Source organism: Streptomyces sp. a15 (assembly GCF_059026085.1).
In genome coordinates this window covers 1-41,401 of the sequence record NZ_JBWLKM010000072.1, presented here as the reverse complement: position 1 = coordinate 41,401, position 41,401 = coordinate 1, and the positions used below count along the sequence as shown (strand labels likewise).

Below are 41,401 nucleotides of genomic sequence, written 5' to 3'. Positions count from 1 at the left end.
GCGGAATGGCAGACGCGCTAGCTTGAGGTGCTAGTGCCCTTTATCGGGCGTGGGGGTTCAAGTCCCCCCTCGGACACTTGAGATGAGCGAGGGCCGCGATCACTGGATCGCGGCCCTCGCTCGTTGTGTGGGCCATCTCTCCCCGGCCTGAAGATCACCAGGTCAACGCCCCTGCGCAGGGCGCGTGCAGGCCCTCGAAAGGCCGTCCCCAGTGGCCGGACAAGGGGCCCGAGCCTAGCGTCGTACTAAAATTTCCGGCTTGTTACGGAACGGAGCTGGAAACGGACAACCCCAGGCAGACCTGCGGGCCCCGCCAGCGCCCCGGAGGCTTCCGGGATCGAGACGCGAGGGCCCGATGGCAGCGATACACGAGAGCAGTGCTCTCGGCCTGCTCGACGAAGAGCTCCGAGAACGGTTCGGCGACACGGCACGCTTCTCCGGGGGACCGGCGGCCTCGCCGCGCACCCTCGTCGACATCTTCGACGCGTCGGTGCGGTCGTATCCCGACGAACTCGCCCTGGACGACGGCACGACGGGGCTGACCTACCGGGAGCTGGCCGCCACGGTGGAGGACCTGCGGCGCGCGCTGGCCGGTGCCGGGGTCGGGCTCGGGGACCGGGTGGGGGTCCGGGTGCCGTCCGGCACCAATGAGCTGTACGTCGCGATTCTCGCCGTACTGGCTGCCGGGGCCGCCTATGTGCCGGTGGACGCCGAGGACCCGGACGAGCGGGCCGAGTTGGTGTTCGGGGAGGCGGAGGTGCGGGCCGTCGTCGGGGCCGGGCACGAGCTCACCGCGTTCTCGCGCAGCGACCTCCCCGCGGCGCGGCCCGGCACGGAGCACGACGCCTGGATCATCTTCACCTCCGGATCCACCGGGAAGCCCAAGGGCGTCGCCGTCAGCCATCGCAGTGCCGCCGCGTTCGTGGACGCCGAGGCGGCGCTGTTCCTCACGGAGGATCCGATCGGGCCCGGGGACCGGGTCATGGCGGGTCTGTCGGTCGCGTTCGACGCGTCCTGCGAGGAGATGTGGCTGGCCTGGCGGTACGGGGCATGCCTCGTGCCGGTGCCGCGCTCGCAGGTCAGGAGCGGTGCCGATCTCGGGCCCTGGCTGGCCGATCAGGAGATCAGCGCGGTGTCGACCGTGCCGACGCTGGCCTCGCTGTGGGAGCCCGAGCACCTGAACGACGTACGGCTGCTGATCTTCGGCGGTGAGGCCTGCCCGCCCGAGCTGGTGCAGCGGCTGGTGACGGAGGGGCGCGAGGTCTGGAACACGTACGGGCCGACCGAGGCGACCGTCGTGGCCTGTGCGTCGCTGATGAGCGGCGAGGAGCCGATCCGGATCGGGCTGCCGTTGGACGGCTGGGAGCTGGCCGTCGTGGACGAGGCCGGGGAGCCCGTGCCGATGGGCGGCACCGGGCAGCTGGTGATCGGCGGGGTCGGGCTCGCGCGGTATCTCGACGCCGAGAAGGACGCGGAGAAGTACGCGCCGCTGGAGTCCCTCGGGTGGGAGCGGGCGTACCGCAGCGGTGACCTCGTCAAGGCGGAGCCTCAGGGGCTGGTCTTCCTCGGGCGGGCCGACGAGCAGATCAAGCTCGGCGGACGGCGCATCGAGCTCGGTGAGGTGGACGCGGCGCTCCAGGCCTTGCCCGGCGTGGCGGGGGCCGCGGCCGCGGTACGCACCGCCCGCAGCGGCAACCAGCTCCTCGTCGGGTATGTCGTCACCCAGGACGGCTGGGACCACGCGGCGGCCGTCGAAAAGCTGCGGGCCGAACTGCCGGCCGCGCTCGTCCCGCTGCTCGCACCGGTCGACGACCTGCCGACCCGGACGAGCGGCAAGGTGGACCGGGGCGCCCTCCCCTGGCCGCTGGAGGGGCTGACGACCGGTGGTCCGGCCGAGCAGCTGTACGGCACCGAGGCCTGGCTCGCCGAGCAGTGGAGCGGGGTTCTCGGCATCCCCGTGTCGAGTGCGCGGGACGACTTCTTCGCGATCGGCGGCAGCAGCCTCGCCGCCGCCCAGCTGACCACACGGCTGCGTACCCGCTACCCGAGCGCGGCCGTCCTCGACATCTACCAGCAGCCCGTGCTGCGCAAGCTAGCGCGGCACCTGGAGGAGTCCTCGCAGGACGACGGTGCCGAGCGGACCGTCGCTCCGGTTCCGGTACGCGCCCAGGCGGTCCAACTCCTGGTGCTGCTCCCCCTGTTCACGCTGCTCGGACTGCGCTGGAGTGTGGCGCTGGCCGCGCTCGGGAACGTGCTGCCCGCCTACTCCTGGCTGCCGACCGCGCCTTGGTGGGCCGTCGGGGCCGGGGCGCTGCTGTTCTTCAGCCCGCCGGGGCGGCTCGCGATCGCCGCGGGCGGGGCGCGGCTGCTGCTGCGCGGTGTGCAGCCGGGGCGGTACGCGCGCGGTGGCAGCGTGCATCTGCGGCTGTGGACCGCCGAGCGGCTGGCCGAGTTCAGCGGGGCGACCTCGCTGACCGGGTCGTGGCTGGAGCGGTACGCGCGGGCGCTGGGCGCCAAGGTCGGTCCCGAGGTGGACCTGCACTCGCTGCCGCCGGTCACCGGCATGCTCAAGCTGGGCCGGGGCGCGGCCGTGGAGTCCGAGGTGGACCTGTCCGGCTGGTGGCTGGACGGCGACCGGCTGGAGATCGGCGCGGTCAGGGTCGGCGGGCACGCCGTCGTCGGCACGCGCAGCATTCTCTTCCCGGGCGCCCGGGTCGGCAAGCGGGCCGAGGTGGCACCCGGTTCGGCCGTCACCGGTCAGATCCCGACCGGGCAGCGCTGGGCGGGCGCGCCCGCGGTCAAGCTCGGCAAGGCCAAGCGGAACTGGCCGAAGGAACGGCCGGTGCGCGGCACGTACTGGCGTGTCATGTACGGCATGGCGGGCTTCGCGCTGACGCTGCTGCCGGTGCTGGCGGGCGTGGCGGCGCTGCTGGTGGCGCGCGTGTTCGTGGAATCCGGCACCGGGCTCGGCGAGGCGCTCCAGGGTGCCGCGCTCGCCCTCGTCCCGGCGACGCTGGCCTTCGGGCTGGCGTACGCGCTGCTGCTCCTGATCGCCGTACGACTGCTCAGCCTGGGCCTGCGGGAGGGCACGCACCCCACGCACAGCCGGATCGGCTGGCAGGCGTGGACGGTCACGCAGCTGATGGACCGCTCGCGGGAGACGCTGTTCCCGCTGTACGCCGGGCTGGTCACGCCGGTGTGGCTGCGGCTGCTCGGGATGCGGATCGGGCGGGGCGCCGAGGTGTCGACCGTGCTCGCGCTGCCGAGCCTGACGACGGTCGGCGAGGGCGCGTTCCTGGCGGACGACACGCTGACCGCGCCGTACGAGCTCGGCGGTGGCTGGATGCGGATCGGGCGGGCGGAGATCGGGCGGCGGGCCTTCCTCGGGAACTCGGGGATGACCGGGCCGGGGCGGTCGGTGCCGGACGGCGGGCTGGTGGGTGTGCTGTCGGCGACGCCGAAGAAGGCGAAGAAGGGCAGCTCCTATCTGGGGCTGCCGCCGGTGAAGCTGCCGCGCGCGGCGGCCGGCGGTGACCAGAGCCGGACGTACGATCCGCCGGCGCGGCTGCTGTGGGCGCGCGGCCTGGTGGAGCTGTGCCGGATCGTGCCGGTGTTCTGCTCGGCGGGGATCGCCGTGCTGACGGTGGCGGCGCTGTGCGCGCTGGGTTCGCTGGGTGTGTGGGCGCCGCTGCTGTCGGGGCTCGTGCTGCTCGGGGCCGGGGTCGCGGCGGGGCTGCTGTCCATCGTGGCCAAGTGGGTGCTCGTGGGGCGGCACCGCAGCGGGGAGCATCCGCTGTGGAGCGGGTTCGTGTGGCGCAACGAGCTGGCGGACACCTTCGTCGAGGTGGTGGCCGTGCCGTGGCTGGCCGGTTCGGTGCCGGGTACGCCGGTGATGACGGCGTGGCTGCGCGGGCTGGGTGCGAAGATCGGGCGGGGTGTGTGGGTGGAGAGCTACTGGCTGCCCGAGACCGACCTGGTGACGCTGGGGGACGCGGCGACGGTGAACCGGGGCTGTGTGCTCCAGACGCACCTCTTCCACGACCGGATCTTGCGGACGGATACTGTGGTCCTCCGTGAGGGCGCGACGCTGGGTCCTGGCGGAATCGTCCTGCCCGGCAGCACGGTCGGCGCCCGTACCACTCTGGGTCCGGCGTCGCTGGTGATGGCGGCGGAGTCCGTTCCCGACGACACCCGCTGGCTGGGCAATCCGATCGAGTCATGGCGCTCCTGAAAGCGCTGCGCGGCTCGTTCGGGTCGGGTCCGGGGCCTGTCCGGCGGATCAGGTCGCAGGAAATCGGCGGCGCCTGATGCCCCCCGCGTCTGCGGCATGATCCGCCGGACAGGCCCACAGGACGGTGCACCGGCACGACGTTCGAGCACAGCGCAGGGAGCAGACGCAGCAGTGACCGTTCAGCAGGCAGTGGGTCCGGACCCGTACTTTCCGGCCAACGGCGATCCCCGTTACCGGGTGCACCGCTACGAGCTCGCGCTGGACTACCGCCCGGGTCCCAACCGGCTGTCCGGGACGGCCCGGATCAACGGCATAGCGGGACGGTCGCCGCTCGCGGAGTTCGTGCTGAATCTCGCCGACTTCAAGATCGGCCGGGTCCGGGTGGACGGGCGGCAGCCGCACTACACGCACCGGGGCGGGCGGCTGCGGGTCCGGCCCGCGAAGCCGATCCGCGCCGGGGCCGCCTTCACGGTCGAGGTGGACTGGTCGGGCAACCCCAAGCCGGTCACCAGCCCCTGGGGCGGGCTCGGCTGGGAGGAGCTGGAGGACGGGGCGCTGGTGGCGAGCCAGCCGGTCGGGGCACCGTCCTGGTACCCGTGCAACGACCGGCCCGCCGACAAGGCGTCGTACCAGATCTCGATCACCACGCCGTCGGCGTACTCGGTGGTGGCCGGCGGGCGCCTGCTGACCCGGACCACGAAGGCGTCGACGACGACCTGGGTGTACGAGCAGTCCGCGCCGACGTCCAGCTATCTGGTCGGGCTGTCGATCGGCAAGTACCAGACGGTGCTGCTGGGTGATCCGGGGCTGGGCGGTGTGCCGCAGCACGGGCACATTCCGGCGCACCTGCTTGCGGAGTTCTCGCGGGACTTCGCGCGGCAGCCGCAGATGATGCATGTCTTCCAACAGCTCTTCGGGCCCTACCCGTTCGGCGAGTACGCCGTCGTGGTGACCGAGGAGGAGCTCGATGTCCCCGTCGAGGCACAGGGGTTGTCGCTGTTCGGCGCCAACCACGTGGACGGGGCGCGGGGTTCGGAGCGGCTGGTCGCGCACGAGCTGGCGCACCAGTGGTTCGGCAACAGCGTGTCCATCGCCGACTGGCGGCACATCTGGCTGAACGAGGGCTTCGCGAAGTACGCGGAGTGGCTGTGGTCGGAGCGGTCGGGCGGGCGCCCGGCCCATCGGCACGCCGCCGCCGCACACCGGTTGCTGTCCTCCCTCCCCCAGGACCTCCGGCTGGCCGACCCGGGCCGCAAGTCGATGTTCGACGACCGGCTCTACGAACGCGGCGGGCTGACCCTGCACGCGGTGCGGTGCGCGATGGGCGACGACGCCTTCTTCCGGATGCTGCGCGGCTGGGCCGGGCTGCACCGGGGCGGGTCGGTGAGCACGACGACGTTCACGGCGCATGTGGCGCGGTTCGCGGCCGAGCCGCTGGACGAGGTGTTCCAGGCGTGGGTGTACGACACGGCGCTGCCGCCCCTGCCCACGGCCGACACGCGGATGGCCGGGTAGGAGCGGCAGCGCGGGGTCAGGAGCCCGGGACCCTCAGCTTGTCCCAGCTGACCTTGCCCGGGATGCCGTCGGCGTCCTTGCCCTTGAAGTGGAGCTTGTGCTGCCAGGCCTGGTAGGAGCGCCGGTCGGCCTCGGTCCACTCGGGGCCGGGGCCCTCGTCGTAGCGGCCGCAGCCCTCGGCGACCAGGCGGCGGCCCATCGCCGTGATGACCGGGGACTTCTGCCCGACGTGGAAGAAGCCGCTGCCCGGGAACGGCTCGTACGACGGCTTCGACGGCGTGGGCTTGGGGTCGGGGGGCTGTGCCTTGCCGCCCAGCCGGTCGGCTATGCGCTTTCGCATGCCGTCCATCGTGAAGCCGCGCGGGTCCGTCTTGCCGGGCCGCCACTCCTTGTGGCCGATGACGGACCGCTCGCTCCAGCCGTGGTGGCGGCAGATCGCGGCGGCCACCTTCTCGATGGCCTCCTTCTGGACCTCGGGCCAGGGGTCCTTGCCGTCGCCGAGGTTGACGCACTCGAAGCCGTAGAAGTGCCGGTTGCCGTCGGTGTCGGCCTCGTTGTCGGGCGGCAGCTTCGCCTCGTTGACCACGGCGCGCAGGACATCGCTGTCACCGAGCCCGGCGTGGTTGGCGCGGCCGTTGCCGACGAGGTGGATGTGGCCCTTCTTGTCGATGACGCCGTGACACAGGGGGCCGGGCAGGCCGGAGTAGCCGTTGTAACAGATGTTCACGGAGGCGTCGGTGCCGGAGGTGACGGTGTGGTGGATCATCACGCCGTTCACCGGGCCCCAGGGTCCCTTGGTGTTGCGGTTGTGGGAGCGCCAGTTGCGCACCTCGTGGACCGTCAGGCCCTCGGCGCGCAGGATCTCCACCATCTTGGACGCGCTGATCGGCTTGGCCATCACTCGTCTCCTTCCGCGGCCGCCTCGGCCTCGGCTGTGGTCTGCGACCGGCCGCCCGAGGGGTCGGTCTCCGCCTCCAGTTCCTGTCGGCGGGCCTGTTCCTCCGCCGCGAGCGTCGCCTCGTCCGCCGCCGGGATGCTGCTGGCCAGCGGGGCGAAGGCGAGCCGCAGGTCGACGGCACCGGCCTCGCCCTTGACCAGGGCGAGCGGGGCGAAGTGGCGGGCGATGCCGACCGATGCCTGGAGCAGCGGACGGCGGGCCGGGTCGGCCGGCCACTCGACGCTGCCGGTGGCGGTACGGGCGGGGATGCCCCAGTGGTCGCCGGTGCGGTAGGTGCCGCCCTTGGCGAAGTAGACCTCGACGCCGTCCTCCAAGGGGAGCCACTCGCCCTCCTCGACCTTCAGCGCGCCACCTTGCAGGGCGGCGGTACGGCCCTTGCGCTTCGGTCCCTCGCGGTGGTCCCAGCGGCGCAGGAAGGGGTTGAGGTGGGGCAGCCGGCCGACGCCCGGCTCCGACTCGGCGGACAGCCGGACCCGGCGGCCGGGCAGGTCCAGTTCCTCGACGCGCAGCAGGGGCAGCGCCTCCAGGCGGGAGGCGTAGGCGGTGTCGGTGAACTCGACGAGGTCACCGACGTCCAGGTCCAGCTTGTCGTCGTGGCCGAGCGAGGCCAACTGCACCCAGGTGCCGTCGAGTTCGTCGACCGGGAAGACCACGGAGCCGTTCTCGCGGGACCACTTGAAGGTGGCCTCCCCGGCCTCGCCGCCGGCGTGGACCTCGACGCGGTAGAGCTGGTTCTCCGGGCCGCGGTAGCGGGCGTCGGGCTTGACCAGGCACGGGTCCTCGTCGGCGTGGTCGGGCCGTTCGCTGCGGGCGGCGAGGCGGGCGGAGGGCGCAGACTGGCCCTTGGCCCACTTGTCGAAGGCGGCGCGGACGACCTCCTTCGACGGGTCGGTCTCCTCGATCGCCAACTCCGCCAGCGACAGCGGCAGTACCTGCCATACGACCTTGACGCGGGCGGCCGTGTCGGGCATCGCCGCGCCGAGGGCGACCTCGCGCAGCGCCGGGTCCTCGGCGGCGGTCACCGACCGCTCCCACACCTTGAGGTAGACGAGGAACGGCGACTGCGCGGGCGAGGGCAGCCGGTCGCCGGGCTTCTCCGGGTCGCGGTGCCCGTCGGGCTGGTCCCAGTAGGTCCAGTACGCGGGCGGGGCCGCGGTGTCCTGCTCCTCGGCGTCCTCGTCGGGGACGGGCGTGCCGGGGGCCGGCCGGTCGGCGTCGAGGAGGATGCCGTCGACGTAGTAGCGGCCGCCGTGGATGTGGAGCGTGTCGATGTCGTGCCGGCCGCCCACGTACTCGATGCGGAAGCCCGGCGCGTCGCGCGGCCCGCCGTGCCGGCCGATGAGGTCCGCGGCGAGGGTGCGGGACTGGTGGAGCTGGATCGCGGTCTGCTCGTTGGCGTCGGCGTCGAGCTGGACGCGGCCCTGCTGGGCGATGACCGCGGTGTAGTGCCGCTCCGGGCGGAACGTGGAGCGGGAGAGGTCAGCGTGCATGAAGGGGGTCCCCCTGGGTCGAGATGTGCGGGTTCACGGCTTGGTTGTGCTCACGTCACGAAGAAGATCCCGGCGTCCGTGCCCGCGGGCGTGTACTCCGCGAGCCGCGCCCGGAGGCCGTCCTCGCGCTGCGGCCGGTACAGGTCGTGGAAGGCGCCCAGCTCGGCGCCGTCGTCCGAGCCGCGCCGGATCTCCTCGGGACCGCGGTCGGCCAACTGCCCGTACCACGGGGTCCCGTAGCGCTCGGAGGTGAACAACGGGCGCACGCCAGTGGGGCATCGGTGCCTGCGGGGCGTGCGCGAGCCGGCGGGGACGTACGAGTACCGCAGGCAGCCGATGCCGCGCCGGGCCACGTGCAGTTTCCCGGTGAGGATCGAGTTCTCGGCGATCTGGACGGCGTGGGTGTGGATCTCGCCGATGACGGTCGTCCGGTGCAGGTGGAGCACGGCGTGGGCGTGGCGGCAGTCCGGTGCGGACAGGGCCTCGCGGTCGTGGCCGGTGGCGTCGAGGATGCTGTCCCTCAGGTGGATGTCGAGGGGGTCCTCGCTCACCTCGTCGCCGATGACCTCGACGGTGCCGAGGATGCTGTGCTCGACCTGGAGGCAGGCGGTGGTGCGTTCCAGGACGATGCTGGGCTCCTCCGGCGAGTGCGGTGCGCACTCGGGCTCCAGGGACCAGCCGGGCACGAGGGTGCTGTGGCGTACGACGACGGCGCCCATCGGGCCGGTGACGTTGATGCCGCGCCCGGCGACGAGGAGCCCGTCGAGGACGAGACGGGGCCGCTCGTGCGGGGCGCAGTCGTCGCTGACGGCACGGATGTTGAGGGCGTCCGGGCGGTTGCTGTACCAGTCGAGCAGGCGGATCACCGGCCGGGCGCCCTCGGCCGCCCGTACTTCCAGCCGGTCGCCGGGGTCGAGGTCGAAGTCCAGCTGCTCCTGGTAGGCGCCGCTGTGCGTGATCTCGATGATGCCCTCGGGCCCGGTCCGGTCGGCCCGGCGGTCGTGCTGCCAGGCCCGGTAGGCGTCCATGATCTGGCGGTACGGCTGTCCCGGTCCGACCCGGTAGAAGGCGGCGTCGATGGGGGTCCCCCCGCTCGAGCGAAGCCGAGAGTGGGGGAGGGCCACACGGTCGGGCCGCTCGTACTCGCCGCCGCCCAGGTCGGCGCCGAACGCGTAGTGATAGTCCGCCCATACGCCCTGCCGGGGCGCGGTCCGGGAGCCGAACGCGATCCGCCCGAGCTCGGGGTCGACGGCGACCTGCCCGCGCTTCGGCCGGTAGCGCCAGTCGGACAGGTCGGCGACCACGATGTCGGACGGCGGTACGGGCTGGTCCTCGCCGTCGCGCCGGATGACCAGGCTCTTGCCGGGGCCGTAGTAGTCGGCGAGCCGGTCGTGGAGCAGGCGGCGGGTGATGAGGGCGGGCACGTTGTCGACGGTGGCGATGTGCGTGGGCGACGGCTCCGGGACCGGCTTGGTGGCCAGGGGGGTGTCGTTGCCGAGGATGGAGAAGGTGTAGAGGTTGCGGGCGCGGTCGATGCAGTACGCCGGGGACGCGGTCAGCGCGTACGGCTTGAGGCGCCAGACGAAGAGACCGACTCCGGCGGGGGTCCGGCCGCCTTGCCTTTTCGTCGAGTTGGACCGGCGCACATCCACCGTTCGGGCCGCCGTGTCGAAGGGGCCGCCCGCGAGGGCGAGCGCGGAGCCGTCCCGGAGGTCGGCGAGACGTCCCCTGCCCGTGTCCCGGTGGAGCTTCACCGGTTGGTTGTGGGCGACCAGTCGCGACAGCTCGACGGCCCGGGCCGGCCAGCCGGCCACCTGCTCGGAGATCTCCTCCAGGAGGTGCAGCGTGCCCTTGCGGCGGCGGTTGGCGACGGTGGCCGCCACGTCGGCGCGCGGGGCGATCGCCTCGGCCAGCGCGTCGCGGCCGCCGTCGTGCAGGCCCTCGGTGAGGACGCGCTCGTAGCCGGGCAGGGTGCGGTAGCCGACGAGGTCGCCGAGGTACGGCAGCACCCAGGGCGCGGCCGTCTCCACGAACAGGTCCTCGTAGCCCTGCTCGACGCCGTCGCGGACCCGGTCGAGCTGCTCGGCGATCACGGCGAGCAGCGCGCGCAGGGGTTCGCCCTCCTCGGCGTCGCGCAGGAGGTGCCAGCGGGGCAGCAGGGCGGCGAGGCCGTCGGGTTCCCGGGTCGTCGCCGGGGTTGCGGTGTCCAACTGGACATCCGCAGAGTTGGCAGCCATCACTTGACCTCCGTCAGAATCAGGGTGTCCGCGGCGCGCGGCGACAGCAGGGCCAGCTGGGCGGGGCGGATGCCACGGAAGACGAACACCGACCGGCCCTTGGGCAGGCGCCGGGTGTCGGTGATGTCGGGGTTGAGGCGCAGGAGTTCGGCGAGCGGGATGCCGTAGCGGGCGCAGACCTCCGTCAGCGTCTCGCCGTTCTCGGCGCGAACCGTGTGGACCTTCTCGTCGTACGTCGCCGGGTGCGCGGGGACGGATGCCCTGGGCGCGCCGGGGTCGGTGAGCAGGTCGGTCAGCTCCTGCGGAGTGGCGGACGCGGGGACACCCGTGAACACGTCCACGTCCACGTAGTCGACGCCGGGCACGGTGTGGGCCGCGGCCAGGAGTTCGGAGAGGCGGGCGGGCCGCGCCAGCTCCCGTCCCTCGTAGCCGAGCCGGCGCAGCAGAGCCTGGCGAAGGCGTGGCTCCACCGTCTCCCAGGCGTGGTCCGGGGCCACCTTCACCTTGGCGGCGACGAGCAGCAGGACCAGTTCGCGCGCGTCGACGCGGACGGGGAGGCCGGGGTCGCCGTACTCGGTGAGCGCTCCGCGCAGGGGGCGCAAGGTCTCCTCGCCGACCGGCACGTCGTCCGTGCCCGCGACGGTCACGTGCAGCACGCGCCGCCGGCCGTCGAAGAGCTCGCGCGCGGCGGCCCGGCCGATGCCGGCCCGGGAGCGGGCGAAGTCCTCGTAGTCGGACGGGGAGACGAGCCTGTCCAGGGCTGAGACCGCGAGGGGGATCGTACGGCGGGTCAGGCCGGGCCCGTCCGCGTCCGCGCCGCCGCCGGCCGGGCGGGGGTTGGTGACCGCGGTGACGCCCAGCGGGCGGGTGAGCGGCTGGCTGATCCGGTCGGCGGGGACGTTGGCGGCCCTGCCGGTGCCGAAGCGGTAGCGGGCGTGGACGTTGTCGTGGCCGGTGGGCAGCCGGGCGCCGTGGACGCCGTCGCCGAAGGTCACCGTCGTACGGCCGTCTGCGGTGGAGCCGGTGATGTAGACGCGCTCGCGCGGGCCGCGTCCGGCGAGGCTGTCGACCTCGTGCCACAGCACGCCGTCGACCCGGACCTCCAACACCGCTGTGGCACCGAGGGGGTTGTCGTCGGCGAGCCAGGTGAGCGGCGACTGCCAGAGCGCGAAGGTCTGATTGACCCGGTCCGAGTCGCCGCTGCCGATCGCCTCGCCCCGGCTCTCGCCGTGGGTGGCCTCGACGACGTTGCCGAGGATGCGGACGGTCTCGCGGCGGTAGCGGTGGGCGAGGTCGGTGGTCAGGGTGAGCCGGGTGTGCACGCGGTCGCCGGGCAGCTGGGGGTCGACGGCCGGGTCGGCGGCGGCGATCGTGACGACCTCGGTGGCGGCGATGGCCCCCGGGATGTCACTGCGCTCACCGGTGACGACGAGCGTGCGTCCGGGGCCCAACCCGTCGTGCAGCTCGGCGAGTTCGATCTCGTTGCCGTGGACGTCCTCGCCGAGGGGCTCGTCGGCGAGGCGCAGCGGCTCGCCCGCCGCGTGCACGGTGGTGTCGCGGATGTGCGACAGCAACACGTCGAACTCGTCCAGCCAGGGGTCGGCGAGGGTGAGTTCGGTGCCGCGGCCGGTGATGCCGTAGTTGGTGTACGCCGCCGTGCGCGCGGCCACGACCTGCGTGGTGACGAAGGCGAGCTTGGCGTCGCCGGGTACACCGTCCTGGGCGCCCTTGGCGGGGCGCCGGACCGCGACCCAGCTGCCGACCGTGATCCCGTCGTGCACGGTGTCGAGTTGCAGCACGGTGCGGTTGACGGGCTGCGGCTTGCTGGCGATGACGATCTCGACATGGGGTTCGGCGCTGCCCACCGTGTACCTGAGGCTCACCTCGTAGTCGCCGTGGGTGAACTGCTCCGAGGCGCCCGGCCGCAGGGCGATCTGCTGCGCCGTACCGTTGTGGACGCCCACCTGGACCAGGCCGTCGTCGCCGGGCCGCGACACGAACAGGGTGCGCTCGGGCAGACCCGAGTGGAGGCGGGCGGTGACGCCGGGCTCCTGGGAGTCGGCCGGGCGGCGGTTCAGCCAGCTCAGCTCGCGGTCCTGGCCGGAGCGTACGGACAGGTCGACCTGGCCCGTGCCCAGCGGGAAGGTGGCGAACTGCGGGACGGGCAGGTTCTCGGCGCGCTGGTCGGAGCTGCTGCCCTCGACGTACTGGAACTCCGCCCGGACCGGGACCTTGCCGCCGGTGTCGTACACCACCCGCATACTCACCAGCACCGCGCCAGTGAGCGGCCAGTCCGCGGTGCGGATGACCCGGCCCCGGTTGTCCTGGACCGGCTTGAGCGGGGCCGTGGCGCCGAAGGGGGCCGCGGTGACCCGCATCGCGAGCAGTTCGCGCAGCAGCTGCGGGGCGCCGGGGGCGGCGACCGTGCGCCAGGCGGGGTAGAGGCTGCCGAGGGTGGGGTTGAGGGCGGCGAGGAGGCGGGCGGGGTCGGTGGCGGGGCGTTCCGAGCCGGTAGCCGAGGCGGGGGCCGCGGTTCGCAGAGCGGGGAGGACAGCGGCCAGAGCCTGCAGAGCGGCGGCGCGCGAATCGCCGGGTAGGGGCGCGGGCCGTGTCGATATGCGGCTCCGCCGCGTGGGCGCGACCAGCCCCGACGCCGCCGCAGCCGCCTGACCACCCATCGCGGCACCCACCGTCTGCGCAGGCGCCAACTCGGATGCGCGCTCAGCGAGTTCGGCCAGCACAGCCTCCAACTGCTCGAACCAAGCGGCAACGTCCTCGTACGCCTCGGCCAGCACCTGCGCCTCGCCGAGGCGGGCGACGGGCTCCGCGAGCCGGGTCGCGAGCTCCTCGGGCGTCTTGATCCCGTCCAGATCCGTCCGCAGCGGGTCGAGGACCTGGTCGTCGATGTCGTCGACCAGCCGGCTCACCGGGCGCGGGTTGGGCACGGCAGGCGTCGACGGCTCGTCACCCGGTTCACCCGGCACCGCGGGCTCGGCAGTCCAGCGCCGTACCTCGTCGAGGAGTTCCTTCAGCGTCGGCGGGGCCGACTTCGGCAGGGAGATCGCCGTGATCTCGTCGTCGCGGTCGACCCGCGTCCTGGCGACCGGCAGCAACTTCCGCTCCCCGCCCGCCTGTTCACCGAAGACGAAGAGCAGCTGGTCCCCGGTCTGCAGGGAGTTGGCGGTCCCCTCCACGAAGAGTTCGGAGCGGCGCTCCAGATCCGCGGGGGTCACCAGGGAGGGCCGGCGCCGTCGTACCTTCAGCTCGTTCCAGTCCCAGCGGGCCGTCAGGTCGCGGCTCGTCTCGAAGGTCAGGGACTGCTCGTCGGCGGAGGCGGGCACGCTGTGGCTGCGCGCGCCGCGCGGGATCCGCACGGGCAGGGCCTCGGCGCGCGGGTCGCGTTCGAGGGTGTACGCCAGGTACGTGCTCGCGGCGACGCCCGGGCGCGGCCGGTGGCCGACGAGCCGGCCGAGCAGGACCAGCGAGCGGTGCTCGTTGGCCGTACGGATGTAGGCCTCGTCGGCGATCCGCTCGGAGTGGAAGGTCAGTAGGTCGCCGAGGACCGCGGTGGCGTCGAGCAGGCCGATCGCCGGGTCGTCCGGGGTGCGGACGGTCAGGCCTCCCCCAGCCTCCGGCCGGGGGGACCCCCATTTCGCTCCGCTCAAGGCCGGGTACGCGGGTGAGGCGAGCCGGTCCAGGAGGGCGGCCAGGAAGGAGCCGTACTCGCCGATGCGGTAGTCGAGGGCGGTGCGGCCGGGCGGGTTGTGCGGCGGGGCGGGCGCGAGGCGCTCGTCGTGGCCGCCGCGGCAGGCACCGCCGCAGGCGCACCCCTCGACGGTGGAGTCGATGGCCGTCATCGGGCACCTCCCAGGGATATCGCCAGCAGGCCGTTCTCCGGCCGGTCCGGGTCGTTGTCGCAGGTGGCGATCTCCAGCGGGCCGAGCCGCAGCACTCCGTCCTCCCTCTCTTCCCTGTCTCGTCGGGCTTCGTCGAACAGCCGCCGCAGCCGGGTCACCTGGACGCTCTCCACGCCCGGTACGGCCGCGGCGACGGCGACCAGGCGGCTGAGCCGCACGGGTTCGCCGAAGGTCAGCGCGTCCGGGTGGAAGAAGCCGTTGCGTCCGGTGCCCAGGACCCGGTACAGCTCGGCCAGGATCTGTCCGTGCTGGTGACCTGGCGCGGCGCACACGGTGAGCGCGATGTCCAGCGGTATCAGGCGGGCGGGGCCGACCACGAGGTCGTGGCCGATGCGCCGGTACGCCTCCAGGGACTGCTCGACCCGGGCGAGCAGCTCGGCCGACGGCTGTGCGCTGCCGTGCGCGTCGATCGCGATGTGGGCCTCCTGCGTGCTGCCGGTCCAGCGGATGTCGGCGGCCGCCCGCTGGACGCCCGGCAGCGCGGAGGCGAGGGCCGCGTAGTCCTTGGCGGTGACCGCGCGCAGCCGGGTGCGGCGCAGGTCGAGCGGGGCCAGCTGGCGTGCCTGCTCGACCGGTTCGGGCTCGGTGCCGCCGGTGGCGGGCAGCGGGTTGCGGACGACGGCGGCGGGCGGCTGTTCGCACTCGCTCTGGATGACCAGGTGGTTGACGGCCTCGGCGCCGACGTTGCCCGCGCTGCCGCCGCCGAGGCGGTAGCGCAGGGCGAGCCGGGACGCCGGTGCCGGCTTCGCGCCGTGCCGGCCGTCGCCGAAGCGCAGGGCGAGGCGGCCGTCGTCCTCCAGTTCGCCGACGAAGTGCCGGTCGCGGGAGGTGCTGTCGAGGAGGTCGCGGCGCGGCTCCCAGACCAGGTCGTCCTGGTGGAGCCGTACGGCGGGCAGCGCCCGGCGCGGGTCCTGGGTGAGCCCGGCGGATGCGGAGCCGCGGAGCACCGGCTCGTCGGGGTGCAGTCCGGCCGCGTACGCCGGGCCCCAGCTGTGGGCGATCTCCCAGGCGATGTGACCGTCGAGGACCGCGCCCGCGCGGGCCCGTGCGGTGAGGATCTCCACGCGGCGCAGCTTGCCGTCGAGCAACTGGTCGCTGCGGTGAAGGAGTTCACGCAGACCGCGCACCGGGTGGCGGCGCAGTTCGAGGCGCTCCAGGACCTTCAGGCCGTAGACGACGGCGAGTTCGGCGATCTCCTCCTCGCCGAGCCCGTCGCGGTCGCGGGCGCTGCGCCACAGGTCGACGAGCCGCTGCCGGACGCGCCCCGGGATCGCGGCGATCCGCTCGGCCTGTCCTGCGGCGACGACGGCCGGATCGGGGAACGGCACCGCCTGCACGACCGGCGAGCGGCCGAGGACAGGCCGGAAGCGGGGCCGGATCCCCGGGTAGACGGACTGCGCGAGCAGGGTCCGCAGGGCGGCCGCCTGGGCGTACGCCGTGCCGGGAACGACACTCCCCCAGCCTCCGGCCGGGGGTGCCCCCACGTGCCGCTGTCCGGCCAGCTCCAGGCCGAGTCCGGCGCGTACGGTCGCCGCCTCGCCCACGGTGGTGAACAGCTCGCGGACGTCGTCCGGTACGAGCGCCTCGCCCGACTCGGTCTTGTCCGTGAGGAAGCCGATGAGCCGGGCCGGCGCGTTGCCCTGCTCGCCGTCGTGGCAGCCGAAGGCGGGAGGGTCGCAAGGGGCGACGACGGCGGGCTCGGGCGGCACGGTGACCGTCTCGGGGAGCCCGGTGAGGGTGCGGCCGTGGTCGACGAGGACGACGTTCCCGCGGGCCAGCGTCACGTCCTCGACGGGCAGGCAGTCCCGTCCGCCGCGGGTGGTGAGGCAGAGCGGGAAGCGGAGCGCGTCCTCGGCGGCCCAGGTGATCTCGAGGACGGGCTGGTCCTCGATGCGGTCGAGGCCGGGGGTGACGGAGGTGAGGCGTACGGCCTGGCGGTGGGCGGGGCCGGCGTCGCCGGGGGTGCCGGTGCGCGGGCCCTTCACCTCCTCCAGGATCAGCAAGTCGCCCGGATTGAGAGTGAGTTGGCGGTCCCGGCAGGTCTCCGGGTCGTCCCACTCGTCGCGCAGGGTGGCGGAGGTGGACCCGGCGGGCAGGGTGCACACCTCGCCGCCCCAGGTCCACAGCCGGATGGCGTTGTGCGCGACCTTCAGCTCCAACGGGTCGGCGGCGACGACCGGTTCGAAGACCTCCACCGAGCCGCGCTCGTCGAGGTCGGCGAGGTCGTTCTCGTCGACGACCGTGCCGGGTTCGGGGCGGTCGTGCGGGTCGAGGCTGCGGACGTCGACGGAGGCGAAGCGGAAGGTGCCCGGGGCGAGCGTGTGGTCGCCTGCGGTCTCGACCGCGACGTACGCCCGCGCCGTGCAGCCGTCGTGCATCGCGTAGTCGATGAGCCGGACGTGCCGGCGTACGGAGACCCGGCGGCGCGCGGTGTCGAGGTAGGCCTCGGTGGCGACCGCGTCCTGCTGGTAGCTGATCTGGTCGCCGGTGTACGCGAGCAGCTCGACGAGGGTCGTGCCCAGGTCGGCCGGGTTGCGCTCGACCCAGTCGGGGGTGGTGAGCGCGAGCCGGTCCAGGAGCAGCTTGCGGATGGTGTCGTAGTCGCGGGCCGTGTAGTCGATGACCGGCGCGTCCGGGAAGTCCGGCTCCCTCTCGTGCTCGTCCTCGCAGTCGAAGGGCGTCGGGCAGTCGGGCCGGAAGGCGAAGGACGCGCTGTGGTAGCGCTGGTCGAAGCCGCGGAAGGGGGCGATGCCCGGGCGTCCGTACGGGTCGGTCTCGACGAGCGAGAGCCGGTAGCGGGAGGTGTCGCCGGCCCGGTCGAGGGTGACGTAGAGCCGGTCGTCGAGCTCCGGGTCCTCCTCGCGCTCGATGCTGACGTCGACGGCGGTGATGCCGGTGACGCGGCGGCCGCCGTCGACACGGATGTTCTCGGGGCCGAGGCCGTGCGGGGCCTTGCCGAGGAAGGTGACGGTGAGCAGCAGCCCGTCGTCACTCACCTCGACGGCGTCAACTCCGTTGAGTTGGGCGGCTCTTACTTTGGCCCAGCGAGAGGTCGTGGTGTTCGTCATGCGGCGGCCCGCCCTTCGAAGACGTCCTCGCGCACGGTGCCGGTGGCGCGGACGGCGTACGAAAGATGGACGCGTACGGCGTTGTCCGCGCTCTCGATATCGAGGGCGATCACCTCGATGAGGTCGCCGAGCCAGCGCTGCAGCGCCGCCTGGACGGAGAGTTCGAGCGTGCTGACGAGCTCGGGGCTGTTCGGGGCGAAGACCAGGTCGAGCAGTCCGCAGCCGAAGTCGGGACGCATCACACGCTCGCCGGGGCTGGTGAACAGCAGTTGTTCGACCAGGTCGTGGACGTGCTCGGCGTGGCCGGCGTGCGCTGTACGGCCCCGGCGGTCGGCGTGGAAGGGGAACGCGAGGTCGGAGCGTGGGCGGGTGCCACGCGCGCTCGGCTGGCGGCTCATCGGATGGTGACCTTTCGCTGTGCGGCCTGGACGACGGGCGGGCCCTGCGGCACGAAGGCCGCCGTGAGGCACTGGGCCGCTGAGGTGTCGAGCAGCACGGGTGCGCCGTCGACCGTGACGCCGGTGCCGTCGGCCGTCCAGCGGACCGAGACGCAGGGCGTGGGCACACCGCCGACGGTGTGGGGGCAGCCGGTGACGACGTAGCCGTGCGTGGCCGTGGCGACGGCGACCCCTTGGCTGAGCACACCGCCGGAGGGCGTGGTGGCGGCGGTGACACGGCCGCCGTGCGGGCAGCCGATCACGGCGCCGGCATCGAGCAGACTCCCGGGCAACTTCTTTTCTCCCCGTCTTCTTTCGCTCTGCTGTCGCGCGTCTGTCGCGCGCATCCATCGCTCGTCTATCGCGCGTCTATCGCTTCGAGAGCACGGTCAACTGGCCCTCGTTGATGGTCACTTCACGGCCGCGCAGGACGATCTCGGCGCCCGCGCCGGTCGCGATGACCACGGCTTCCTTGGTGATGCGGATGTAGGCGCCGCCCTGGGCCTGGAGCAGGATTCCCTGCTCGGCGCCGGCGGTGTCGTTCATGACGATCTTGTGCGCCTGCGGTGTCTGTACGACGACCGGCTTGTTCGGCGAGTTGGCCTGCAGCTCGCGACGCGCGTCGGGCGGCAGCTCCTCGGCGGCGCCGTACCAGCACCCCGTCCACACCGGGAAGCTCGGGTCCCCCTGCTCGAACTCCACCCAGACGCCCGCGCCGGGCGGCGGCACCACGAACTGCCCCGACTCGGGACCGGTGAACGGCAGGCAGGGCAGCGCCCAGGTCGACGGCTCGTCGCCGAGGACGTCCGGGACCTCGACGGTGACACGGCCGATGCGCAGCGGGTCGTCGTTGCTGACGACCCGGCCGCGGAACTTGCCGAGGTAGCGATTGCTGGGTGCCGCCATGCTGAACTGCTCCTGGTGATCGGTGAGTTGTCTCGTCGGCTGCGCTACGGCCGGACGTAGTCGCTGCGGGCTTCCAGGCCTTCCCTGGAGAGGGTGAAGTTCTGCTGGTACGAGCCCGGGCGCAGGTTGTGCGTGACGGACTTGACGTAGTAGTCGCCGTCGTACGCCCGTCCGGAACCGCGGACGCCGACGAGCTGGCGCGGCTGCAGGATGTAGCCGTGCCGGTTGACGTCGAGCGAGCCGGAGCCGGAGACGACGTCGGCGGAGACCGCGGCGCGGGCGAGAAGCTCGGCCTCGGCCTGCTCGCGCTGCTGCTTGGCGGTGCCGGACAGGGTCCTGCGCTTGAGGGCCGGGGTGGGCCGCCTGCCGAGGGGCGGGCGCAGGGGGCTGATCGGCGGTTGCGGGAGGAGGGTGGACTGCCGGGTGCCCGGGTCCTGCCAACGGGCCTGCGGCTCCTCCCTGGCCGTCCCGTCGTAGGCGAACGTCAGCTGGTCCACGGTCGTGTTGGCGTCCATGTTGACGTTGAGGGCGTGCTGGCGGATGCCGAGGCGGACCTCCGGGCCCCAACGGGCCGAGGACTGGCCGGGGTTGGGGCCGGGCTCCAGGTAGAACGTGTAGCCGTTGGCGCGGGCGAGCTCGGTGACGTACTGGAGGTCGGTGCCCGTCTGGTAGTGCACGCGGAGGTCCTGGTGCGGGGGCTGGGCGATCTTCTCGGTGTAGACGTCGGGCCGGATGCCGTAGTCGGAGTACCGGCGCAGGATGGCGAGGACCCGTTCCGACGGCGGCAGGTTGGGATAGCGGGCGGTGCGTTCCTCCAGGTCCATCAGGAGGGTGAGGTCCTCGCCGGTGACGGTGAGGGTGGAGTGGCCGGGCTGGTTGCTGGCGCCGACCTCGTGCCGGACGATCAGGCCGTCGAAGAGCACGTCGGGGGTGCCCTTGACCGCGACGGTCACGATGATCCGGGTCTTGGGATCGAAGAACCCCTCGGGCAGCAGCCGCCGGCTGATCATGCCGGTCTTGGTGAGGTCGAAGGCGAGCTGGAAGCCGCTGCGCTCCCCCGCCGTGGCGGTGATCTGGGCGGACAGCAGCGCCTCGGTGACCTCGGCGGGGACCGGCCGGGCGAGCTTGGGCCCCATGAGGAGCGTGATGTGGACGGGGCCCTGCCCGACGGGCAGATCAAACACGCCGGTCTCCCCTGCCGCCGGGGAAGCCACCGGTGAGCGGGATGTCGATGACGCGTCCGGCCTCGTCCGTCAGCTCCCGCGGATCGAGTACGGGGTTGGCGTCGGCGATCTGCCACCACTGGGCGACGTCGCCGAGGTAGCGCTGGGCGAGCAGGTCGGGGCGCTCGCCGCTGCCGACGACGTGGTCCTGGGTCTCCTGCTCCGCCGGCTGCTCCAGCGGAGGCAGCAACCGGCGCTTGGTGTACCGGACTTCGGTCCCGTCGGGCTGCCGGTGGATGCCGATCTCGGCGTCGTGGTAGCGGCTGGTGCGGGGGTAGGGGTGGGCGCCGGGGATGGCGTCGAGGGCGCTCTCGTAGGGCTCGATGTCGGCCATGGTGTGCTGTTCAGCCCCTTCCGATCACGGCGTTCGTTCCGGCGAGCCCGAGCGAGCCGAGGCTGCCGCCCCGGGCCGCCGCGGCGAGCCGCTCCTTCTGCGCGAGGTGCGCCATGTAGAGGTCGGCGCCGCGGTGTCCGGCGGGCAGGTCGCTGACGGTGAGGATCTTCATGCCGATGCTGAGCGAGGCCCGGATCGGGTTGAGGTTCACGTCGAACGCCGACTCGTTGACGGACAGTTCGGTCAGCCGGACCGGCATGACCCGCTTGCTGCCCCACGTGAACAGCGTCAACGGCATCTCGATGGGGCTGATCTCGATGGTCCCCTTCTGCGACAGCCGGCTCGCCGCGCGCAGTTGGGCGGTCGTCGGCTGCACGAGCATTTCAAGGGTCGCGAGCTGCGGGTGGATGCCGTCGGGCGCGGCGATCTCGAACTGGTCGGTGGCGTCGATCTCGGCGGTGAACTTCCAGGTCTCCTGGGCGGGACCCTTGAGGCGAAGCGCCTCGTTGCGGTCCCCGCTGCCGGTGCCGCCGCCTCCGGCGTCGCCGCTGTCGCCGGCCGATTGAGGGCTCACGCTGCGTTCGAGGGTGTCCGGGTTGAACTGCAGGACGATGATCCGCTGGGGGGTGCCGGTGTCGGGGTCGACTACGACTATTCCGGAGCGGATGGGTTTGGGGATGTCGGCGTAGCGGGTCAACGGACCTTACCTTTCAGAGACAGAGCAATTCCGGCGCCGCTGGCTATCGGAGCCGAGCAGCCAGGCGACGGCGGAGCGGCTTGTAGTCATGTCCGGGGAAGACGTCGGGAAACAGCGTAAGCATGTCGTTCAACTGCCGGCCGATCCCTTCGAAGTCGTCGCCCCGCAACGACACGTCCGTGAAGAGGTACTGCCAACCGAAGGTGCCTTTGGTCACCCGCAGCGTTTCCATGTATTCGCGGTAATCCAGGTCCAGCTTCCACACCCCCCGAGATCCGTGATCGAACCAGATCTCGGAGCTCGTTGTCGCACCAGGTTGTACGCGTACGGCCGCCAGGGTTCCCACTCCGCTGTCCGGCGTGCCGTCAATGGCCCGGAGCTGGTACTCGAGGTAGGGATCGGCGATGGGCGACTCCCTCCACCCCAGTTCGGGCGGGTCCTCCTCGATCTGCCGCTTGATGCTCGCGATGTAGAACTCCCCCGCAACATAGGCGTGTTCCTCGGTCGTACGCCAGGAACTGCCAATTCCACTGAATCGTGTGTACAGCTCGACGAAGGACTGGTCCAGGTGAATGTCATAATCGTCGGCGATCTCACTCATGGCTGTCGACGCGTCGCCCAGACTTTCGTCGATCGGAGTGTTGTACTCGTTGTGCACATGGATCGCCGGGGAGTTCCTCAACTCTGCGAGGACTTCCAGCCACATGTTTTCGTGGGGAGTCAAGGAGTTCATTCCTGGTCCGTTCCGTCAGAGAACAGCGCTCATTTCCCGAATGTGAGCCGTCCACTTGCCTTCATGATCAGCTTGACGGCCTCTTGCCGTTCCTGGCGGTTCGCTCCGCCCGATGCGCCGCCACCTCCGAGGTCCTCCGATTTTGTCAGCGCATCCGCCAGTTCGATGACGTTGTTGAACTTACGGTTGTTCGCCTTTCGCGCCTTGGCCATCTTCACAACCGCCTGGGCGAAGTAGTCGGAAAGGTTCGTCGCCTCTTGTATCCGGCCCGACGTGTCTTTGTTCACATTAACCTTGGGAAGAGTCGTCGACGTGCCCAGATCATAGGCGCTCGGCGCGTCGAAGGACCCAGGCCAATTATCGATCTCATTGTCCCGCTTCCAATGTCCTCCCTCGACCTTGTACGTGCCCCAGTGCACATGAATGGATTTCGGGAATCCCGGATGACCCGCGTGGTACTCAATCTTCCTGACGTCGTACCAGACCATCGTCTCGAGCTTGGCCGGAAGGTCCCGCTTACCCAGAGTTTTTCCATCCTTTCCCGTCTTTCCGACGGCCAGTGCCGCGGGATGCTCGACATCTTCCGCACCCTTGTTCTCGGTTTTCCTGGCCGGCACCAGGTTCGAGGTCGACGCATGGCCTCCGAGTCGCGACGGCAGCATGTGCATGCGGACCCAGTTGCTCTTCCGTGCATCAACCGTGAGCTGGCTCCATCCCAGCGGTGAGACCCCATCGCGCTCATACGTGTCGGTGCCCTTCGGCGTCCTTTTCTTGATGTAGTGAGCCCTGAATTCGGCTGCCAGAGGACCGTCCGCGAAGGGGGGCAGGATCGTGGGTGGCAAAGGGGGTACCTCCATAGCCGATCCCCTGGCCTCCAGCAGTTCGGCCAGATACTCCATGTTCTCCTTGAGCCTGCCCAGCTCGCCCTCGAAGACCGTGTCACCCGCCTTGCCGACATGGACCGGGGTGCTGTAGCCCCGCTTGCGGTTCCCGTCCTGACGGTCGGAGTTCGGGAGTCCGTCCTGCATGGCCTCCACGACTTGGTATTGGTCCATGGCCGCTTTGCGCGCGCGTTCCTGGTCCAACCAACGGTCGGGATCCGACTCTTTGAGGAGATCGTTCTCCCGCGCCCAATACCGGAAGAAGCTCCTCATGGCCTGCGGAGTGCTTCGGACAGTCAGATCGGCGCTCCTGCCCTTTCCGTTGAAGAGCAGGGTGTGCAATCCGTCGTCCGTGCGGAAACTCACCCTGGGCAGTTCGTAGTCCTTCCTGCCCGCGTGCTCCTGCTGCCTGTCCCGGTCACCGGTCCGCTGCCGGTCACGCTCCCTGGTCCGGTCACGGTCCTGTCGACGCCGCCACTGCTCCCGCAGACGCCGCAGACGATCGTTCAGCCGGCCGCCGATCCTGCGGCGGGTCTTGCCGAACAGCCGGCCGACCGCCCGGCGTGCGCGGTTGACGGCTGACTTGACGGTCTGGCGGGCACGGCGGACGCGGCGGCGGGTGCGGTCTCCGGGTCGGCGGTCCCTGTCGGTGTCGCGGCGGCGGCCGGCCGGCCGGTCGTCGTCCCGGCGACGGTCTGCCGTCGTGCGCCGACGCTCGTCGGGGCGGTTGGTCCTGGGATCGCGGTCCCGGTCGTCGTCGCGGCGGCGGTCGGGGCGGAGCGTGTCGCGGGCCGGGCCGCGGCGGGTGGGGCGGTCGGTGCGGTCCTTCCTGTCCTCGTCGCGCGTCCGGCGCTCCGCGTCCTTGGCTCGCCGCCTGGCCGCGTTGACGTCGCGGCCGTCCTCGCGGCGTTCGTCGTCGTCGCGGCGCTTCTTCGGGCGGGTGGTGTGGGCGGGGCGCGGCTTCTTCTCCGGGGAGGAGCGCTTGCCGGGGCGGGGCCTGGACTGGGGGCGCGAGGTCTTGTTCGGGGACGGCTTGCGCGGGGCGGGGCGGCGATCGGCCGGCTTGTTCGTGGCCGAGGGGTCGTCGTCCTTGGGCTTCTCGTCCTGGCGCTGCTCGTCCTTCGGCTTCTCGTCCTTCGGCTTGTTCGGTGTGGACGGCTGGTCGGGGGTGTCCGGCTGCCCGGGCTTGTCCTTCTTCGTGCGGAGGTTCTTCAGCATGCCGCCGAGCCGCTCGGCGACCTTGCCCATGAACCTGCTGACGCCCTCGATCAGGAACTCGTAGATGAGCTCCAGGAGGGCCACGACCCCGGCCGCCACCGCCTTCGCGAACGGCAGCGCGCCGTTGCCGCTCTTGACCGACTTCAGGAAGTCCATGAACAGGCCGAAGGCGGCGAGGATTTCGCTCAGCGCGCCCCACGCCGTCCGCAGGGCGTCGATGACCGCCATCACCCAGCCGGCGCCGGGAATCAGTTTGGCGACGACCTTCTCGACGACCATGACGCCGATGATGAGGGGCAGTTGGGGGACCGCCTCGTCCCAGGCCATCTGCGCCATCTGCTCCACGGTGACGCCGCCGGAGACCAGCTCCTGGAAGTCCTCCATCGGGATGCCGATGATCTCCTGGACCTTCTGGTTGAACCAGGCCTTGACCGCGGTCTTGATCTCGTTGAAGAGGTGTTCCTTGGCGCCGGTTTCGGCCGCCGCACCCGCCTTGCTGATCCAGTCGCCGGGGTCGGAGACGATGTCGTTGAAGATGGCCGCCCACTCGCCGAGACCCGACACGACGGCCGCACCGAACTCCAGCGCGCTGACGGTGACGGACTCGGCGACGTCGACGGCCGCCAGCAGTCCGGTCTCCAGCAGGTCGAGGCCGGCGAGCAGCGCGCCGCACAGGCCGTCGAGCAGCTTGCCGGCGACCTCCTTGAGGGCGTCGGCGAACTCGTTGACCTTCTGTACGGCCCAGTCGCGGGCGCCGTCGATGGTGTTGCGCCACTTGTCGCGCATCGCCGGGTAGTCGGCGAGGAGTTCGTCGCCGAGGGCGATCAGGGCGTCGGCGAAGGTGTTGATCTGGTCGATGACCCAGTTGCGGGCGTCGTCGATGAGCTTGAAGACCTGCTGCTTGAACTGGTCGATGAGGTCGGTGACGGCCTTGCGGGCCTTCTCGAAGATGCCCTTGATGGCGTTCTTGAGGCCCTCGAAGAACTCCTTCAGCTTCTCGATGGCGTCTTCGAGCCAGCTGTCGGCGTCGTCCTTGCCCTCGTTCTGCTTCTTCTCCGCGTCCTGCTCTGCGGTGGTCTGCTCCGTCTCGATCTTCTTGTTGTCGTCCTCGGTGCGCTTGTCGACGTCCTTGTCGGTGTCCTCTTCCTTCTTCTTGACGTCTTCGCGGACCTTGTCGTACTTCTTGCCCTTCTTGTCGTCGATCTCCGCGACCTTGTCGTCCTGCTCCTTGCGCCACCGGTCGCGGGAGTCGGAGATGTCGGTGCGGCCCTTGTCGCGGGCGTCGGCCTGCTTCTTGCCGCTGGCGTCGACCTCGCGCTTGAGGTCCTCGTCGTGCTGCTTGCGGTCGTCCGTGGCCTTCTTGTCCTTGGCCTGGCGCTCCTGGCCCATCTTGTTCCGGCCCTCGGCGAAGCCGGCCTGGATCTGCGGGCCCCGGTCGTGTTCGGCGACGGCGGAGGCGGACTCGATGGGCACGCCGCCGGACACCGAGCGCGGTCCGCTCGACTTCCCGCCCTTCTTCCCGCCGGCCACCTTGCCGGTCAGGGTCTCCTTGGGGACGTCCGGGTAGAGCTGGTCCTCGCCCATGGGGCGGGCCGCGTCGTCCCGCCCGGCCTGGTGCAGTTCGGTCTTCCGCTCGTCGAGCTTGCCGCTCTGCTCGTCGGTGCGCTGCGGGTCGGAGTCGTTCTCCAGGGGCAGGCGGGGGGCGTCGCCCACGCGGGCGTTCTGCAGGCCCTCGTCCTTTGTGGGCAGTCCGAGGATCGAGTCGATCAGATCGTCGAGCGGCAGGATCTCTTTCAGCAGCTTGCCGAACAGCTGGGCGCCGATCGTGACGGCGATGTCCCACCAGCTCGGCTCCGGCACGTTCGCCCCCGGCACCTCGCCTTCCGGCTTCTGGTCGCCGGTGATCTCGGGGGTCTTGCCGGGGGCCGCCTCGGTGCGGGCGACCTTGGCGTTGGTGTAGGTGCCGGGGGCCGCGGGCGTCGGGCCGCCGGGGACCGTGCGCGGCGAACCGGACGGTCGCTGCGTGGTCGGCGGCGCCTTGCGCAGGGCGGAGCGGTCCTTCTCGACGGAGCGGCCCACGGCGCCGTCGACGCCCTTCAGCGTCTCCAGCGCCTGGTGCGGCTTGAGCGATCCCGCCGTCGCCAGGCCCGACTCGGGCGTGGCGTTGGAGACGTCCGGGGCGGGCGCCTCCTTCTTGGGCTTGGCGCCTCCGGCCGGGGCGGAACGGCCGCCGCTGCGGCCGCCTGACCGTACGGGTGCGGGTGCGGACGCCGTACGGCCGCCGCCTCCGCCGCGGCGGGCGTTCTTCGCCACCTGGCGTGCCGCCGCTCGCTTGCTGCCCGTCGGCCGGGCGCGTGAGCCGGTCGAGGGACCGGATGCCGGGGCCTCGGCGGCCTTGGGCGTGTTGGTCGTCGCCTCCGGTCCGGCGGACAGGGGGGAAGGCCCGTTGCCGGGGGCGAGCTTGGGCGCTGAGGCCGGGCCCGGGGTCGAGACCCGGTCCGGTCCGGTCTCCGGTCCCGCCGAGGTGGCGGGACCACGGCCCTCGGTGACGTCCCGCGCTCCGGGCTCGGAGGCGGGTGCGGACACGGACGCTTGGGCCGAGTCGCCCTGCTCGGAGCGGTTGTCGTCGCGCCCGGCGCTCTCCTGAGGGCCTGCCCCGGTCTCCTTGCTCTGCTTCTGCTGCGCACCGGCGGTGTCGGTGCCGCGACCGCCACCCTGCTCCTCGGTTCCGCCCTTTCGGCTGTCTCCCCCGGAGGCGGCGGAACCGGAAGGGGACGTCCCGGGCTCCTGCTTACGGGCGTCCTCGCCCGCCTTGTCCAACTGTCCGGGCGGTGCCGTCTCCCCGGGGCCGGGGGCCGTGCCGCCGCCCGGCGCACCGTCGGCGGTTCGGGCCTCCTCGTCGCGGCGACGGGCGTCGGCGTCCTCCCGCTGAGCCTCCGTCTGCTTCCAGTCCCGGTCGGCGGACTCCGCCAGTGGTGCCGCGGTGGCGTCGCCGGCCCGCGGCTCCGAGTCGGCACCACTGTCTTCACCGGCCCCGGAGTCCTGCTCGACGGACAGCGCCGCGAAGAGGTCCTGGTCCTCGGAGTCGTTCTCCGCGGCGTCCGAGTCGGCGTCCCTGGGGGTGCCGGTTGCGGTCGCGCCCTGCTCCGGGCCGCTCGGAACTGCTGGAGTCTCGACGGCCGCGGGACTCATCGGACGTGCGGGATCCTTCTTGCGCTGCTCGACAAGCGTCGGGTTCTTCGCGGCCGGAGTGGCGCCGACCAGGTCGATGTCGGGCACCGAGCCGGTGCCGCCCTGCTCGTCGGGCTCCGTGTCCGATGCCTCGGTGTCGTCCTCCGCCACCGATTCCAGCCCCAACGGCTCGTCGTCGGCGTCCTCCTCGTTCGACGGGTCGCCCCCCACGGCGCGGGCCGGAGCGGTGCCCCCACCCGTCCTGGTCCGCTCGCCGGGCTCGGCCCCGCTCCGGTCCACCGCCCCCGGGGCGGCGGCCTGCCGGGCGGCGACCTCACTGCCGCCCGTACCCTCGGACTGCGGCGGCTCCTGCTCACCGGCCTGCTTCTCCGGTTCCGGCGTGGCCAAGTCCTGCGCCCCCTCGGACTCCTCCTGGGCCTCCCGCTCGTCGCTCTGGTCCTGTTCCTTCTGTTCCGTCTCGGCGTTCGCCGCGCCCTCGCGCTCGTCCGCGGCGTCCTTCTGTGCGTCCTGGCCGGAGGCGTTCCGATCCTCCTGCTGCTCCTGGGACCGCTCCTGCTGCTGCCCCGCCGAGGCCTCGCGATCCCGGGCAGCGCCCTTCTCGCCGGGCGCGCCCTCCTGGTCCGCAGCGTCCGCAGAGTCCTCGGCCTCCTCGTCCCGCCGACCGTCGGACCCGGTCCGTCCGTCGTCCTCCTGCCGACCGTCCCCGTCCCGGGGGGTATCCGTACGCTCCCCCGCCTCCTCCTGTTCCTCGCCCGAGGCCCGCCGACGCTCCTCCTCGATCTCCTCCCCCGCCCCGGGCACGGCCAACGGCGCCGCCGCGGCCTCCGACGGCAGCGGTCCGGCCTGCTCCGTCTCCTCCACGGCCGCCAGCAGCCGGTCGAGCACCGGCGTGGGCAGCCGCAGCTCCAACCGGTCCAGCACGATGTCCTGCACCTGCGGCGCCATCCGCGCAAGCTGCAGCCGCACCCGCCCCGACCGGTCCTCGGGGTCGCCGCGCAGGGAGCGGAGCAGGCCGTTGGCCAGGCGGTCGACAAGGGTCGCCGGGTCCAGTTGCTCCATGCGGCGACGGTCGGCGTCGACGGTCGCGTACCGCAGCCAGCCGGGCGTGGCCTGACCCTGCTCGATCTGAGCGACGTCCGCGCCGGACTCCGGCTGCTGTACGAGATCCCGCGCCGCCGACTCCGCCTCCCGCTCGATCGCCTGCTGCGGCAGGCTCACCGCGCCCAGTTCGCGGCCGGCGCGCAGGGTGCCGAGGCCGTGCGGGTTCTGGACGGTGTGCAGGAGTTCGTGGGCGAGGAGGCGGCGGCCCTCGTCGGTGCCGGGCTTGAAGGTGCCCTCGGCGAAGAAGATGTCCTGGCCGACCGCGACCGCGTCCGCGCCGAGCAGGTCCGTCAGGTGTCCCGCGTCCCGGCCGGTGTGCAGGCGTACCCGGCTCAGGTCGTGGCCGAGGCGTTCCTCCAACTCGCGTCGTATGCCAGGGTCGAGAGGCTGTCCGGCGCCGCTGACGATGTTCTTCGGTTCAGGCGTACGGGACTTGGCGGCACGTTCCCTGCGCTTACGGCGGCGCTGTTCGGCCGACTGTTCGGAACGGTCGTCCTGCGACTGGGCGTTGGCGTTCACCGGGTCACCTCCCCGTGGCCGCTGAGGCCCTCGTGCACGGCCCGCGCCAGTTCCTGGCCGAGGCGGCGGGCGGACAGGCCGGCGGGCAGGGGCGCGAGGCCGGTCAGCGCGTCGACGGTGAGGGCGCCGTCGGCCGCCAGCGGTACGCCGTGTTCCCGGACCAGGCGGGTCAGTTCGCGTTCGAAGGCGGCCGAGACGTGCTCGGGGTCGGCGCGGAAGCCGTCGAGCACCAGCTCCCCGATGTCCACGCGTATCGCCGAGGGCGCCTTGCTCGCACCGTTCCCACCAGTCCCACCGTTCCCGCCCATCCGCGTCACACCCATCCCCGGACCTCCGTGGGCGTCAGGGAGCGCTCCAGCTTCAGATACTCCGTGCGGGCCGCGGCGAGCATGTGCCGCATCTGGAGGCGATCGCCCTCCTCGGCGGCCAGGAACGCTCCGGACAGCGCGATGTTGCGGATCGAACCGCCCGCGACGGTGAGCCGGGCCAGCAGCGCGGGGTCGATGTCCTTCACGGGGGCCTGGGGCGGCAGCACGCGGCGCCAGATCTCCGCGCGTTCGTCCTCCGCCGGGAAGGGGAAGTCGACGACGAAGCGGATGCGGCGCAGGAAGGCCGTGTCGAGGGCCTTCTTCATGTTGGTGGTGAGGATGGCGAGGCCCCGGTAGGCCTCCATCCGCATCAGCAGGTAGCTGACCTCGAGGTTGGCGTAGCGGTCGTGGCTGTCCTTGACCTCGCTGCGCTTGCCGAAGAGGGCGTCGGCCTCGTCGAACAGGAGCAGCGCGCCGCCGCGTTCGGCGGCGTCGAAGACGCGGCGGAGGTTCTTCTCCGTCTCGCCGATGTACTTGCTCACGACCTGCGAGAGGTCGATCACGAACAGGTCGAGGCCCAGTTCCTTCGCCATCACCTCGGCGGCCAGCGTCTTGCCGGTGCCGGAGCCGCCCGCGAACATCGCGGTGACTCCGAGACCGCGGCGCAGGGTCGCCGCGAATCCCCACTCCTGGTGGACGGTCGCCCGCTGCCGGACGTGCGCGACGATCTCGCGCAGCACGCTGGTCTGCCGCTCGTGCAGGACGAGGTCGTCCCAGCCGGCCTGCGGTTCGATGCGGCGGCCCAGCTCGTCCATGCCGATGCGGGCCTCCTCCAGCCCGGCCCGCCAGGCGAGTTGGGCGGGGTCGAGCCGGTCCTCGTACGGCAGCCGGCGGCGTACGGTGGCGGCCGCGGACCGTACGACGTGCGGCGGCAGCTGGAACTGGGCGATCAGGGACCGGAGTTCGGTGTCGTCCAGGTCCGCGACGGGGTGGAACGCGTCGGCCCACAGGGCGAGTTGCTCCTCGTCATCGAGACGCGGCACGGACACCCGCGCGCCGTGCGGGCGGTCCGTGCGCAGCGGGTCCTCGCTCGACACCACGACGGGTACGGCGGTCCCGGCCAGGAACGCCTCGGCGGCCGCCCGCTGGTCACGGTCCAGTTCACCCGCCTCCACCAGCAGCGCGGCGGGCAGCAGGATCGCCTCGCGCTGCCACAGCCGGGCGAGCGCGTCCCGTTCGGCGGGGTCCGCCGGGATGTCCTCGGCGCCCATCGCGTACATCCCGAGCCCGGACCGGGCGGCCGCCGCGGCGGCGATGTCGGCGCGGCTACGCAGGTCCCCGCCGGTCACCTCGACGACCGGCACGTCGCTCCCCGTCACCCATCCCTCGGCGACCCGGCTCGCGGCCAGGTCGTACGACGGCGGCAGGCGGTCCGGCGCGGGGGTGCGGCGCAGGCGGCCGTGCAGCCGGGCGTCCAGGTAGGGCGAGCCCAGCAGGAAGTGCAGGATGCGCTCGTCGAGCCGCAGCCGGGAGGTGGTCAGCCGTGACTCGTCGTCCAGTTCGACGATCCGCCAGCGGCGCAGCGGCGCGACGGGCGTGAGGGCGCTCCAGTGCGGCTCGGCCAGCGCGGCCAGGGCGAGCGCGAAGGTGGGGAACGCCCGCTGCGGGTCGCCCGAGGCCGCGGCGCAGCGGGCGGCGGTCGTGGGGTCCAGTTCGTCGGCGGCGGTGAGGAGGATCAGGTCGCGCTCGAAGGGGGTGAGGCCGAAGCAGGCGAACAGTGCGTCGAGCGGGTCGGCCGAAGGCTCGGTGACGGACGGGGTCGTCGGCACCGGGGCCTCGGTTCCCCGGCCGTCCTCGCCCGCCGCGTGGGCGTCGACGCGGGACAGCACGCGCCGGATCTCCGCCATCAGCGCCGCGCCGCCGTCCCGCGCGCCCGCCCCGTCGGCCGTTCCCGTCACGCCCGGCGTACCCGGCGTATCCGGCTCGTTCGTCCCCATGTCCTCACCTGCCCCCGTCGTCCCCATCTGGTCTCAGTTCTCCGTGCCTTCGCCGTCGGCCCGCCGAGCGGTGCGCTTGCGGGGTTCCGGCTGCGCGGCCTTGCCCGCCTGGGCGGACTTCCGGGTCCGGGCGGCCGGGGCCTTGGCCACCGTCTTGGCCGCGGTCTTCGCAGGGGCTTTCACGGCCTGCTTGGCAGACGCAGGCGCGGGCCGCGAGACGGGATCCTCGGTCTCGGTCTCCGCCTCCGTGACCGGCGCCACGAACGGCACCACCCGCACGTCGGACCGTTCCACCGGCTTCGCCGGCACCGGCGTCTGGCGGCCGTCGATGAAGACGAGGGCCGCCTGGTAGACCACGGACAGCGAGTACGGGGTCTGGTGGAGCATCCCCCACAGCTTCGACGTCTCGTCGATGTCCATCACCGTCGGCGTGAACCGCACGCGCTGTGCCGCCTCGGCGAGGTCGCTCCCGGCCAGGTAGGGCCGCTCACCGGCCTGTTCGACGACGTCCTTCGGCAGGATCGGTATCTCGTGCAGGGTGCGCATCACGGAGCCGATCAGCCGTTGCCCGACCAGTTCCGTCTCCTCGCCGTACGCGCTGATCAGGTAGTGCAGGTCGAGTGCCGCGGCGGGCCGCTTGACCAGGGTGCCGTCCGACGCGCGCGTCGGCAGGTCGTTGTTGCGCTGCGAGGTGTTGGGCGTGACCTGGTAGAGGAACACAGAGATGGTCGGCTCGGCCTGCGCGTCGGCCGGCGGTTTGCGCGGCTCGACCTTGACGGCTTCGCCGAACTCCGGCCCCACGTTGTTCTCGATCAGCAGGGCGAGGGCCTGGGTGACATGGGCGATGGCCAGTGCGTTGCTCATGACGTCAGTCCCTCGGTTCCATCCAGCCGAATTCGTCCCACTGCTGCCTGTGCGCGGCTCACTCGCGCCCCCGTGCCAGGTACTCCGCGAGGCTCACGGTCGCCCCCGCACGCCCCGCCTGCGGCGTCCGCCGCTGCCGCGCGCCGCCGGACGGCGACCCGGCCGCCGTCACTTCCAGCCGCCCGATCTGCACCTGCACCACCTGCTCGGCCGCCCGCGCGGGTCGCCGGGCCGCGGCCTGGCGTACGGCGTCCCGTGCTGCCGTCGTGTCCGCGGCGGCGGGGCGCAGCGCCGCGGACACGACGGCGGGGGAAGCGGCGTCCGCACCCGGGGGGGTGGGCACGGAGGCCGCGGGCCGGTCGGCGCCCCGGTCGGAGCGCCCTTGTCCCGCCGCGCGCCGCACGGCGGCGGAGGGCACCTGCCGCGGTGCGAGGGGCGCGGCGGGCCGCAGCAGGGGGATCTCCGGGGCGGCCTGCGCGGCAGGGCGCGAGGCCGGTTCGGCGGGCGCCCGTTCGGTGCGTACGACGGTCCGCTCCCGTTCCGTGTACACCCGGGCCTCGCCGGTCGCGGCCGGGCGCGGCGCGTCCGGTGGCGGCAGGACCGTCGGCGTGGTGGAGGGCCACAGCAGCCCGTCCTCGTCCGGCGTCGCCGCCTGGGCCCGGACCGCCTCGACCCGTTCGAAGGGGCCGGGCAGCCGGGGCCGCACCCGCCCGGCGCCTGGGCGCGGGGCGGTGGCCGGTGCGGCGTGCCGGGCGATCAGCCGGTCGAGGAAGTCGGGCCCCGACCGCTCGGCAGAGGAGTCAGACATCCGCACACAGCTCCAGGTAGTAGCGGCGCCGCAGCGGGCTGAGCGCCAGGATCTCCGGCTCGCTCCAGCCGTACGCGGTGGCGAGCAGATGGACGTCGAGGAGCACGTCGCGCGCCCAGGCGTCCAGTTCGGTCCACAGATAGGAGGCGATGTCGAGCTCGGCCCGGGTGGCCTGCCCGCACTCGGGGCAGGCCACGTTGAGCGTCAGGTCGGCGCCCGGATCGGCCGCCTCGACCGCCTCGGCGATCCGGCGCTGCACGGCCGCGGGCAACTCCCCCGCCGCCGGCTCCCCGGCCGGCACCGCGCTCCCGTCGTGCGTCGCCGAGACCAGGCACCGCGCGAGCAGCGCCGTACGCGGGTCCGCGGCACGGGCCACCGCCGCCAGGTCGGCGACCCCGGGCAGCCTGAACTCGACGTCCCAGCCGCCCTGTTGGACCCGCACGACGTGCTCGCCGCGCCCGCCCAGCGAACCGGCCAAGTCCCCGGCGTCCAGCTCGAACTCCATGTCCGCGCCGCACGCCGCGCACTCCAGCCGTACCTGCATCCGCTCGCCGAACAGCGCCCGGCGCAGCGCGAACAGGTCCGCCTCGCGCTCGCCGACGGGCACCGAGGGCAGCCGCCCGGCGTCGACGTCGGGCCGGGCCGCACGGTGCAGCAGCAGCGCGCGCCCGACCGGCGCCTCGGCCAGTCCCGCCTCCCAGGCGGCCAGCAGTTCGGCCGCCCCGGTGATCGCCATGTCCTCCCCCGATCCGATCGACTACGCCCGGTTCATGCCGGGTTGAGGAACGACGGTTCCTCCGGTTCGGGCACCTCGTAGTCCCGCTCCCAGCCCTCGCACTCGAGCTTCAGCGACTGGATGGCCACCGCGTTGGCGTTGGCGTCGAGTTCGCCGAGGACCTGGTACTCGCTGGGCCAGGTCCGGTAGAGCTTGTGCGAGACGGCGACCTGCCCGGCCTCGTTGAGGACCTGGATGACGATGTCCTTGCGGAAGTCGGCCAGGGACACCTCGGAGCCGAGACCCGCGCCGACCTGCCAGACCTTGTTGGCCCAGCGGTCGAACTCGGGGTCGTGGGTGACTCCGCGCTCCAGGGTGACGCCCTCGAACTCGGAGCGGCCCGGCGACTTGCGCGGGGAGGAGGGGTCGCCGCCGTGGCGGTGCTTGACGACCTCCGTGGTCCGCTTCAGCGGACTGATCTTGCTGATGCCGGCGACCGTACGACCGTCCCACAGAACCAGGAACTTGAAGTTCTTGTAGGGGTCGAATCGATGCGCGTTGACCGTGAACTCAGCCATCGGATTCCTTCAGCTCTCCAAATTTCCGTGGGCGTTAGAGCGCGAACTGCCCCGACGTCTGCTGGATCTTGACGACGACGAACTCGGCCGGCCGGACTGGCGCGATGCCCACCAGGACGTTGACGACGCCGTTGGCGACGTCCTCGTTCGTCGTGGTCTCGTGGTCGCACTTGACGAAGTACGCCTCGCGCGGGGTGCTGCCCTTGAAGGCGCCCTGGCGGAACAGCGTGTGCAGGTACGAGGAGGCGCCGAGCCGGATCTGCTGCCACAGGCTCTCGTCGTTGGGCTCGAACACCACCCACTGCAGGCCGCGTTGGAGGCTCTCCTCCACGTGCAGCGCGAGCCGCCGCACGGGCACGTACTTCCACTCGCTGTCGAGCGCGTCGGAGCCCTCGAGGGTGCGTGCGCCCCACACCAGCGGTCCGGTCACCGGGAAGGTCCGCAGGCAGTTGACGCCGAGCGGATTGAGCAGCCCGGTCTCGCGGTCGGTCAGGTCGACGGTGAGCGAGTGCACGCCCGCGAGCCGCGCCTCGGTGCCGGCCGGCGCCTTCCACACGCCGCGCTCGGAGTCGGTGCGCGCGATGACGCCCGCGACCGCGCCGGACGGCGGGAAGGAGCGCAGCCGCCCGGTGAGCGGGTCGGTGAGCTGCAGGTGCGGGAAGTACAGACCCGCGTGGTTGCCGCGGACGGCGTCGAAGGCCGAGAGGCCGGCCCGTGCCGTGTCGACACTCACCCAGGTGCTGGGCGCGTCGACCAGCAGGAAGATCCGTCGCTCCTGGCACAGCCGCTGGGCCGCCGAGACGACCGTGAGCATGTCCTCGGTCTTCTCGTACGAGGCGAGCTCGGGCAGCGCCAGCAGGTTGACGTCGGCGACGCCGCGCAGGGCCTGGATGCCGGTCTTGTCGGCCTCGGAGCCGATGAGGTCACGCGGTCCGGGCGCCTCGCCGTCCTCGCCACCCTCCAGCGGGAAGACCGGCGGGTTGACCGAGGCCTCCAGGCCCAGGTCGTTGGCGCACTCGCCGACGAAGCGGACGACGTCCTCGGGGTCCGTGGAGCCCGCGACGACCTGGACGCGCCGGCCGAAGGCGGTGACCTCGGCGCCCGCGAAGGCGTGCTTGCCCGGGGCGTCGGGCAGCGCCCGCAGCTTGCGTTCGAGCAGCAGCGCCAACTCGGCCACGCTGGAGGGGGCTTCCCCGTCGCAGTCGGGGTCGTAGAGGGTGAACTCCCGCTCCACGTCGCCGATCTTGACGGTCAGGTCGACGGCCAGGTCGGGCAGTTCGTGCCCGAACGGCTTGGAGACGGTGCCGGACGGGTCGGGGCGCCCCTCGCCGACGGCCTCGACGCGGATGAGCCGCGACCCCGCGTTGATCACGGTCGGCGCGTACCGCCCGTTCGAGGCGTCCATGGACAGCCCGGTGAAGCTCTCGCGGGCGTCGCCCTTGGCGTCGTAGACGCGCAGGTTGAAGGTCGCGTCGGGGTCGGGGGTGTCGTAGTCGACGGCGACGCGCAGGCCGTTGCCCCACACGCCGGGTTCCTTGGCGTGGACCTCGAGCACGCGGCTCTCGCTGTGGCCCTCGGTGGACTCCAGGACGACGCAGGCGGCCTTGCCGCTGCCGGCCTTGGCCACCCGGACGATCACGGCGACGGTGCCGCCGTTGCCGAAGAACTGGTGCACCGCGTAGGCGAGGGCACTCTTCGAGCCGAGCCCGCCGAAGCGCCGCTCGAACTCGGTGAAGCCGGTGACGCGCACCGGCTCGTTCAGCGGACCCCGCCGGGTGTGTCCCACGAAGGCGGTCACCGACGTGGTCACGGCGGAGATGGTGCGGGTGCTGCTGGGAAGCTCTTCGACATAGACGCCGGGATACGTCGGCCTGGCGGCGTTCACTGCATTCGTCGGCATTCCCCCTCCAATCCCTTTTCGGGCACCGATCGACAGGCACCAAGAGACGGCAGAAAGGAGAGGTTTCGTCACGGTGCAGGCGGAAGGTCCCCGACGCGCGAAGGCGCGCCGGTCCGCGGACACCGCATCAGCTTCCCCCGTCAGTGCCCGGACGGACGGCCGCCCGGGACAAGCGCACACGCTTGTGACTCCTGATGCTCAAGTGCTGAACCCACGGTGGAGTGCAAAGAGTTGGACAACAAGGCGTCTTCACGCCACGCCTGAGGGGGGTTCGATGGAGGGTGCCGCGCATGACTCGCACACGATGTGCGCACGTCGCAACAGGTGCTTCACAGGTTTCCCACAGGCGATGTTCTAGCAGAATGGTGGTCATGCCCCGACGTACCTCGCATCTCCGGTCCCAGAGCCCTTCCGCCCCTGCTCACAAGCCCTCGTGCCCTTGCGATCTTGGGGAGACGTATGCAGAGTGCTGTGGCCGATTCCACCGGGGTGAGGCCGCGGCGCCGACCGCGGAATCGCTGATGCGTTCGCGCTACAGCGCTTTCGTGCAGCGCGACGAGGCATACCTGCTGCGCACCTGGCACCCCCGGACCCGGCCGCCCCGGGTCGAGTTCGACCCCGGCATGCGCTGGACCCGTCTGGAGATCCTCGCCACGAGCGAGGGATCGGCGTTCCACACCACCGGGACCGTGACCTTCCGGGCCTCGTACCGGGGCGGTTCGCTGCACGAGCGGAGCCGGTTCGAGCGGGTGGACGGCGCATGGGTGTACGTGGACGGGACCTTCCTCGACTAGGCCTGTCCGGACCCTCGACCAGCGTCTGTCCCGGACCCGGTTACGGCGCGAGGATGTCCAGTTCCTGAAGCGCGCCCACGGTGATCTCGCGGGTCAGCGCCTCCGCGCGGACGGCGTCGCCCGCGCGGACCGCTTCCGCGACCTGGACATGGAGGGTGACGGCGGCCGGGTCGGGGTCGTCGAACATGACCTCGTGGTGGGTGCGGCCGGCGAGGACCTCGGCGACGACGTCGCCGAGACGCGCGAACATCTCGTTGCCACAGGCGTTGAGGATGACGCGGTGGAAGGCGATGTCGTGGACCAGGTAGCCCTCGAGCTGGTGGCCTCGCGAGTGGGCCACCATACCCAGGGCGCACTCGGTGAGTTCGGCGCACTGGTCGGCCGTGGCGTACTTGGCGGCGAGGCCCGCGGCGACCGGTTCGATCGCGGAGCGCAGGACGGTGAGGGAGCGCAGCTGGCGGGGGCGGTCGGCGCCGGCCAGGCGCCAGCGGATGACCTGGGGGTCGAAGACGTTCCACTCGTTCGCGGGACGGACCGTCACGCCCACGCGGCGGCGGGACTCGACGAGGTGCATGGACTCCAGGACGCGGACCGCCTCGCGCATCACGGAGCGTGAGACGTCGAAACTCTGGGCCAGCTCGTCGGTGCGCAGGACACTGCCGGGCGGGTACTCGCCCGCGGTGATCGCGGGGCCGAGGGTTTCCAGTACGCGGCCGTGCAGCCCCCGGCCCGATGTGCTCATGCACTCAGCGTACGGGGCAGATCACAGGAACAAAAAGTCAGACTTATTTGTCACAGACTCTTGAATTCGTCGTACCTAATAGGTTTCAGTGTGGCCGACGTCAGATGCCGACGTCGGATGTCGAGGAAGACAGCGAGGCAGTGATGCGTACCCCTCACGTCGTCGTGGTGATGGGCGTCGCCGGCACGGGCAAGACCACGATCGGTCCCCTGCTCGCGGCCCGGCTGGGCGTTCCCTACGCCGAGGGCGACGACTTCCACCCCCAGGCCAACATCGACAAGATGTCGGCCGGCACCCCCCTCGGGGACGCGGACCGGTGGCCGTGGCTCGACGCCATCGGCGCCTGGGCGCACGAGCGGGCCGGGCTCGGCGGGGTGGTCAGCTGCTCCGCGCTGAAGCGGTCCTACCGCGACCGGCTCAGGGCCGCCGCTCCCGGTGTCGTGTTCGTGCACCTCGCGGGCGACCGGAAGCTCATCGAGGAGCGCATGGCGCACCGGCAGGGCCACTTCATGCCGACCGCGCTGCTGGACTCCCAGTTCGCCACGCTCCAGCCGCTCCAGGCGGACGAGGCGGGAGTCGCCGTGGACGTCTCCGGAAGCCCCGAGGAGATCACCGAGCGGGCCGCCGAGGCACTGAGCGTCCTCCCCGACGTGTCCCGGTAACACCCCTCCCCAACTCCCCTCCCCAGTAACACCCCTCCCCCCTCCCCGTACTTGCAAGGGAATCCCCTGTGACCAGACTCAGTGTCGAGATGCTGGCAGCGGACGCACCCGAGCCGATCACCTCGGCCGGCCACGCTCAGCTGGGTATCGCCGTCCTGGCGGGCATAGCCGTCATCGTCCTGCTCATCACCAAGTTCAAGCTCCACGCATTTCTGTCGCTGACCATCGGGTCACTGGCGCTCGGCGCGTTCGCCGGGGCGCCGCTCGACAAGGCGATCACCAGCTTCACCACCGGGCTCGGGTCCACCGTGGCCGGCGTGGGCGTGCTGATCGCCCTCGGCGCGATCCTCGGCAAGATGCTCGCCGACTCGGGAGGCGCCGACCAGATCGTCGACACGATCCTGGCGAAGGCGAGCGGCCGCACCATGCCGTGGGCGATGGTGCTGATCGCCTCGGTGATCGGACTGCCGCTGTTCTTCGAGGTCGGCGTGGTGCTGCTGATCCCGGTCGTGCTGATGGTCGCCAAGCGCGGCAACTACTCGCTCATGCGCATCGGCATCCCAGCGCTCGCCGGTCTGTCCGTGATGCACGGTCTGGTCCCGCCGCACCCCGGCCCGCTGGTCGCGATCGACGCGGTCAAGGCCAACCTGGGCGTCACGCTGGCGCTCGGCGTGCTCGTCGCCATACCGACCGTGATCATCGCCGGTCCGCTGTTCGCCCGGTACGCGGCCCGCTGGGTTGACGTCCCGGCCCCCGAACGCATGATCCCGCAGCGCGCCTCCGAGGAACTGGAGAGGCGTCCCGGCTTCGGCGCGACCCTCGCCACGATCCTGCTGCCGGTCGTCCTGATGCTGTCCAAGGCCCTGGTCGACATTGTCATCGACGACCCGGCGCACGATGTGCAGCGCACCTTCGACGTCATCGGCTCTCCGCTGATCGCCCTGCTCGCCGCCGTGCTGGTCGGCATCTTCACCCTCCTGCGCCCTGCCGGGTTCGCCAAGGATCGGGTCTCGCAACTCGTCGAGAAGGGCCTCGCGCCCATCGCCGGCATCCTGCTGATCGTCGGCGCGGGCGGCGGCTTCAAGCAGACGCTGATCGACTCCGGCGTCGGCCAGATGATCCTGGACATCTCCAAGGACTGGTCGATCCCCGCCCTGCTCCTGGCCTGGCTGATCGCGGTGGCGATCCGGCTGGCGACCGGTTCGGCGACCGTGGCGACGATCTCGGCGGCCGGCCTGGTCGCCCCGCTCGCGGCCGACATGTCGACGACCCACACGGCCCTGCTCGTCCTGGCCATCGGCGCCGGCTCGCTCTTCTTCAGCCATGTCAACGACGCCGGATTCTGGCTGGTGAAGGAGTACTTCGGCCTGAGCGTCGGCCAGACCCTCAAGACCTGGTCCGTCATGGAGACGATCATCTCCGTGGTCGCGGGCGGTGTGGTCCTCCTCCTCTCGCTGATCATCTAGGAGTACGGCGATGAGTCACCCCTTGTTCGACATCGGCGGCCGGACCGCCCTGGTCACCGGCTCCAGCCGGGGCATCGGACTCGCACTGGCCCGCGGCCTCGCTCAGGCGGGCTGCCGGGTCGTCCTCAACGGGCGGGACGGCGAGCGGCTCACCAAGGCCGCCGCCGAGTTGCCCGGTGAGGTGCACACGGCCGTGTTCGACGTCACCGACGGGCCGTCGGTGGCGGACGGCATAGCGGATGTGGAGGAACGGGTCGGCCCGCTCGACATCCTGGTCAACAACGCGGGCATGCAACTGCGCGCCCCGCTCCTGGAGTTCACCGACTCCGACTGGCACCGGATCCTGGACACCAACCTGACCAGTGCCTTCCTGGTCGGCAGGGAAGCCGCCCGCCGGATGACGGAACGCGGCCACGGCAAGATCATCAACATCTGCTCGCTGCAGAGCGAGGTGGCCCGCCCCGGCATCGCGCCCTACGCGGCCACCAAGGGCGCCCTGAAGATGCTCACCAAGGGCATGTGCGCGGACTGGGGTCCGCACGGCGTCCAGGTCAACGGCCTCGGCCCCGGCTACATCGAGACCGAGCTGACCCGGCCTCTCGTCGACGACGAGGAGTTCAGCGCGTGGGTACGGCGCCGCACCCCGGCCGGCCGCTGGGGCCGTACGGAGGACCTGGTGGGCGGGGTGCTGTTCCTCGCCTCGCCCGCCGCGGACTTCGTCGGCGGACAGGTGCTGTATGTCGACGGCGGCATGACGAGCGTGCTGTGACCTCCGGGAGGCTTTGATGCTGGGTTGCGTGATCCACGGCCAGGGTGACCTGCGGGTCGAGGAGTTGGCGGTACCGGACCCCGGCCCCGGCCAGGCGCTCGTGGCCGTACGGTACGGCGGGGTGTGCGGGTCCGACCTGCACTACTGGCGGCACGGCGGGGTCGGCGACTTCCGCCTCAAGGAGCCGATGGTGCTCGGCCACGAGGTGGTCGGAACGATCGTCTCGTACGGTGCCGGCGCGTCAGGGCCGGTTGCCGGTACGGCAGTCGCCGTGCACCCGGCCACACCCTGCGGGGTCTGCCCGGAGTGCGCGGACGGGCGCCGCAACGTCTGCCGGGACACGCGCTATCTGGGCAGCGCGGCACGGTTTCCGCACGTACAGGGCGGGTTCGCGGCTCACGTGGTCGTACCCGCCGACCAGGTCAGGGCGCTCCCGGCCGGCCTGGAGCTGCGCCGGGCCGCGCTCGCCGAACCGCTGTCGGTGGCACTGCACGCGGTCCGGCGGGCCGGGGACGTGCGGGGCCGGCACGTCCTGGTCACCGGCGCCGGGCCGATCGGCTCTCTGGTGGTCGCGGCGGCCAAGGCCGCGGGCGCCGCCCACGTGACGGTGACGGACCTGCTCCCGGCGGCCCTGGCGTACGCCTCGGCCGCGGGCGCCGACACCCTCGTACGGGCGGACGACCCGGCGGATCCCGGGTGGCCCGCGGAGGTCGACGCCGCCGTCGAGGCGTCCGGGGCGGCCGAGGGCCTCGACACCTGCCTCCGCCTGGTGCGGCGCGGCGGGGTCCTCGTCCAGCTCGGCATGCTGTCGCCCGGGCCGAGCCCCTTCGCCGGGAACCTCGTCGTCAGCCGCGAGATAGAACTGCGCGGCGCCTTCCGCTTCGACGGCGAGTTCGACGACGCGCTGGCGTTGCTCGCGGCGGAGCCGGTGTTCGACGAGCTGATCAGCGCGGTGGTGCCCGTCCGGGAGGCCGAGTCGGCGTTCGCGCTGGCGGCGGACCGGAGCCGGTCGTGCAAGGTACTGCTGGACTTCGCGCCCTGACGTCGACTGGGTTGGGGGGGGGGGGGGGGGGGAGGGGGGGAGGAGGAGGGGGGAGGGGGGGGGGGGAGAAGGGGGGGAGGGGGGGGGGGGGAGGGGAGG

General features: G+C 72.1%; 28 protein-coding genes. 7 read left to right on the top strand and 21 right to left on the bottom strand.

Features of this window, described 5'->3' with window-relative positions:
* The first annotated feature begins 355 nt into the window (after positions 1 to 355).
* Both AC5P09_RS40720 and AC5P09_RS40715 read left to right on the top strand, forming a co-directional pair.
* Complete coding sequence (locus tag AC5P09_RS40720; RefSeq protein WP_493878742.1) at positions 356 to 4,231, top strand: Pls/PosA family non-ribosomal peptide synthetase; 3,876 nt, start codon at positions 356 to 358, stop codon at positions 4,229 to 4,231.
* A gap of 171 nt (positions 4,232 to 4,402) precedes the next feature.
* Positions 4,403 to 5,746, top strand: a complete 1,344-nt coding sequence (locus AC5P09_RS40715) for a M1 family metallopeptidase (RefSeq protein ID WP_493878741.1) — start codon at positions 4,403 to 4,405, stop codon at positions 5,744 to 5,746.
* A 16-nt stretch (positions 5,747 to 5,762) separates the two neighbouring features.
* On the opposite strand, the gene AC5P09_RS40710 is transcribed toward AC5P09_RS40715, so the two are convergent.
* From AC5P09_RS40710 to AC5P09_RS40615, 20 genes are all read right to left on the bottom strand, one after another.
* A complete protein-coding gene (locus tag AC5P09_RS40710; RefSeq protein ID WP_493878740.1) occupies positions 5,763 to 6,644 on the bottom strand; it encodes a peptidoglycan-binding protein in 882 nt (293 codons plus the stop codon).
* Complete coding sequence (locus AC5P09_RS40705) at positions 6,644 to 8,194, bottom strand: DUF6519 domain-containing protein (protein ID WP_493878739.1); 1,551 nt, start codon at positions 8,192 to 8,194, stop codon at positions 6,644 to 6,646. Before AC5P09_RS40705 ends, AC5P09_RS40710 begins: the two co-directional genes overlap by 1 nt.
* A 50-nt stretch (positions 8,195 to 8,244) precedes the next feature.
* Positions 8,245 to 10,431 carry a hypothetical protein gene (locus AC5P09_RS40700; protein ID WP_493878738.1) on the bottom strand — a complete coding sequence of 729 codons (2,187 nt, stop codon included), beginning with the start codon at positions 10,429 to 10,431 and terminating at the stop codon, positions 8,245 to 8,247.
* The gene (locus tag AC5P09_RS40695) at positions 10,431 to 14,288 is read right to left on the bottom strand and encodes a putative baseplate assembly protein (protein WP_493878737.1); all 3,858 of its coding nucleotides are present in this window, start codon (positions 14,286 to 14,288) and stop codon (positions 10,431 to 10,433) included. The genes AC5P09_RS40700 and AC5P09_RS40695 overlap by 1 nt, the downstream gene beginning before the upstream one ends.
* On the bottom strand, positions 14,285 to 17,416 hold the full coding sequence (locus AC5P09_RS40690) for a putative baseplate assembly protein (protein ID WP_493878736.1): 3,132 nt from the start codon (positions 17,414 to 17,416) through the stop codon (positions 14,285 to 14,287). Before AC5P09_RS40690 ends, AC5P09_RS40695 begins: the two co-directional genes overlap by 4 nt.
* A complete protein-coding gene (locus AC5P09_RS40685) occupies positions 17,413 to 17,814 on the bottom strand; it encodes a GPW/gp25 family protein (protein ID WP_493878735.1) in 402 nt (133 codons plus the stop codon). Before AC5P09_RS40685 ends, AC5P09_RS40690 begins: the two co-directional genes overlap by 4 nt.
* Positions 17,811 to 18,146, bottom strand: a complete 336-nt coding sequence (locus AC5P09_RS40680; RefSeq protein ID WP_411151431.1) for a hypothetical protein — start codon at positions 18,144 to 18,146, stop codon at positions 17,811 to 17,813. Before AC5P09_RS40680 ends, AC5P09_RS40685 begins: the two co-directional genes overlap by 4 nt.
* Before the next feature lie 76 nt (positions 18,147 to 18,222).
* A complete protein-coding gene (locus AC5P09_RS40675) occupies positions 18,223 to 18,759 on the bottom strand; it encodes a phage baseplate assembly protein V (RefSeq protein ID WP_307673645.1) in 537 nt (178 codons plus the stop codon).
* Between the two features lie 44 nt (positions 18,760 to 18,803).
* A complete protein-coding gene (locus AC5P09_RS40670; protein WP_493878734.1) occupies positions 18,804 to 19,943 on the bottom strand; it encodes a hypothetical protein in 1,140 nt (379 codons plus the stop codon).
* Complete coding sequence (locus tag AC5P09_RS40665) at positions 19,936 to 20,316, bottom strand: LysM peptidoglycan-binding domain-containing protein (RefSeq protein ID WP_493878733.1); 381 nt, start codon at positions 20,314 to 20,316, stop codon at positions 19,936 to 19,938. Before AC5P09_RS40665 ends, AC5P09_RS40670 begins: the two co-directional genes overlap by 8 nt.
* A gap of 10 nt (positions 20,317 to 20,326) precedes the next feature.
* Positions 20,327 to 21,013 (bottom strand): hypothetical protein, encoded by a 687-nt coding sequence (locus AC5P09_RS40660; protein WP_493878732.1) that lies wholly within the window; start codon positions 21,011 to 21,013, stop codon positions 20,327 to 20,329.
* A gap of 43 nt (positions 21,014 to 21,056) precedes the next feature.
* The gene (locus AC5P09_RS40655; RefSeq protein WP_493878731.1) at positions 21,057 to 21,719 is read right to left on the bottom strand and encodes a hypothetical protein; all 663 of its coding nucleotides are present in this window, start codon (positions 21,717 to 21,719) and stop codon (positions 21,057 to 21,059) included.
* Positions 21,720 to 21,775: 56 nt separating this feature from the next.
* The gene (locus tag AC5P09_RS40650; RefSeq protein ID WP_493878730.1) at positions 21,776 to 28,657 is read right to left on the bottom strand and encodes an eCIS core domain-containing protein; all 6,882 of its coding nucleotides are present in this window, start codon (positions 28,655 to 28,657) and stop codon (positions 21,776 to 21,778) included.
* Positions 28,654 to 28,980, bottom strand: coding sequence for a hypothetical protein (locus AC5P09_RS40645; RefSeq protein ID WP_493878729.1), 327 nt, complete (start codon positions 28,978 to 28,980; stop codon positions 28,654 to 28,656). The genes AC5P09_RS40650 and AC5P09_RS40645 overlap by 4 nt, the downstream gene beginning before the upstream one ends.
* Entirely contained in the window at positions 28,971 to 30,962 is a 1,992-nt protein-coding gene (locus AC5P09_RS40640; RefSeq protein WP_493878728.1) for an ATP-binding protein, read from the bottom strand. The genes AC5P09_RS40645 and AC5P09_RS40640 overlap by 10 nt, the downstream gene beginning before the upstream one ends.
* Positions 30,963 to 30,995: 33 nt before the next feature.
* Complete coding sequence (locus AC5P09_RS40635) at positions 30,996 to 31,826, bottom strand: Pvc16 family protein (RefSeq protein WP_493878727.1); 831 nt, start codon at positions 31,824 to 31,826, stop codon at positions 30,996 to 30,998.
* Positions 31,827 to 31,884: 58 nt separating this feature from the next.
* Positions 31,885 to 32,634 (bottom strand): hypothetical protein, encoded by a 750-nt coding sequence (locus AC5P09_RS40630; RefSeq protein WP_493878726.1) that lies wholly within the window; start codon positions 32,632 to 32,634, stop codon positions 31,885 to 31,887.
* Entirely contained in the window at positions 32,627 to 33,370 is a 744-nt protein-coding gene (locus AC5P09_RS40625) for a T4 family baseplate hub assembly chaperone (RefSeq protein ID WP_493878725.1), read from the bottom strand. The genes AC5P09_RS40630 and AC5P09_RS40625 overlap by 8 nt, the downstream gene beginning before the upstream one ends.
* Before the next feature lie 32 nt (positions 33,371 to 33,402).
* Entirely contained in the window at positions 33,403 to 33,927 is a 525-nt protein-coding gene (locus AC5P09_RS40620; protein ID WP_102908267.1) for a phage tail protein, read from the bottom strand.
* Positions 33,928 to 33,961: 34 nt separating this feature from the next.
* The gene (locus AC5P09_RS40615) at positions 33,962 to 35,827 is read right to left on the bottom strand and encodes a phage tail sheath subtilisin-like domain-containing protein (RefSeq protein ID WP_493878724.1); all 1,866 of its coding nucleotides are present in this window, start codon (positions 35,825 to 35,827) and stop codon (positions 33,962 to 33,964) included.
* Positions 35,828 to 36,198: 371 nt separating this feature from the next.
* On the opposite strand from AC5P09_RS40615, the gene AC5P09_RS40610 reads away from it, so the two are divergent.
* Positions 36,199 to 36,621 (top strand): YchJ family protein, encoded by a 423-nt coding sequence (locus AC5P09_RS40610; protein ID WP_493878723.1) that lies wholly within the window; start codon positions 36,199 to 36,201, stop codon positions 36,619 to 36,621.
* Between the two features lie 40 nt (positions 36,622 to 36,661).
* Here AC5P09_RS40610 and AC5P09_RS40605 read toward each other — a convergent pair whose 3' ends face one another.
* Entirely contained in the window at positions 36,662 to 37,363 is a 702-nt protein-coding gene (locus AC5P09_RS40605) for a FadR/GntR family transcriptional regulator (protein WP_493878722.1), read from the bottom strand.
* Between the two features lie 143 nt (positions 37,364 to 37,506).
* Between AC5P09_RS40605 and AC5P09_RS40600 the strand changes: the two genes are divergently transcribed.
* From AC5P09_RS40600 to AC5P09_RS40585, 4 genes are all read left to right on the top strand, one after another.
* On the top strand, positions 37,507 to 38,025 hold the full coding sequence (locus AC5P09_RS40600) for a gluconokinase (RefSeq protein ID WP_493878721.1): 519 nt from the start codon (positions 37,507 to 37,509) through the stop codon (positions 38,023 to 38,025).
* Positions 38,026 to 38,093: 68 nt separating this feature from the next.
* A complete protein-coding gene (locus AC5P09_RS40595) occupies positions 38,094 to 39,491 on the top strand; it encodes a GntP family permease (RefSeq protein ID WP_493878720.1) in 1,398 nt (465 codons plus the stop codon).
* A gap of 10 nt (positions 39,492 to 39,501) precedes the next feature.
* The gene (locus AC5P09_RS40590) at positions 39,502 to 40,260 is read left to right on the top strand and encodes an SDR family oxidoreductase (RefSeq protein WP_493878719.1); all 759 of its coding nucleotides are present in this window, start codon (positions 39,502 to 39,504) and stop codon (positions 40,258 to 40,260) included.
* 16 nt (positions 40,261 to 40,276) lie between these two features.
* Entirely contained in the window at positions 40,277 to 41,302 is a 1,026-nt protein-coding gene (locus AC5P09_RS40585; protein WP_493878718.1) for an L-idonate 5-dehydrogenase, read from the top strand.
* The last annotated feature ends 99 nt before the right edge of the window (positions 41,303 to 41,401 follow it).

What these genes read in the sequence shown, in the direction of transcription:
- AC5P09_RS40720 (WP_493878742.1), top strand. Translation starts at nt 356, where the DNA reads ATGGCAGCGATACACGAGAGCAGTGCTCTCGGCCTGCTCGACGAAGAG.
- AC5P09_RS40710 (WP_493878740.1), bottom strand. Translation starts at nt 6,644, where the DNA reads ATGGCCAAGCCGATCAGCGCGTCCAAGATGGTGGAGATCCTGCGCGCC.
- AC5P09_RS40705 (WP_493878739.1), bottom strand. Translation starts at nt 8,194, where the DNA reads ATGCACGCTGACCTCTCCCGCTCCACGTTCCGCCCGGAGCGGCACTAC.
- AC5P09_RS40700 (WP_493878738.1), bottom strand. Translation starts at nt 10,431, where the DNA reads ATGGCTGCCAACTCTGCGGATGTCCAGTTGGACACCGCAACCCCGGCG.
- AC5P09_RS40695 (WP_493878737.1), bottom strand. Translation starts at nt 14,288, where the DNA reads ATGACGGCCATCGACTCCACCGTCGAGGGGTGCGCCTGCGGCGGTGCC.
- AC5P09_RS40690 (WP_493878736.1), bottom strand. Translation starts at nt 17,416, where the DNA reads ATGACGAACACCACGACCTCTCGCTGGGCCAAAGTAAGAGCCGCCCAA.
- AC5P09_RS40685 (WP_493878735.1), bottom strand. Translation starts at nt 17,814, where the DNA reads ATGAGCCGCCAGCCGAGCGCGCGTGGCACCCGCCCACGCTCCGACCTC.
- AC5P09_RS40675 (WP_307673645.1), bottom strand. Translation starts at nt 18,759, where the DNA reads ATGGCGGCACCCAGCAATCGCTACCTCGGCAAGTTCCGCGGCCGGGTC.
- AC5P09_RS40665 (WP_493878733.1), bottom strand. Translation starts at nt 20,316, where the DNA reads ATGGCCGACATCGAGCCCTACGAGAGCGCCCTCGACGCCATCCCCGGC.
- AC5P09_RS40655 (WP_493878731.1), bottom strand. Translation starts at nt 21,719, where the DNA reads ATGTGGCTGGAAGTCCTCGCAGAGTTGAGGAACTCCCCGGCGATCCAT.
- AC5P09_RS40645 (WP_493878729.1), bottom strand. Translation starts at nt 28,980, where the DNA reads ATGGGTGTGACGCGGATGGGCGGGAACGGTGGGACTGGTGGGAACGGT.
- AC5P09_RS40640 (WP_493878728.1), bottom strand. Translation starts at nt 30,962, where the DNA reads ATGGGGACGAACGAGCCGGATACGCCGGGTACGCCGGGCGTGACGGGA.
- AC5P09_RS40635 (WP_493878727.1), bottom strand. Translation starts at nt 31,826, where the DNA reads ATGAGCAACGCACTGGCCATCGCCCATGTCACCCAGGCCCTCGCCCTG.
- AC5P09_RS40630 (WP_493878726.1), bottom strand. Translation starts at nt 32,634, where the DNA reads ATGTCTGACTCCTCTGCCGAGCGGTCGGGGCCCGACTTCCTCGACCGG.
- AC5P09_RS40625 (WP_493878725.1), bottom strand. Translation starts at nt 33,370, where the DNA reads ATGGCGATCACCGGGGCGGCCGAACTGCTGGCCGCCTGGGAGGCGGGA.
- AC5P09_RS40620 (WP_102908267.1), bottom strand. Translation starts at nt 33,927, where the DNA reads ATGGCTGAGTTCACGGTCAACGCGCATCGATTCGACCCCTACAAGAAC.
- AC5P09_RS40615 (WP_493878724.1), bottom strand. Translation starts at nt 35,827, where the DNA reads ATGCCGACGAATGCAGTGAACGCCGCCAGGCCGACGTATCCCGGCGTC.
- AC5P09_RS40610 (WP_493878723.1), top strand. Translation starts at nt 36,199, where the DNA reads ATGCCCCGACGTACCTCGCATCTCCGGTCCCAGAGCCCTTCCGCCCCT.
- AC5P09_RS40605 (WP_493878722.1), bottom strand. Translation starts at nt 37,363, where the DNA reads ATGAGCACATCGGGCCGGGGGCTGCACGGCCGCGTACTGGAAACCCTC.
- AC5P09_RS40600 (WP_493878721.1), top strand. Translation starts at nt 37,507, where the DNA reads ATGCGTACCCCTCACGTCGTCGTGGTGATGGGCGTCGCCGGCACGGGC.
- AC5P09_RS40590 (WP_493878719.1), top strand. Translation starts at nt 39,502, where the DNA reads ATGAGTCACCCCTTGTTCGACATCGGCGGCCGGACCGCCCTGGTCACC.
- AC5P09_RS40585 (WP_493878718.1), top strand. Translation starts at nt 40,277, where the DNA reads ATGCTGGGTTGCGTGATCCACGGCCAGGGTGACCTGCGGGTCGAGGAG.